The following is a 55857-nucleotide window of genomic DNA, read 5'->3' as shown; positions in this document are numbered from 1 at the left end:
TTCACACCGCCGAAGCGATCCACCAGGACTACTACAGTAGGTTTCCAGAGGCGGGTTACTGCCAGGCCATCGTCAGCCCGAAGCTCGCGTCCGCGCGCAAGGGCTTCGCGGAGTGGGTTCAGCCCACCCGCTGACGCCGGCCGCCGCGCGTCAAGGGCCCTGGCCGTCGGAGCCAACCCACGACCGCACCGCATTTCGTCACGAGGAGCAAGAACGTGAACACGAGCGATCGGCCCGCACACGGGCGCATTTACGATGACGTCACGCAGGTCATCGGCGGTACCCCCATGGTCCGCCTCAACCGACTCACGGAGGGCCTGCCCGCGCAGGTGGCCGTGAAGCTTGAATTCGCCAACCCGGCCAACAGCGTCAAAGACCGGATCGGGGCGGCCATCATCGACGCGGCCGTCGCCTCCGGCGACCTCAAGCCCGGCGGCACCATCGTCGAGGGAACGAGCGGCAACACGGGCATCGCGCTCGCCATGGCCGGCGCGGCCCGCGGCTACAAGGTCATCCTGACCATGCCGGAGTCCATGTCGGTTGAGCGTCGCATGATGCTCGCGGCCTACGGCGCGGAGATCGTCCTCACCCCGGGTGCCAAGGGGATGCGCGGGGCGGTGGACCGCGCCCGCGAGATCGCCGAGTCCACCCCGAACTCCATCCTCGCTCGCCAGTTCTCCAACGAGGCCAACCCCGCGGTTCATGCGCGGACGACGGCGGAGGAGATCCTCGCGGACACCGCCGGAGAGTTCGCGGCATTCGTGGCGGGGGTCGGCACGGGCGGCACCATTTCCGGCGTCGGAAACGTCCTCCGCGAGCGGGCGCCAGGCGTGAAGATCGTGGCCGTCGAGCCCATCGACTCGCCCATCCTCTCCGGAGGGAAGCCCGGCCCGCACAAGATTCAGGGGCTCGGCGCCAACTTCGTGCCGGACATCCTGGACACGAGCGTGTACTCGGAGGTCATTGACGTGGCCCTCGACGACGCGATCGCCACCGCGCGGGATCTGGGCCGCAAGGAGGGCATCGCGGGCGGCATCTCCGCCGGGGCCAACGTGTGGGCTGCCCTGCAGGTCGCGGGCCGCGAGGAGTACCGCGGACGGCTCATCGTCACCGTCATCCCGGACTACGCAGAGCGGTACCTGTCCACCGCGCTGTTCGACGACGTCCGCTGACTCGCACCATCGAGAAGTCCGCGCCGTCGAGCAACCCGCACCAAGACCGCCGCGCCAAGAAAGGCCCCCGCCCCACGTGAGTATCCTCAAGCGCCTCCGGGAAGACCTCGAGACCGTCCGCCGCCGGGACCCGGCCTCGGGAGGCGACATCCAGAACGCCATCGTCTCCTCGGGGCTCCACGCCGTGTGGTCCCACCGCCTGGCGCATCGCATGTGGCAGAAGCCGGGCCTCCGCCCGGCGGCCCGGGTGCTGTCCCAGGTGACCCGCTCGGTGACGGGGGTGGAGATCCACCCGGGGGCGCAGATTGGCCGGAGGTTCCTCATCGATCACGGCATGGGGGTGGTCATCGGCGAGACGGCCGAGATTGGGGACGACGTCCTCATCTACCAGGGCGTGACGCTCGGCGGCCGGTCGCTTGAGCGGGTCAAGCGGCATCCGACGATCGGCTCCGGCGTGACGATCGGCGCCGGGGCCAAGGTCCTGGGCCCCGTGACCATTGGGGACGGCAGCGCTGTGGGCGCCAACGCCGTGGTCGTCAAGGACGCACCGGCCGGCGCCGTGCTCACGGGCATTCCGGCGAAGAACCGCAAGGAAGTGGCCCCGCCGAACCCCGCTCCGTGCGTCGACCCGGCCGAGTACGTGGCGAGCGAGGACGAGACGGCGGGCCAGCTGCCGTAGGACGGCTTGGGGTGCTACCGGGCGACGATGACGCCGAACCTCCGCGCCCCCGCGGCCCACGTGACCACGGCGAGGACGGACAGGACCGCAACGCACAGGGCCGGAGCCAGGGAGTGAGTGGATGCGGCGCGGGTCAGCTCGCTCGCATACGTCAGGGGGTTGAGGAGCGTCACCCACTGAAACGCGGGCAGCGCGCTGAGGGACGCCCAACTGTATTGCGCGCAGCCCGTGAAGCCGACGAGGCTGACGGAGGCGGCGGCCACGGCGTCGATATTCTTCACGTCCACGAATCCCGCCAGGAGCATGCCGATTCCGCTGCCCACAAATGCCCCTAGGAATGCGCCGAGGAACAGACCCGGGCCGTATTCAAACGGCGATTTCCCGACGAGGGCCCAGGCGACGAGGACGAAGCAGATGGCTCCGAGGAAGGCTCGAATGACCGAGTGGGTCATTTTGGCCAGGGCTACGAATCGGGCGGGGACGGGAGCCGCGAGGCGGTCGTCGATCTCCCGCGTGTAGTGCAGCTCGATGAGCACGGGCAGGCACACGCCCGTGATTCCGGAGGAGACCGCCGTCATCGCCGCGAGACCGGGGACGAGGACGCCCAGATAGCCGCGGTCGATCCCGCCCACCGCAGGCAGCACGAAGGCGAAGACGAAGAGGAAGAGGATCGGCTGCAGAAAGAGCTCCGCGAAGACACCCGGCAATGATTTGAGGTCCTTGCGGAGGTCCCTTTCGACGAACGCTGCGAAGACTGATGCTCGGCTCATGACTCCTCCAGGAGGGACAGGAAGACGTCCTCGAGGGAGGGGTCCCGGGCGAGGACTCCCAGCTCCACGAGGCCGAGGCCCGCGATGGTCTCGATGACGGCGCTGGCCGCCGAGGCCTCCTCGGACCTGAGCGAGACGAAGACCGCTGATCCCACGTGAGAAACGGTGACGACCGAGTCCGCCGACTCCAGTTCCCGGGCGATCCGCCCTGCAGCTTCATGGGCGGTGTCCTCGAACGAGTAGCTCAGCTCGAGGACCCTGGCACCGAGCCCCAGGTGCTCAAAGAGCTCGGCGGGGGTCCCCACGGCAAGCAGCTGCCCCCGGTCGATGACGGCAATGCGATCAGCCAGGAGGGCGGCTTCGTGCATGTCGTGTGTCGTCAACAGAATCGCCGTGCCACGGCGTTTCATGGCGAGGACGAGCTCGTGGGTCTGGCGGCGGGCGAGCACGTCGAGCCCCGTGGAGGGCTCGTCGAGCAGGATGAGGTCCGGGCTGTGGACGAGCGCCCTGGCCCAGGTCACCTTCTGGACTTGTCCGCCCGAGAGGCGCACAGGGTCCCGGCCCGCGAGCTCTTCAATGCCGAGGCTTTCCAGGGCGGAGCTTGCGCTAGCCCGGGCCTGTGCCCGCGTCATCCCGAAATAGCGTCCGTGGTAGACGAGGTTCTGGAGGACGGAGATCCCGTGGTCCAGCGTGTCCTGCTGGGGCACGACGGCGATCCGCCCGCGGGCCTCATCAGGCCGCTCCACGACCGAGATCCCAGACACGAGAACGTCGCCAGATGTGGGGCGAATCCGGGAACTGGCAATTGAGGTGAGGGTGGTCTTTCCCGCGCCGTTCTTTCCGAGCAGGCACACGCACTCCCCCGCGCCGACGTCCATGGAGACGCCGGACAGGGCCTCAACATCGGAGCCCTCGTAGCGTTTGGACACGTCTCGGACGCTCAGAACTGGATGCAACGTCATTTCCCTCGCACGGTCAGGAGTGCGGCATTCAGGCGCAAGGAGCTTGCGCACACCCCGAATCTTGGCACGCTCTTGTGTCAAACACCAGCGTAGTCGAGGGGCGACGCCGACCGGCGGACGGGATCATGGAGAAAGCGGGGCCGAGGCGCGCGAGCACCGTCGTCGTGGGCCCTACCGGGATCGAACCGATGACATCCACGGTGTAAACGTGGCGCTCTACCAGCTGAGCTAAAGGCCCTTGCCGCGCCGACTCTAGGCGGCACAACTCCCTCACTATAGCCTTGGGAGGGAGGGCCCCTCAACGCGGGCCACGTTGGACAGACCCAGAGCACGAGAGAAGGACTGGACCTCATGAAACTCGCTGACATCGGCGTCACCGGATTGGCCGTCATGGGCGCAAACCTAGCGCGGAACTTCGCCCGCAACGGCTACACCGTGGCCCTCCACAACCGCAGCCAGGAGAAGACGGACGCCCTCATGGACGCGCACGGCTCCGAGGGCGACTTCGTTCCCACGTCCACGCTTGAGGAGCTCGTCGCGAGCCTGCAGCGGCCCCGCCGCGTGCTCATCATGGTCAAGGCCGGCAACCCGGTGGACCAGGTCATCGATCAGCTCGTGCCGCTCCTTGAAGAGGGCGACATCGTCATCGACGCCGGCAACTCCCACTTCGAGGACACGCGTCGGCGCGAGGCCCACCTCGCAGAGAAGGGCCTTCACTTCGTGGGCGTCGGCGTCTCCGGCGGCGAGGAGGGCGCGCTCAACGGCCCCTCGATCATGCCTGGCGGCTCGCGCGAGTCCTATGACTCCCTCGGCCCCATGCTCGAGACGATCGCCGCGGACTACGAGGGCGACCCGTGCTGCCACTGGGTCGGCACCGACGGCGCCGGGCACTTCGTCAAGATGGTCCACAACGGCATCGAATACGCCGACATGCAGGTCATCGGCGAGTGCTTCAACCTGCTGCGCGGAGCGGCGGGCATTGAGCCGGCCGAGCAGGCCAAGATCTTCGAGGAGTGGAACTCCACGGAGCTCGAGAGCTACCTCATCGAGATCACCGCTCGCGTCCTGGCCCACGAGGATGCACGGACGGGCAAGCCGCTCGTCGACGTCGTCGTGGACGCAGCCGGCCAGAAGGGCACGGGCCGCTGGACCGTGGTCTCGGGTCTCGAGGTGGGCTCCCCCGTGTCCGCCATCGCCGAGTCGGTCTTCGCCCGCGCCCTCTCCTCCCAGGCAGACGTGCGCGCGGCGGCCCGCGAGGCCTTCGGCGGCGACATCACGCCGGACGTGTCCGAGGGCGACAAGGACGCGTTCATCGAGGACGTCCGCCAGGCGCTCTACGCCACGAAGCTCGTGAGCTACGCCCAGGGCATCGACATGCTCCAGCTCGCCGCCAAGCAGTACGGCTGGGACCTGGACATCGCGAAGATCGCGTCCCTGTGGCGGGCGGGCTGCATCATCCGCGCCGAGCTGCTCGACACGATCATGAAGGCCTACGCCGAGGACGCCCAGCCGGTGAGCCTCCTCCTCGCCGACGAGTTCCGCGCGTCCCTCGAGAAGGCCCTCCCCGCGTGGCGGCGCATTGTGGCCCACGCGGCCACGACGGGCATCCCGGCACCGGTCATGGCGTCCTCGCTCGCCTACTTCGACGCGCTGCGTGCCGGCCGCCTCCCCGCGGCCCTCACCCAGGGCCTGCGCGACCTCTTCGGCGCGCACACCTACCTGCGCATCGACGCCGAGGGCTCGTTCCACACGAACTGGTCCGGTGACCTCACCGAGGTCGTGGGCGTCGACACCCACTGATCTCGGGCGGCGGGGATCCTCCCCCGCCGTGGGACAGAGACGACGACGGCGTCCCGTTCAGCACGGGACGCCGTCGTTCTCTCATAGTGCCCAGGGTCTCTGGCCCCCGGCGGGCGGGAGGACTAGAGTACGGGCCAACCACCACGCACCGACCCGACCAGGAAGCCCGCCATGAAGATCACGCTTGTCGACCCGATGAGGATGTCTGGGGTGTTCGACAACGGGCAGCCGACCTACCGAGCCGTCATCATGAGCCCGCCGCCGCTCCCCGGATACGCGCACTGCCAGGACGAGTACGAGCTGACGCAGGCGCAGTCCGTCCTCGAGGCCATCGAGTGGTGTGAGGCCGCCTCCCCCTGGTACAAGCTCATGCTGGATATGGGCGAGGAAGGCGAAGGGACTCTCCGTGGCCGGTACGCCGACCTCGTCGTCAAGCCCTACCCGGACGAGAGGCCGAGGCCGCACAGGCCGTTGATCTACGTCTACTCACTCGACCGAGCCGAGTTGACGGCCCCGCCGCTGACCACGCGCCTCGGACGAGGAGCGAAAGGCTAGTTGGCGCGGCGACCGACGAGGCGAGTAGCCGTCCAGTCCTCGCTGACACCAGCGGTGCGCGTGACGTGAAGCCCGGCGGTGGGGGCGGCTGCGGCGATGTCCGCGGCAGACACGTGCAGGTCACGGCCCTTCTTGGGTGTCAGGAGCCAGACGACCCCGCCCTCGTCCAGAGTGGCCTGGGCGTCCACGAGCATGTCGACGAGGTCTCCGTCGCCCTCACGCCACCAGACGAGCACGGCGTCAACGACCTCATGGTCCTCTTCCGTCAGGATCTCCTCGCCGGTTCGCTCTTCAATGGCGTCCCGAAGATCGAAATCGACGTCCTCGTCATAACCGAACTCCTGCACGAGGCTCTCGGGGCTCAGGCCCAGCTCCTCGGCAAGAGAAAGTTCGTTCGCAGCGGAACCCTGTGGGTTCACCAGTGGCCTCCAAGTAGGTGCGGCAGAACGCCACGGCAGCGCTCTTCGTATGGCTAATCTAACGTGTCCTGGCCGTGGAATGACAGCCCACGCGACGCGCTCGTAGAAGACGGCTTGTTTGCGAGCCGCGCGACCGTGGGCGGTCTCACTCCCCCCGCCCCGTCCAGACCATTGGAGATCCAGGCGATGCAGATAGAGTGGGGGTGGACTGTCCATCGTTGCAGGCACGCCTTTCGTGAGTTTTGGACGTGAGGCCGGGGTGCCGGCTCCGCCCGGATCGTCCAAGTGACTCACCCGTGCAAAGGCCGCGGCCAAGCCGCCCCGCTCGCACCGTGCATGAAAGAGGTTTCAAAGGTGACTGCAGGCGAAGAACACGCCCACATCGTCAGCGCATTGACGCATCAGCTTCCGGACGCGGACCCGCAGGAGACCGCCGAGTGGATCGAGTCCCTCGACGGCCTCATCGAGGCGGAAGGCACGGAACGCGCGCAGTTCATCATGCGTTCCCTCCTCCAGCGCGCTGGAGCTCGCAGCGTTGGCGTCCCCATGGTGACGACGACGGACTACGTCAACACCATCCCCGTTGACCAGGAGCCTGAGTTCCCGGGTGACGAGGAGATCGAGCGCCGGTACCGCGCCTGGCTTCGCTGGAACGCGGCCGTCATGGTGCACCGCGCGCAGCGCCCCGGCATCGGCGTCGGCGGCCACATCTCCACCTACGCGGGTGCCGCCACCCTCTACGAGGTGGGCTTCAACCACTTCTTCCGCGGCAAGGACCACCCGGGCGGCGGAGACCAGATCTTCTTCCAGGGCCACGCCTCCCCCGGCATGTACGCCCGCGCCTTCCTCGAGGGCCGCCTCACCGAAGAGCAGATGGACGCGTTCCGCCAGGAGGTCTCCAAGGCGCCGAACGGCCTCTCCTCCTACCCCCACCCGCGCATGATGCCGGACTTCTGGGAGTTCCCGACCGTCTCCATGGGCCTCGGCCCCATGAACGCCATCTACCAGGCGCAGACGAACCGCTACCTCCAGAACCGGGGAATCAAAGACACCTCGGATCAGCACGTCTGGGCCTTCCTCGGCGACGGCGAGATGGACGAGCCCGAGTCGCGCGGCCTGCTCCAGCTCGCCGCCAACGAGAACCTGGACAACCTGACGTTCGTCATCAACGCGAACCTCCAGCGCCTCGATGGCCCTGTCCGCGGCAACGGCAAGATCATCCAGGAGCTCGAGGCGTTCTTCCGCGGTGCGGGCTGGAACGTCATCAAGGTTGTCTGGGGCCGCGAGTGGGACGCCCTCCTTGAGAAGGACACCGACAACTCCCTCGTGGACATCATGAACACGACGGTTGACGGCGACTACCAGACGTACAAGGGCGAGTCCGGCGGGTTCGTCCGGGAGCACTTCTTCGGCAAGACTCCGCAGACCAAGGAAATGGTCGCGGACCTCACCGACGAGCAGATCTGGCAGCTCAAGCGCGGCGGCCACGACTACCGCAAGGTCTACGCGGCGTACAAGGCTGCGATGGAGTTCAAGGGCAAGCCGACCGTCATCATCGCCAAGACGGTCAAGGGCTACGGCCTCGGGCCCCACTTCGAGGCCCGCAACGCCACGCACCAGATGAAGAAGATGACCATGGAGGACCTCAAGGCCTTCCGCGATCACCTCCGCATCCCCATCACGGACGAGCAGCTCGAGGCGGACCTCTACAACGCGCCGTACTACAACCCGGGCCCCGACTCCCCCGAGATCAAGTACATGCTCGAGCGCCGCCGCAACCTCGGCGGCCCCGTGCCTCAGCGCCGCACCGAGCACACGCCGGTCAAGCTCCCGAGCGACAAGACGTTCGAGATCGCCCGCCGCGGCTCCGGCAAGCAGCAGGCCGCCACGACCATGGCGTTCGTGCGCCTCCTCAAGGACCTCATGCGGGACAAGGAGTTCGGCAAGCGCATCGTGCCGATCGTCCCCGACGAGGCCCGCACGTTCGGCATGGACGCGTTCTTCCCGACGTCGAAGATCTACAACCCCAAGGGTCAGAACTACCTCTCCGTGGACCGCGAGCTCGTCCTCGCCTACAAGGAGTCCCCGCAGGGCCAGATCCTCCACGCGGGCATCAACGAGGCCGGCTCGGTCTCGGCGCTGACGGCAGTCGGCACGTCCTACGCCACGCACGGCGAGCCGCTCATCCCGATCTACATCTTCTACTCGATGTTCGGCTTCCAGCGCACGGGTGACGGCATCTGGGCGGCCGCCGACATGATGGCCCGAGGCTTCATCATCGGCGCCACCGCAGGACGGACCACCCTGACGGGCGAGGGCACCCAGCACGCTGACGGCCACTCGCACATCCTGGCGTCCACGAACCCGGCCGTCGTCGCCTACGACCCGGCGTACGGCTACGAGATCGGGCACATCGTCCGCTCGGGCCTGGAGCGCATGTACGGCGGCAAGCACGAGGACCCGAACGTCATGTACTACCTCACGGTGTACAACGAGCCGATCCTCCAGCCGGCTGAGCCCGAAGATCTCGACGTCGAGGGCGTCATCAAGGGCATCTACCTGCTCAAGCGCGCTGAGAACGACGGCCCCCGCGCCCAGCTTCTCGGCTCCGGCGTGTCCGTCCCCTGGGTCCTCGAGGCCCAGAAGATCCTCGCCGAGGAATGGGGCGTCTCCGCCGACGTCTGGAGCGTCACGAGCTGGAACGAGCTCCGCCGCGACGGCCTGGCCGCCGAGGCGCACGAGTTCGCCACGGGTGAGAAACGCGTTCCGTTCATCGCGAAGCAGCTCGAGGGCGCCGAGGGCCCCGTCATTGCGACGACGGACCACATGCACGCGCTCGCCGATCAGGTGCGGCAGTTCATTCCGAACGAGTTCGCCTCGCTCGGCGCGGACGGCTTCGGCTTCGCGGACACCCGCGCAGCCGCGCGCCGCTTCTTCAAGATCGACACCCACAGCGCCGTCGTCAAGACCCTCCAGATGCTGGAGCGTCGCGGCGAGGTGCCCGCCGGGACGGCTCGTGAGGCCTACGAGAAGTACGGCATTGACGATCCCAACCGCGGCACCACCGGCAACGCCGGAGGCGACGCCTGACCTCGTCTGAGGTGAGCGCCGCGGTCCCGTCCGGACAGGACAGGACCGCGGCGCTTCTGCGTGCCCATTTGGGCCTCATCTCGACGTCCGCGCTGGCCGCGCTCGACGAGCAGCTCACCTGGTACCGGGGCCTCCGGCCGAAGGAGCGCTCTCGCCTGGGCCTCGTCGCACAGCGCGGCATAGCTGCCTTCGCGGAATGGTATGCCGCCCCAAGCGAAACGGCGCGATGGAGCGTGGACGACATCCTCGCCCAGGCCCCCTCCGACATGACACGGGCCATCAGTCTCCTCCAGGCCCTTGAGCTCGTCCGCGTGGTGGTCGAGGCCGTCGAGAAGTGCGTGCCCGCAGTCGTCTCGACAGAGGACGAGGCACGCTTGCGTGAGGCCGTCCTCCGCTACTCCCGCGACATCGCCTTCAGCGTCGCGGACGTCTACGCCCGGGCGGCGGAGTCCCGGGGCGCGTGGGACACCCGCCTCGAGGCGCTCGTCGTCGACGCCATCATTCGCGGCGAGTCCTCCGACGCCCTGACGAGCCGGGTCGCCGCCGTCGGGTTCGCCGCTCATCAGCCGCTCACCATCCTCGTGGGGCGCTCCCCCGCCGAGGCGGAGACCGACGGTCTCGGCGCAGTCCGGCGCCGGGTGTCCGCCCACGCCGGGGACTGCCTCGTGGGCCTCCAAGGGGACCGGCTCGTGCTCGTGGCCTCCGGCCTCCGCTCGCCCGAGCGCGCGCTGCCGGAGCTCGCGGCGTGTTTCGGGGCGGGCCCCGTCGTCGTCGGCCCTGTGGCCCGGGGCCTCGCCGAGGCGAGCGCCTCCGCCCGAGCCGCCCTGTCCGGACTCTCGGCGGCCCCCGCGTGGCCCGAGGCGCCGCGCCCAGTGTCGTCAGAGGCGCTCCTGCCGGAGCGGATGCTCGCGGGCGACCAGGCCGCCGGCAAGAAGCTCGTCGCCGAGGTCTCGGCCCCGCTCGCGGCCTTGCCCGGGCTCGAGGAGACGCTCGCGTCCTACCTCGCCACCGGGCGCTCCCTCGAGGCGACCAGCCGGGCCCTCTTCGTCCACTCGAACACCGTGCGGTACCGTCTCAAGCGCATCGCGGAGGTGACGGGGCTGGACCCATTCGGCCCGCGCGAGGCGTTCGTCCTGCAGATCGGGCTCGTCGCCGGGCGGCTTTCCGGCGCCCCACCCGTGGCCTTGTAGACTCTCTACAAAGAGCCACGCGCATGTTAGTTCGTCGCCATGACGCTGATCCCGCCCCACCTTTGGAAGGCTTGTTCTCGTGTTAGCCATTGTTTGCCCCGGTCAGGGGTCCCAGGTTCCCGGTTTTCTCACCCCGTGGCTCGAGTTGCCCCAGGTCGCCGCGCAGGTCGCGGCCCTGTCGGAAGCCTCCAAGATTGATCTGCTGACTCACGGCACCGAATCGGACGAGGCCACGATCAAGGACACGGCCGTGGCCCAGCCCCTCATCGTCGCCGCCGGCCTCATCTCCGCCCGCGCCCTGGGCGTCGCAGCAGACGTCTACGCGGGCCACTCCGTCGGCGAGATCACGGCCGCCGCCCTCGCCGGCGTGTTCTCCGACGCGGACGCCGCCGCCCTCGTCGGTGAGCGCGGGCGCCTCATGGCCTCCGCCGCGGCCGAGGCCGACTCGACGATGGCAGCCGTGCTCGGCGGTGCCGCCGACGAGGTCGAGGCCGCCATTGACGCCGCAGGCGCCGTCGTCGCCAACAACAACTGCCCAGGCCAGCTTGTCGCCGCCGGCTCCCGTGAGGCCATCGAACGCCTCATGGCGGAGCCGCCCGCGAAGGCGAAGGTCATCGAGCTCAAGGTCGCCGGGGCCTTCCACACGAACTTCATGGACTCGGCGGTCGAGCCCCTGACCCGCGCGGCCGAGGCCGTCCTCACCCAGGACCCAGAGGCCACCCTCCTCACCAACCGGGACGGCTCCCGAACTGAGCACGGCAAGGTCTTCCTCGACCTCATCGTCGACCAGGTCACGCGGCCGGTCCGCTGGGATCTGTGCATGCAGACCATGGCGGACCTCGGCGTCACCGGGATCCTCGAGGTCGCCCCGGCCGGGACGCTCACGGGCCTCGCCAAGCGCGGCCTTCGAGGCGTCGAGCGCTTCTCGCTCTCCACCCCTGATCAGCTCGACGACGCGCGGGAGTTCGCCCGCGCCCACGCACGCACGGCCCCTGACGAGGCCCAGACCGGAGGCCCCCAGGCATGAGCGCCACCTTGAAGCAGTACGAGACCGTCCAGCACTCCCGCATCGCCGGTGTCGGCGAATACCGCGGCCAGAACGTCGTCACCAACGACGACATCGTCGAGCCGATCAACTCGAGCGACGAGTGGATCCGCCAGCGGACCGGCATCGCCACGCGCCGCCGCGCGGCTGCCGACGTGAGCGTCGTCGACATGGCCGAGGCCGCGTCCCTCCAGGCCCTGGAGCACGCGGGCCTGACTGCGGAGGACATCGAGGCCGTTGTGGTCTCGACGGTGACGCACCCCTTCGCCACCCCGTCCGCCGCGGCCCTGCTGGCGTCACGCCTCGGCACGGGCGTCGTCCCGGCCTTCGACGTGTCCGCCGCCTGCGCCGGATACTGCTACGGCGTGGCCCAGGCCGACGCGCTCGTGCGCTCCGGCATGGCGAAGAACGTTCTCGTTGTGGGCGTGGAGAAGCTCTCCGACTTCATCGACCCCACAGACCGGACGATCAGCTTCCTGCTTGGCGATGCCGCAGGCGCCGTCGTCGTCACCCGAAGCGAGACGCCCGGGATCAGCCGCTCCGTGTGGGGCTCCGAGGGCGGAAAGTGGGACGCGATTGGCATGACGCATTCGCTTCTCGACGTCCGCTCCGGCGCGAACCCCGCGTGGCCGACCCTGCGACAGGACGGACCGTCTGTGTTCCGCTGGGCCGTGTGGGAGATGGCGAAGATGGCCCGCAAGGCCCTTGACGAGGCAGGCGTCACGGCTGAGGACCTCGCCGTGTTCCTCCCCCACCAGGCGAACATGCGCATCATCGACGAGATGGTCAAGCAGCTCAAGCTCCCCGAGAGCGTCCTCGTGGCGCGCGACATCGAGGACACCGGCAACACCTCGGCGGCCTCGATCCCGATCGCCATGCGGCGCATGCTCGACGAGCACCCGGAGGTCAGCGGCAAGCTCGCCCTCCAGATTGGGTTCGGCGCGGGGCTCGTGTTCGGCGCGCAAGTCGTCGTCCTTCCGTAACCTAAGACTTCCCGGGGTTCACTCCGGGGCTGGCTCCGACGCCAGCGGCCCGGCCCAGGCCGGACAACCACCACCGGCCACGCGCACGGCGTGTCCTCGAAGAGTAAGGAGCCCATCATGGCAACTCAGGAAGAAGTCCTCGCAGGCCTCGCGGAGATCGTCAACGAAGAGACCGACATCCCCGTTGAGGACGTGCAGCTGGAGAAGTCCTTCGCTGACGACCTCGACATCGACTCCATCTCCATGATGACGATCGTCGTCAACTGCGAGGAGAAGTTCGGCGTCAAGATCCCCGACGAGGACGTCAAGGGCCTCGCCACGGTCGGCGACGCCGTCGACTACATCGTCAAGGCCTCCTAGCCAGGCTTTGTGCGCCGCCAGGGCTGCCTGGCGGCGCACACCCCATCGTCTTACGCACCACGTCTCGACCTCAGCGAAGGAACCCCGCATGCCCCGCACAGCAGTCATCACCGGTCTCGGCGCCACTACCCCCATTGGCGGGACCGTCGACGAGCTCTGGGCCAACGCCATTGCCGGCGTCTCCGGCATCCGCCGCCTTGAGGACGAGTGGGTTGAGCAGTACGAGCTCCCCGCCCGCATCGCCGGTCACGCCTCCACCCCTGCGGCGGAGCGCCTGACCAAGGCCGAGACGAAGCGCATGGACCCCTCCACGCAGTTCGGCGTCGTCGCCGCCCGCGAGGCCTGGGAGGACGCAGGCCGCCCCGAGGTGGATCCCGAGCGCTTCGGCGTCGCCTTCGCCACCGGGATCGGCGGCGTGCAGACCCTCCTCAACGGCTGGGACACCCTGCGCGAGCGCGGCCCGCGCCGCGTGCTCCCCATGTCCGTGCCGATGCTCATGCCGAACTCCGTCTCCGGCACGATCTCCCTGGACCTCGGCGCGCGGGCTGCGGCCCGCACACCCGTGTCCGCCTGCGCGTCCGGCACGGAGGCGCTCGAGCTCGCCCTGGACATGATCCGGTCTGGAGAGGTCGACGTCGTGGTCACCGGCGGTGCTGAGGCCGCCATCCACCCCTTCACGCTTGCGGCGTTCTCCAGCATGCAGGCGCTCTCGCGCCGCAATGACGAGCCCGAGCGCGCGTCCCGCCCGTACGATGTTGACCGCGACGGCTTTGTCATGGGCGAGGGCGCCGGTGCCCTTGTCATCGAGTCCGAGGAGCACGCCCGCGCCCGCGGCGCCAAGATCTACGCCGTCCTCGCTGGAACGGCCGTCACGGCGGACGCGCACCACATCACGGCGCCGGACCCCGAGGGCCTTGGTGCCACGCGGGCCCTCCGCGGCGCGCTCAAGGACGGCGGGCTGACCGCAGCGGACATCGTCCACGTCAACGCGCACGCCACGAGCACGCCCGTCGGCGACGTGCCCGAGTACACGGCGCTCAATGCCGCGCTCGGCGCGGACCTGGACCACGTGGCCGTCTCCGCGACGAAGTCCCAGATGGGCCACCTCCTCGGCGCGGCCGGTGCCGTCGAGGCCGTCCTCACGGTCCTCGCGCTGCACCACCGCCAGATGCCCGCGACGATCAACCTCGAGAACCAGGACCCGCGCATCCCGCTCGACGTGGTGACGACGAGCCGTTCGCTCCCCGAGGGCGACATCGCGGCCCTGAGCAACAGCTTCGGGTTCGGCGGGCACAACGCCGTGGCGGCGTTCCGCAGCGTCTAGCAGGGCTGGCCCGGTTCGGGGCCGGTCAGCGAGAAGAGGCCAGAGCAAAGGGGCCGGTGCCGCGTGGCACCGGCCCCTTCTGCGTCTGGCGATCGCCTGGGCTGGGCGGGTCAGCGCGGGCCGGGGCGCGGCAGCAAGCGCGGAACCCACACTGCCATCCATGCAGCACCAGCCAGCCCCATCCCGCCATTGAGGACAAGCGCCACGGGCAGCGAGGCGGCCGCGATGGCTACACCCGACAGGGCAGGGGATGCGAGCGACCCCGCCGAGGCGATGCCCTGCCAGTGACCGAGGAAGGCGGCCCTCCCCTCCACGGGCGCCAGCGCAGCACCCATCTGCTTGATCACACCAGCCCCCACGCCATCGCCGAGGCCCACGAGCAGGCCGCACAGAACAAGCCACGTGATGCTCCTGTCCAGGGGCATGAGCCCCAAACCCAGGCTGATGCCTGCCATCGCGGTCACGGTCACCGGGGCCAGCCCCCAGCGGTCGACGACGACGCCTGCCGGCCAGAAGAGGACCAGTTGCGCCCCGGAAATGAGTGCCAAGAGCAAGGCCACCTCCGGCGGGTTCAACTGCGCGCCTTGAACCGCCCACAAGGGAACGAGGGTCGTGACCGAAATCCGCAGGGCCTCCAGGATCAATGCCCCGCCCCCCAGCGTGGCCACCGCCCGGCGCCCGACGGGTGGGTTGAGAGGCGTGGGCGCGCTTGCGATCGGTGTGGACGATGCGAGCGGAGGCCCCGCCAGTGACGGCCGGTGGCGAATGAGCCAGGCCAGCGCCACGACGCACACCGTCGTCGTCACCGGAAGCACCCAGAGGGGACTGGCGACGGCGAGAATTGGTGCCGCGAGAAGAGGACCTGCGAGACGACCCAGGCGCTGGCAGGCGCCGTAAAGGCTCATGGCGCGCCCGCGCAGGTGCACAGGCGCCAGATCCATGACGAGGCCCTGACGGGCGATGGACCAGACCGCGTCAACCAGGTCGAAGAGAGTCAGCGCCACGACGAGCACCCATTTGGCCCATGGGCTGCCGTCTGCGGCGGCCAAGGCCGCCAGGAGGAGACCTGCGCCCCCGAGTACCGTGACGCCGATGAGGGCGCGCTTGTCCCCCCAGCGGTCCACGAGCCTCCCGGCAAACACGGAGGCGAAAACGGCGAAGGCGCCGATCCAGGTCATGACGCCTGCGAAAGCCGCCGGGGAGAATCCGAGCTGCAGCGCGAGGATGACCTGGGCCGGCACGAGAGCCGAGGCGCCAGCCGCGTAGATGAGCGACGGAACGTAGACGGGACCGACAAGCGGCCTCAAGCCCTGCGCCGCCAAGTCAGGAGGACGTGTCAGGCGGCGCATGCGGGCTCTACAGGGCCCGGTTGAGCCAGCGGACGTTGGAGACCTCCGCGGTGGCCTGCCGGAACGGCTCGAGCTCCTCGTCCCAAGCCTCGCCGAGCGCCAGGGAGAGCTCGTGGTGCATCACGGCGGGGTCCCCTGCGCCGCGCTCGAAGGCGAAGCGGATCCGGTCCTCGGAGACCATGATGTTGCCGTGGACGTCGGTGGTGGCGTGGAAGATTCCGAGCTCGGGGGTGTGGGACCAGCGGCCGGGGTCTGTGCCGGGCGAGGCCTCCTCGGTCACCTCGAAGCGGATGTGGGGCCACCCGCGCAGGGATGAGGCGAGGAGGGAGCCCGATCCGGGCGCGCCCTCCCACACGAGTTCCGTGCGGACCATGCCGGGGGCCACGGGCTGCGGCGTCCAGGTGGCGGCGGTGCGACGCGCGACGACAGCGTCCATGGCCCATTCGATGTGCGGGCACATGGCGCTCGGCACGGCGAGCACGGAGAGAGTGCCCCTCGTCATGTCGGCGGCGGGGCGCGGCGAAGAGCCGCTTGCCTTCGGCACGCGGGACTCTCGGTCAGACGTCGTTGCCACGGTATCCCCTTTCTTAGGCGCGTCTTCCCCACGTGCCTCGATCCAGGACGGCCACCGGCAACCCATCACCTCCCATCATGCCGACGACGGGGCCGCGGGGCCACGCGACGCGCCGCAACGGACGGTGCAATTGTGGGTGTCCCGTCCACTGCCGGAACCCGCTACGCCCGGGGGTGGGCCTGTTTGTACGCCTGGGAGAGGCGCTCCACGGACACGTGCGTGTAGATCTGCGTGGTCGTGAGCGAGGCGTGGCCGAGCATCTCCTGGATGCTGCGCAGGTCCGCTCCCTCGTCCAGCATGTGCGTGGCGGCCGTGTGTCGAAAGGCGTGGGGTCCGCGGGCCTTCGTCGTGCCTAGTCGGGCCAGCGCCTCGTTGACGAGGCGCCGCACTTGGCGCTGGTCGATCCGCCGGCCCCTCATGCCCACGAAGAGGGCCGTCTCGTCCGGACGCGCCAGGAATCGGCGCGAGTCGTTGAGCCAGCGCTCGAGGGCCTTGCGGGCGGGATCACCCATCGGGACCACGCGCTCCTTGTCTCCCTTGCCGATGACCCGGACGGTCCGGTGCTCGGCGTCCACGGACCAGATGTCGAGTGCGGCGAGTTCTCCGACGCGCATGCCCGTGGCGTACAGCAGTTCGAGCATCGCGGCGTCCCGGTGCGCTTTGGCCCGCTCCTTGTGCTCGTCGAGGTCCAACCCCAGAGGGGACTCGAGGAGCGCCGAGACCGCGGCGTGCTGGATGACGTCCGGGAGGGTCCGGGAGATCTTGGGGCCGGTCAGGCGCTGCGCTGGGTCTGCTGCGGTGATGCCGCGCTCCGTGGCCCAGTCGAAGTAGGAGCGGATGCTGGAGACGAGGCGCGCGAGACTCGCCGCAGAGACGCCGTCGGCGTGGCGCTCGTGGAGCACTCGCCGGAGATCGGCCAGCGTGACGTCCGCCGGCCCGAAGGCGCCGGCGCGCGTGCAGCTCGCGACCATCGTGCGCAGGTCCGAGAGGTACGCCGTGGCCGTCCTGGGCGAGCGCGAGCGCTCATAGAGGAGGAAGTCCTTGAACCGGCCGAGCTCCCAGACCGGCGGCGCGCTGTCCTTCACCATCTGTCAATCATGACACGCTCTCACCTGGTCCTCACCCACTTGCCCTCCGCACGGCGGACGTACCCGCGGAGGTCGAAGTCCGCGAGAACTCCGAGGGCTTCGTCCGCGGAGAGGCCCGCCCAGCGGGCGATGCGGGCGACGTCCACGGGCCGGCGGACCGGCGTGGCCTCATAGACGGCCAGCTGCTTCTCCGTCATCCCGTCCGTGACCCGGGCCCGGGCGATCCCTCGGGCGTTGGGCATCGGGGACGGCCCAATGCCCTCTGGGATGTACGAGCCGTCGGGGCGCTTGAGGAGGCGCAGCGCGTCGTCGGGCTCCGCGATGACTGCGGAGGCTGTGGTCTGCAAGAGCGCATGGCATCCGGCGGAGAGCTCGGACGTGATGTTCCCCGGAACAGCGCCCACGTCCCTGCCGATGGTGAGCGCGTGGTTGGCGGTGCTCAGCGCGCCGCTGCGGACGCGCGCCTCCACGACAACGACAGCGCCCGAGAGCGCGGCGATGAGCCGGTTCCGCTGGAGGAACCGCCATCGAGTGGGCGCGCCTCCCGGTGTCGCCTCGCTGATGAGGGCGCCGCCAGCGAGAATGTCCTCGAAGAGCCGGTGGTGCGACGCTGGATAGAAACGGTCGATGCCCCCAGCCAGGACGGCCACGGTCGACATGCCCCGCCGCCCAGCGGCCGCATCCCGTTCCAGGGCGGAGGCGTGGGCCCGGCCGTCGATGCCGATGGCTCCGCCGGAGATGACGGTGACGCCCGTGTCGCGGCACCGGGCAGCGATGCGGTGAGTGATCTCAAGGCCGTACTGGGTCGCCTCCCTCGTTCCGACGACGGCCAGGGACACCTCGCACGCCGCGAGCGCGGTTCGGGCGTCCCGCGCGGTACCAGCGCCGCGGGAGCCCGTCCTGACCCAGAGCCCGTACGGCTGGGAGAGCCCGAGGTCCAGGAGCCGCGCGGGCCACGCGGCGTCCTCGGGGACGAGGTAGTGCGCGCCGATCTCGGCCATCTGCTCCCGCAGGCTGGACGCAGGCTTGAGCTGCTCGGCGCGGGCGTGCCACCGGCGAAGGGCCTCCCCTGCTGCCTTGAGCGGGTCTTGGTAGCCGGCGGCCCTGAGGCCCTCGACGTACTCGTCGAGGCAGGGGATGCTCGCGGCACGGCCGGTCACGACGTCGGCTGTCGTCTGCGGCCCGGCGACGGCGAGGAGAATGTGAGCCGCGACGTCCCCCGGTTCGCAGACTTGCCCGATCTCGATCCGGGCTTCACGCACTTCATTCATCTCAGGCATAGGTCACTCCTTCGGGCTCGCGCAGAAGGGCGGCGCGGGCCAGATGCTCGGCCGAGGGCCCCGGTGCGTCCTCTAGATCGGCCAGGGTCCAGGCGACGCGCAGCACGCGGTCGTAGCCCCGCGCCGAGACGGCACCGCGAGCCAGGGCGTCGTCAAGGCTTCGAGTCGTTGCCCCGGGCAGACGGAGCCCGCCTCTCAGCACGTCACCGGGGACGTCCGCGTTGCGCTCGAACCCGAGGGCGCGGAGCCTGTCCAGGGCCCGGGCTCTCGCGGCGGCGACGCGGGCGGCGGCCTGCGCCGTCGTCATGACGGTACCTCGTGAGTCAGTGAAGCCTGTCAGGTGACGCAAGCGCACCCGGACGTCGATGCGGTCCAGAAGCGGTCCGGAGAGCCGGGCGGCATACCGGCGGCGAGCGATGGACGTGCACGTGCATGCGGAGCGGCCGCTGCCGTCCATCCCGCACGGGCACGGGTTGGTGGCGAGGACGAGCTGGAACCTCGCCGGAAGGGTGATGCTCCCCCGCACTCGCTCGATGCGCACCCGCCCAGATTCGAGGGGCTGGCGGAGGCCGTCGAGGGATCGGCGCTCAAACTCGCAGGCCTCGTCCAAGAACAGCACGCCCAAGTGGGCACGGGAGATGGCCCCCGGCCTCAAGTGCGGACCTCCACCCACGAGGGCCGCCAGGCTCGAGGTGTGGTGCGGGGCCTCGAACGGCGGAACGGCCAGGCGGTCCGCCCGGTAGCCGAGCCCGGACGACGAATGAACGGCGCTGACCGTCAGCGCGTCTTCCATGCTCAACGGCGGCAGAATGCCGGGCAGGCGCTGCGCGATCATCGACTTGCCCACCCCCGGCGGTCCCACCATGAGCAGGTGATGTCCGCCGGCCGCGGCAACGACAGCCGCCTCGCACGCCTCCGGCTGGCCCAGCACATGGGCGAAGTCCTCCCGCTCCCCCTCCACAGGAGCCGGCTCAGGAGGAAGCTCGCTGAGGGGCGTCCACGCCGCGCTCGCGGACCCCGCCCACGAGAGCACCTGCTCCAGCGTGTCGAAGGAGAAGACCTCAGCGCCCGGGACGAGCGCGGCCTCGCGGTGATCTGCCCGCGGGCACACGACGCGCGCATACCCGGCCCGGACGGCCGTCAGCACGGCGGGCAGGATCCCCTGGACGGGCCTCAGCCGCCCCTCGAGTGAGAGCTCGCCCAGGAACACCGTGGGCCCCTGCGGCGGCAGGCACCCCTCCGCCTGCAGGGCGGCCACGACAATGGCCAGGTCAAAGCCCGGCCCGCGCTTGGGCACGCCGGCCGGCAGAAGGTTGACTGTGAGCTTGCGCGGCGGGAGGGCGTGACCAGAGTTCTTCGCGGCGGACCTGATCCGCTCCTTGGCCTCCTTGAGGGAGGAGTCCGGCAGGCCGAGCAGCACGAAGGCAGGCAAACTCTGGCTGATGTCCGCCTCCACCTCGACGATCCGCCCGTCCACGCCCTCCACGGACACTGCGTACGCGCGCCCCAGGCCCGCGCTCATGGCCGCACATCCGCGAGGTACTCAACCGCGAGCCTGCCCTGTTCCACGGACACGGCCGCGGCGTCCACCACAAGATCCCTCGACTGCCCGAAGCCCGCCCGAAACTCCTGGCCCAGCCGCCACAGCCGCTGATACTTCTCCGGCCCAATGGCCTCAAGCGGGTGCCCGCACGCCCCACTCGAACGCGTCTTGACCTCCACGACACGCAGACGGACGCCGTCATCTCCGATAATGTCCGCTTCTCCGGCGCTCCCCCGCCAGTTCCTGGCCACGACGATGACGCCATGGTCCTCCAGCCATGTGGCCACCCGGGCCTCCCCGGCTGCCCCGAGTTCTTGGTTCCGTCCCATCTGGTTTCCACCTCCAACGGCAGGAAACCACGCGCAGCCCCGTCGTCGTGCCCTTCACCGCGGAAACGTGGATAACTTTCCCCCGCAGCCCGCGTAACCGCCCCGAAACGGGCGGGAAACCGCCCGGAACGCACCCGCCGGCCGCGCGAAACACGCGATCTCTACCGTTGAGTCCACGAGCCGGCAGCCCGCCGGCCCAGACACCAAGGACCGCCCATGGATCTCACCCCGTCCGCCGTGTGGACACTTGTCGCCGGCGCCCTCGTGCTCTTCATGATCCCCGGGCTGGCGCTCTTCTACGGCGCCATGTCCCGCGCCAAGTCCACGCTCAACATGATGATGATGGTCGTCGGCGGCATGCTCGTCGCGGCCGTCGTCTGGGCGCTGTGGGGCTACTCCACGGCTAGCGGGACGAGCGTGGCTGGCCTCTTCGGCCGTCCCTTCGAGCACATCGCGCTCGCCGGCCTCGCACCCGGCCCGGACCTGCTGGCCGCCGGGTTCAGCGCCACGTTCGCCATGATCACAGTGGGCATCATCGCCGGCGGCGTCGCGGAGCGCATGCGCTTCACGGCCTGGCTCGTCTTCGCCGCCGCCTGGTCCTCGCTCGTGTACTTCCCTCTGGCCCACATGGTGTGGGGCGGCGGGCTGCTCAGTGCAGAGGGGTTCATCGGCTCCCGCCTGGGCGAGGCGATCGACTTCGCGGGCGGCACCGTCGTCCATATCTCCGCCGGTGCCGCGGCGTGGGTGCTCGTCCTCTTCATCGGCCCGCGCCGCGGGTTCGGCGAGGACCGCAGCCAGCGCCCCCACAGCCTGCCGCTTGTCATGCTGGGCAGCGGCATCCTGTGGTTCGGCTGGTTCGGCTTCAACGCGGGCGCCGCCACGAGCGTCGAGGTGGCCGCCTTGACGTGGGTCAACACGCTCCTGGCACCGGCCGCGGCGGGCCTGACGTGGCTGGCGGTGGAGCGTGTCCGGGACGGGAGGCCGACGTCCCTCGGCGCAGCCTCGGGCATTGTGGCCGGACTCGTGTCCATCACCCCGGCGTGCGCCTCCGTCTCGCCTCTCGGGGCGCTGGGCCTCGGGGCGGTCGCGGGCGTGGCCTCGGCCCTCGCCGTGGGGCTCAAGTACCGGTACGCGTTTGACGACTCCCTCGACGTCGTCGGCGTCCACCTCGTCAGCGGTGTCCTCGGGACGCTCGCCATCGGCGTCATCGGCACCGGGACGGGCGGGCAGGCCCCCGGTCTCCTTCACGGGGGCGACGCGCGGCAGCTACTGGCCCAGGCCGTGAGCGTCCTCGTGGCCATGGCCCTGAGCGCGGGCGTCACGGCACTCCTCGCGGCGGGCCTCAAGCTCGCCCTCGGCCTCCGGGCCTCCCTCGACGCCGAGGTCCAGGGCCTCGACCTCACGGAGCACGCGGAAACGGCCTATGATCTCGGCGGGTACGTCACCGGGCCGGCCGCGCTCCCTCTTCCGACGACGACGGCGCCCGCCGGAGTCTCCCCCGCGGGCGGCTCCACGTGACCCGGCCCCGCCGCAGCCGCCCGTCCCACAGCCACAGCCACAGCCACAGGAGACTCCCATGAAGCTCATCTCAGCCGTCATCCGGCCCGAATGCCTCAACCCGGTCCGGGAGCGCCTGGCCGCCGCGGGGCTCGCAGGCCTGACCGCCTCGACCGTCGCGGGCGTCGGGCAGCAGGCGGGCCACAGGGAGTCCTACCGCGGGCAGAACTTCGTCGTGGACCTGCTGCCCAAGGTGAAGATCGAGCTCGCCGTCCACGAGCGGTCGGTCGAGCGGGCCATTGAGGCGATCACCGAGGGCGCGCGCAGCGGCGCCATGGGCGATGGAAAGATCTGGATCACGTCCCTCGACGGGGTCGTGCGCATCCGCACCGGCGAGCGGGGCCAGGACGCCCTCTAGACCTCAGAGCGGGTCAGGCGGGTGGCGCTCTCGCCGCCCGCCTCAGCCCTCGAGGAGCTTGAGCTCGTCCGCAGGCGCGGCCAGCTCCTCGACGTTGACGTCCTTGAACGTCAGGATGCGCACGTTCTTGACGAACCGCGAGGAGCGGTAGACGTCCCACACCCACGCGTCGCTCAGGCGGACATCGAAGTAGACCTCGCCCTCCGCGCTGCGGATCTGCACGTCCACCTCGTTCGCCAAGTAGAAGCGGCGCTCCGACTCAATGACGTACTTGAAGAGCCGGACGACGTCCTTGTACTCGCGGAACAGGGAGAACTCCAGGCCGGTCTCGTAGTCTTCGAGTTCCTCGTGGCTCATCGCGCTCCCCTTGTTGTCTGTATGGCCCAGCTGGCTCTGTGCGCCGGGGTCAAGCCCAGCTCGGCCAGCCCGGCAGTGTGTTCGGCCGTCCCGTAGCCCTTGTTCCGCTCAAACCCGTAGCCGGGCCAGGCGAGGGCCAGCTCCGTCATGACGGCGTCTCGGCGGACCTTTGCCAGGATACTCGCGGCGGCCACGGACCAGCAGGTCAGGTCCGCCTTGACGCGCATGGTCACCGGCGGCAAGGGGGCGTCGTCGTCCGCCGCAGAGAAGAGGTCCGGCGCGGCAGGCGCGCTCAGCCAGTCGTGGCTGCCGTCGAGGAGAATCCGGTCAGACTCCGGTAGCCCCTCCAGCGCACGGAGGCCGGCCAGGCGCAGCGCCCCGACGATCCCCACCGTGTCCACCTCGCCCGGCTCCGCGAAGCCCACGGCCCCGATGATCCCGAGCGGACCCGCACCGCAGTCCTCAATGAGCGCGGCCAGGGCCTCTCTGCGCGAGGGGGACAGCAGCTTCGAGTCCCGCACCCCCGACACGGGCACGGGGTCACTCGCCGCGGCCTCGGCCGACAGGAACACGGCGCCCACGGCCACGGGGCCGGCTATCGCACCGCGCCCCACCTCGTCCATGGCCACAAGCGCCCCGCCTGCGGCGAGGAGCTCGCGCTCGTACGCGAGGTCCGGCTCGCGGGCCGCCACTACTGGCCAGCGGAAGAGGACGACGACGGCGCGGGAACACCGTCAAACGCGGACTCTCCCCCGCCGAGACCCTTGATGCGGTTGAGCGGAAGGGCCGTGAACCAGCCCGTCCCCTCGACGGAGGACGTGGGGATGAACCCCTTGGTCTCGAGGTTCGTGTGGTAGCGGGAGTCCGCGGAATTGGAGCGGTGGTCGCCCATGACCCAGAGGCTGTCGGCGGGGACCATGACGTCGAAGGGGATGTCGGAGCCCCTGTCTCCCGTGTAGAGGTACGGTTCGTCGATGACCTTGCCGTTGACGCTGATGCGCCCGTCCGACGTGGTCTTCACGTGGTCCCCGGGGAGGCCGATGACTCGCTTGACGAGGAAGTTCTGGCTGTCGCCGGGGAAGACGCCCACGAACTCGAGAGCCTGCCTCACCGGGTTGGGGTTGGCCGTGCGGGGCTGCCAGCCGGCGTCGTCGTGGAAGACGACGATGTCCCCGCGCTTCAAGTCCTTGGTGGGGTCCATCATCTTGTTGACGAAGATGCGGTCCCCGACCTCGAGCGTGCTCTCCATGGAGCCCGACGGGATATAGAAGGCCCGCATGATGAACGTCTTGAAGAGGAAGGAGAGGACGAGCGCCACGACGACGATGCTCAGAATCTCCTTGACCCAGGACCCGAGCGTCCTCGGCTCGGAGGGATTCTCCTTCTTTGCGGAGCCCTTCCCTCGGCGTGGGGCGGACGGGGACCCGGGTACTGCGGCAGACGACATGCCCACTAGTCTACCGGGGCCCCATGGCACGGACCCGGGCCCTCGAACGCCCCCGCGCGTCACTGAGCCCCGAGGACCCGACCCACGATGCTCGACTCGGAGATCGCCCCGCCGCCCGGCGCCCCGAGCAGGTCCCGCGAGTCCCGGGAGTTCTCCCGGTTGTCCCCCATGAGCCACACGGTCCCCTTCGGGATCCGCTGGTCAAAGCGCTTCCGGCCACAGTCCTCGGCACGGAACACGTCTGCAGGGGCGCCGTCGACGAGCAGCGGACCGCCGGCCCCGTCGCACGTCACCCGGGCCGGGCCCACGGCGATGACGCGCTTGACGAACTGGTCCCCCGCGTTCCGGCCCACGAGCCACGCGCCCGTCCTGGCGGGCGAGTCGGGGGCATTCGGCGCGAGGGTCCCGCGTCCGTCCACGACGACGACGTCTCCGGCCGCCGGTTCACGCTGCCACGGCCACGTCAGCACGAGGATGCGCTGGCCCGGCAAGAGCGTGGGCGCCATGGAGGGGGTGGGGACGCCGTAGGAGTCCACGGCGAGCGCGCGCACGAGCGTGACGAGCGCAAACGCGCCCACCAGCACAGACGCGACAAAGCGCCCCCACCGAGAGACTCGGCGAGGGCGCCCTGAGGACAAGCGTGAAGCCATCGTGCTACTTGGCGTCGCGCTTCTCCTTGATCTTCGCGGCCTTGCCGCGGAGACCGCGCATGTAGTAGAGCTTCGCGCGGCGGACGTCACCACGGGAGACGACCTCGATCTTGTCGATGACCGGGGTGTGCACCGGGAAGGTGCGCTCGACGCCAACGCCGAAGCTCACCTTGCGGACGGTGAACGTCTCGCGGACGCCGTGGCCCTGACGGCCCATGACGAAGCCCTGGAAGACCTGAACACGGGAGTTCTTGCCTTCGATGATGTTGACGTGCACCTTGACGGTGTCACCCGGGCGGAAGTCCGGAACGTCGTTGCGCAGGCTCGCTGCGTCAACAGAATCCAAGATATGCATCTGGTTCTCCTGCGAGCATCACGCCACAGGTCTGACACTCGATTGGCGGTGCCTGGGCCCTGCGGGCCGTACACCGGTGACTTCTCGTCGGGAATCCTGGACAGGCCCCGAGGCGTTCGTGCGTTGGCGCGCCTCCCCTGTGGCAGAGGGAGCGCCCGCAGAACATGAGATTTCAGTATACGGCACTTGCCACCAAGTGCGGGGGTCGTGCCCGTCACCTCGTCTTACGTGTCGCCATCCGCGCGGGATTCCGACGACGACGGGGCCGCCGAGCGCGCCAGCACGCCGTCGCGCACGCCAAAGCCCAACTCCGAGGCCACGGCGAGGTCAGCGCGAGACAGATCCGCCGCGCTCCGCCCCTCGAGGAGCTCCGGGCGCCGGGACGCCGTCCGCCGCAGCTGCTCCGCCCGTCGGTGCGCTTCGATGGCCGCGTGATTTCCGCCCAGGAGGACGTCGGGCACGTCCATGCCGCGCCACGAGGCGGGCTTCGTGTAGACCGGATACTCGAGGAGGCCGTCAGAGTGGGACTCCTCCACGAGGGACATCGGGTTGCCCACGACGCCCGGGACGAGGCGCCCGATGGCCTCGACCATCGCGAGCACCGCCACCTCGCCGCCGTTGAGGACGTAGTCCCCCAGGCTCACGGGCATGACACGGAAGTGCGCCCCGGCCCAGTCGTAGACCCGCTCGTCAATGCCTTCGTAGCGGCCGCACGCGAAGACAAGGTGCCGCTCCTCCGCGAGCTCGTAGGCGAGGCTCTGGTCGAAGACCCGTCCCGCCGGCGAGGGGACGATGAGCAGCGGCGCGTCCTCCCCCGCCTGACCCTCGGCGCCCTGCGGGAGCACGGACTCGAGGGCCAGCGCCCACGGCTCCGGCTTCATGACCATGCCGGCCCCGCCGCCGTACGGCGTGTCGTCGACCGACCGGTGCTTGTCCAGCGCGTAATCCCGCACGTCCCGCACCGCGATCTCCAGCAGGCCCTTCTGGCGCGCCTTGCCGATGAGCGAGAGGTCCAGCGCCTGGAGATACTCCGGGAAGATCGAGAACACGTCAATCCGCATGCGCTATCCGTCCGCCAGGTCCACGAGGCCCGCAGGCAGCTGCACGACGACGCGGCCGCCCGCCGTGTCCACCTCCGTGACGATCTGGGACACGAACGGGATGAGGACCTCGCGCTCGTTGATCGTCGCCACGAGAAGGTCCTGGGCCGCGCCCGTGCGCAGGCCCTCGACGCGGCCGATCTCCGCGCCGTTCTCCACCACCGCCAGGCCGCGGAGCTCGTGCTCGTAGTACTCGTCCTCGTCGGCGGCCTCACCCTCGGCCTCAGGGTCGACGAGGAGGCGCCCGCCGCGGAGCGTCTCGGCCGCATTGCGGTCCATGACGCCCTCGAACCCGAGGACGAGGATGCTCTTGTTCCAGCGCGCCGAGTCCACCACGACCGACGAGCGGCCGGGGATGCCCTCCAGCCCGAGCTCGCTGCCGGGCGCGAAGCGCTCGTCCGGGGCGTCGGTGAGAACCTGGACAGTCACCTCGCCACGAATGCCGTGGGGCTTGCCGATGCGTGCCACTGATACCTGCACGGGAGACTCCTTACAACCAGATGTGAGACACGGGAGGGCAGGCGGGCCGCCGCCGGGGCGGCCCTCCTGTAAACACGAACGTCCCGCAGGCCGGGAAGACCTGCGGGACGTTCACAGCGCGAGGATCAGCGCCGGCGGTCTGTGTCGACGATATCCACGCGGACACCGGACCCGTTGAGCGCGTTGGCCACGGTCCGCAGCGCCGAGGCGGTGCGGCCCTGACGGCCAATGACGCGGCCCAGGTCCTCCGGGTGGACGCGGACCTCGTAGAGGCCGCCGCGCCGGTTCTCCTTGTGCGTCACGGAGACGCGCTCAGGCGAATCGACGACGCCCTTGACGAGATGGTCCAGCGCTTCGACGAGCATGAGGATCAGGCCTCGGAGGCTTCTGCACCCTCGGCAGCGGGGGCCTCTTCATTCGAAGCGGCCTCAGCCTTGGGCTCGGCCTTGGCGGGAAGGATGACGGAGTCCTTCTCAGGCGCGACGAACGCCTGCTTCTCCGTCTTGCCCTTGAGGGTACCCTCGGCGCCAGCCTCGCCCTTGAACTTCTGCCAGTCGCCCGTGATCTTGAGGAGGGCGGCAACCTGCTCGGTCGGCTGAGCGCCGACGCCGAGCCAGTACTGAGCGCGGTCCGAGTTGATCTCGATGAACGAGGGCTCCTCGGTGGGGTGGTACTTGCCGATCTCCTCGATGGCACGGCCATCGCGCTTGGAGCGCGAGTCCATGACGACAACGCGGTAGAACGGGGCGCGCATCTTGCCCATGCGCTTGAGGCGAATCTTAACGGCCACTTAGTGGACACTCCTTGGTTTGATGACCGTCTCCGCTGGGCATGTCCGTGGGGCGAACCGCCGTCTCGGGAGACGAAGACGTGGACTGTCCGCAGAGAGAGGGGCTGCGGATTCCAAGTACCGTCCTATTGTGCCAGATTCCGCGCCCGCATCCTACTCGGACGCGGTTGACCGGCGCGCCCTGACGAACTGGGCCGCCCGGACCCCCTGGACAACGGCGGCCGCCGCGAAGATCGCGCCGAGGATGATGAGGCCGATCCGCGGGACGGAGTCGAAGACAGCGAACGCGAGCCAGAGGCTCAGGACCCCCAGCAGGGCGAAGACGAGCGTGCGGGCCACGGACGGGGCGGCACTGGCCTCCCGCTCCTCGACGACGCGCGGCGCGGCGCGCACCGCCTCCTCCTCAGGCGCGCCATGCGCACGGAGCTCCTCGACCTCGGCGCTCGCAGAGCGGATCGTCCTCGCGCCCTCGAGATTCTCGGCCCGCCCCGGGTGCTCCGCAAGGCGCACGGCCCGCCCCGGCAGGCGCGCGGCCGTCAGGACCGACTCGACGATCGCAAGGTCCGCCGCAGACGACCACAGCTCGCGGGCGTCAGAGGGGACGTCCACGGCCGGGTTGCTCTCCAGCTCCGCCACCAGCGGCGCCGCGGATCGCAGGCGCTCAAGGGTCTCGTCCCAGACACGCGTGACCTCCGCGCCCGCCGGGAACGAGCGCAGAGGGCTCGTCTCGGCGAACCATGTGAAGCCCACCTCGTGGACGGGCTCCCCGAGCGTCCGGCCGGGCAGGAAGAGCCGCACGAGCGTCGCGAGAGGGGTCGTGTAGACGAAGGCGGACGGAGAATCGAGCACAGGCAGCCGGGACGCGTCGACGCCACCATCCACGAGGGCCGTCTCGCAGCCGCCCCGCGAGACGAGGTGGACGTCCTGAAACGTCACTGCGGACAGGCGACTGGCCCACTCGTGACCCACGCGGCCCACGGCCACGCTGCGAGCCTCCCGGAAGACGAGGTCCCGGGCCGCCTCGGCGTCCTCGATGTCCTCGAACTCCTCGACGTCGACGGAACCCTCCACGAGCTTCGTCACGTAGACGATCTGAGCGCCCGTGGCCCGGGAGATGCGCGTGAGCAGCGCCTTGAGGTCGGCGGTGTTCGCGAGACGCCCGTCGGCGTCGGCCGTGAGGGCACTGTTGTCCGCGGTCCCGAGGACGAGATAGTTGAGCGCCGTGACGCCCCGCTCGTCCAACGGCGCATACTGGCCGGCCACCGCCCCGGCCTCCGTGAAGGCCTCCGCCACAGCCGCAGCCGCGGCCTCGCCTCGCTCGCCCTTGAACGTCACCATGACGTCGTAGAAGCACACATCCACTCGTACCAACCCCTGCTCGTCGCTCGTCAGCGTGTTCTCGATGTCTTGTACCGCGCGGCCCGGCTCATGTCCCGCGGGATCAGCGGGCCGAACGGCGCCGGGAGCGCCGGCATCATGCGCCTCCAGGAGCGCTCCTCCTGAAAGGCGACCTCGCCCCCTGCGCTCCATTCCACCACGCGGCCGAGCTCTGCGCCCTGGAGGGCCGCCGTCAGCGCGCCGCGCTCGAACTCCGGCAGTCGCGCGCTCAGCTCCTCCGGGCGGAAAGAGCGGACGACGACGCCGTGCCGCGGAGACTCCGCCACCGCGGCCTCCCGCAGCGTCCCGTCGAAGACGAAGACGCTCGCGCCGCTGGCGACGAACCGCACGGCGAGGAGATGCCCCACGGAGACATCGAGCCCGAAGGCGTCGACACACCACGCGGCCGCACTCGCGCGGGGCCCAGCCTCGCCGACGGGTCCCGCCGGAAGGGCCCAGGGGGCGTCGTCGGAATCCTCCGCGAGGCGGGCTCCCACGATCAGGCCGCGCGCCGCGCGCACGACGACGTAGACGGTGTCAGCGGGACGGACCACGGTCAGTTCTTGTCGAGGTACTTCTCGAAGCCCTTCGGCAGGCTGAGCTGCGAGGGATCGAACTCGCCCGCCTGGGCGCCGAACGAGGACCCGCTCTGCTGCTTCGGCGCTCCGGGGATCTCGCCCCGCTCCAGCGCGCGCCGCTCGGCGAGGGTCTTGGGCTTCTGCTTGGCTGCCTTCTTGGACTTCGCCGGCTGCTGCTTGCGCTTGCCAGGGCCGTGACCTCCCATGCCCGGGATGGCGCCGCCCTGGCCCTGGGCCATCTTGCGCATCATCTTCTGGGCCTGGGCGAACCGCTCCAGGAGGGCGTTGACGGCCGAGACGGACACGCCTGCGCCCTTGGCAATGCGGGCGCGGCGGGAGCCGTTGATGATCTTGGGGGCCACGCGCTCGTGCTTGGTCATCGAGCGGACGATGGCCTCGACGCGGTCGATCTCCTTCTCGTCGAACTGCTCAAGCTGCTGACGCATCTGGGCGGCGCCCGGCATCATCATGAGCATCTTCTTCATGGAGCCCATCTTGCGGATCTGCTGCATCTGCGCGAGGAAGTCCTCGAGGTTGAAGTCCTCCTGGTCCTCGAACTTCTTCTGCATGCGGGCGGCCTCGCCCTTGTCCCACGTGGCCTCCACCTGCTCGATGAGGGAGAGGACGTCGCCCATGTCGAGGATGCGGTTGGCCATGCGGTCCGGGTGGAACTGCTCGAAGTCCCCGATGCCCTCGCCGGTCGAGGCGAACATGATCGGCTTGCCCGTCACGTGCGCCACGGACAGGGCCGCGCCGCCGCGGGTGTCGCCGTCGAGCTTCGAGAGGACGACGCCCGTGAAGTCCACGCCCTCGTTGAACGCGAGAGCCGTGTTGACGGCGTCCTGGCCGATCATCGCGTCGATGACGAAGAGGACCTCGTCCGGCTGGATGGCCGCGCGGATGTCGGCGGCCTGCTGCATGAGCTCGGCGTCCACGCCGAGGCGGCCGGCAGTGTCGACGATGACGATGTCGTGGAGCTTCTGCTTGGCGTACTCGATGCCCTCGGCGGCGACGGCCACGGGGTCGCCCGTCGAGGCCTCGAACTCGCTCGAGACGCCCGGGTGCGGCGCGAAGACGGGCACCTGCGCGCGCTCGCCGTTGACCTGGAGCTGCTTGACGGCGTTGGGGCGCTGGAGGTCGCAGGCGACGAGGACGGGCGAGTGGCCCTGGCCCTTGAGCCACTTGGCCATCTTGCCTGCGAGCGTGGTCTTGCCCGCGCCCTGGAGGCCGGCGAGCATGATGACGGTCGGAGGGTTCTTGGCGAGGTTGAGGCGGCGCGTGTTGCCGCCGAGGATCCGCACGAGCTCGTCGTTGACGATCTTGACGACCTGCTGCCCCGGGTTCAGGGCCTGCGAGACCTCGGACCCGAGGGCACGCTCCTTGACGCGCGAGGTGAACTCGCGAACGACCGCGACGGCGACGTCAGCGTCGAGCAGCGCCCGCCGGATCTCGCGGACGGTGGCGTCGATGTCCGCCTCACTGAGCCGGCCTTTGCCGCGCAGGTTCTTGAACGTCTCGCTCAGGCGATCGGAAAGTGAAGTGAACACAGGAAGTCGCTGCCTCGGGATCGTAGTCGTAGATTGCGGAAAGTCCGACTCTCTAGGCTATCAAGTCGCTCTGCCCTGGCTGAGCACGGCCGGACGGGCGACACGCGACGGCGATCGTGGCAGAGTTGGGCCCGTGAATGAGCAGACTGCCACCTCCATCAGCCACGCCCGCCGCTCGAGCGCCGCCACGGCCCGAACGCTCCTCATCCTGGGCGCGTCCGGCGACCTCACCGGCCGGCTTCTCCTGCCCGGCTTCGCGGGCCTCCTCGGGTCCGGCAAAGTCCGCCCCGTCCGGCTCGCGGGCGCAGGCTCCTCGGGCTACGGAGAGGAGAAGTGGCAAGAGCGGGTGCGCTCCGTCTTCGCTGACGCTGAGCAGAAGGCGACGACGGAGGGCCGCGAGGTCCTGGAGCAGGTCCGCGCGTCGACGTCGTTCCACGAGGTCGACGTCACGGCGCCAGGCCAGCTGCGCTCCCTCATCGACTCCCTCGAGGGCCCCGTGGCCGTCTACTTCGCCCTTCCCCCGGCCGTCAGTGAGAAGGCGTGCCGCCTCCTCGTGGAGACCGGAGTGCCGGAGGGGACCCGGCTCGTCCTCGAGAAGCCCTTTGGCTCCTCCGCCCAGAGCGCGCGCGACCTCAACGCGATCCTCGCGCAGCTCGTCCCGGAGCGGGACGTGTTCCGGGTGGACCACTTCCTCGGCAAGGGCACCGTCTTCAACATCCTCGGCCTGCGCTTCGCGAACCGCCTCCTCGAGCCCGTGTGGTCCAACCTGCACATCGAGAAGGTGGAGATCTTCTTCGACGAGGACCTGGCCCTCGAGAACCGTGCCGGGTACTACGACAACGCCGGCGCGCTGCGAGACATGATCCAGTCCCACCTGCTCCAGGTCATGGCGCTGCTCGCCCTCAACGCCCCCGCCTCCCTCGGTGAGCGGAACCTCCGGGACCACATCGGCTCGCTCCTCCGCGCGGCCCGCGTCAAGCCCGGCTACGCCGAGACGACCAGGCGCGCCCGCTACACGGCCGGCGAGATCAACGGCAAGGCCATCCCCAGCTACACGGACGAGCCGGGCGTGGACCCCGCCAAGAACACGGAGACGCTCGCCGAGCTCGAGATCGAGATCAACAACATGCGCTGGGCGGGCGTGCCGTTCATCCTCCGCTCCGGCAAGGCGCTCGGGCGCCGCCGCAAGGAGGCGATGATCACGTTCAAGCCGGTCCCGCACCTGCCCACGGGCTTCCACGGCGTGGACGAGCCGACCCGCCTGCGGATCGGCTTCTCCCCCGAGACACTCCAGCTCGAGATCGACGTCAACGGCCCGGGCGACATCTTCACCCTGGACCGCGCCGTCCTCGCCACCGAGATGAACACGTCCAACCTCCTGCCGTACGGCGAGGTCCTGGACGGGGTTCTCGCAGGCGATCCGCTCCTGTCCGTGCGCGGGGACATCGCTGAGGACTGCTGGCGGATCGTCGAGCCCGTCCTCCATGCCTGGGAGGCCGGCGAGGTTCCGCTCGAGGAGTACCCCGCGGGCTCCCTCGGGCCCTCGTCGTGGCCCACGAGCTGCGACGGCGGCCAGCTGGGCGCGCCCGTCTCCTCGACCCCGCTCAAGCCGACCGTCTGACGCTCGGCACCGGCCCGCCGAGCCTCGCTGCGCGGATCGGGACGGACCCCCTCACGGTCTGCCCCCGGTTCTGGCGTATGCACCCCGCAATGTCGGTGGCACTCGCCAGAACCGGGGGCAAACGGCTTGGGGTGGGAGCGGAGTAGGGTTGAGGCCGTGCCCAAGCCCCCCGCCTTTTCTCCCCAGATGCGCGTCCTCCTCGCGTGCTCGTTCAGCGTGGCCCTCGGCTACGGCATCCTCGCGCCGGTCCTGCCGGTCCTGGCCCACTCGTACGGGGTGGATTACGCGCTGACCGGGCTCGTCGTCTCGGCGTTCTCGCTTGCGCGCCTCGTCTTCGCGACGACGGCCGCGAAGCTCGTCTCGGCCCGGGGCGAGGCCGTCATCTACACGACGGGGCTGCTCGTCGTCGCCGCCTCGACCCTTGGGGCGGCGTTCGCCCCCAGCTTCCCCCTCCTCGTCCTGCTGCGCGGGCTGGGCGGCGTGGGCTCGATCATGTTCACCATCGCCGCGTCCGGGCTGCTCATCCGCATCACGCCGCCGCACCTGCGCGGGCGGGCGAGCGCCGCGTTCGGCGGCGCATTCCTCGCGGGCAACATCGCGGGACCCTCCCTCGGCGGGCTCGTCGCGGGGCTCGGACTGCGCGCGCCCTTCATCATCTACACGTGCACGCTTCTCATCGCCGCGGGCCTCATGGCCTGGTCGCTGAGGCGGGAGCGCCGGCTCGCCGCGGCCGACCCGCGAGAGGCCAAGCCGGCCGCGGCTGCGGGGCTGGCCGTCCGCGAGGCCCTCGGCTCGCCCACGTACCGCGCCGTCATGCTCTCGAGCCTCGCGAACGGCCTGGCTGTCTTCGGCATCCGTGTGGCCCTGCTGCCGCTCCTCGCCCTGGCGGTGGCCGGGCACGGGTCCGCGGGCTGGGACCCGCTCGGCGGGCTCACGGGCACCCAGCTCACGGGCCTCGCCATGACCGCGTTCGCCCTCGGGACGTTCGTCACGCTGCCCGTGGCCGGTCGCCTCGCGGACTCGTGGGGCCGCCGGCGGCCCGCCCTCCTGGGCCTGACGGGCATCGCCGTGACCCTGGCCGTCATCGGCTGGGCCCCGAGTGCGAGCCTGCTCATCGCCGCCTCGCTCCTCGGCGGCGTCAGCGAGGCGATCCACAACCCCGCCGTCCAGGCGGCCCTCGCGGACACGCTGGGCGGCCGCCGTGGCGGATCGGCCCTCGCGGCGCCCCAGATGGCAGCGGACATCGGCGCCATTGTCGGTCCCGTCCTGGGCGGCTTCATCGCGGACCAGGCGGGGTTCGGCTGGGCGTTCAGCGCCGTCGCCGTCATGCCCCTGCTGGCCGCGCTTCTGTGGCTGCGCGCCAAGGAGGGGCCGGAGGCGGCCGTCAGCCGATAATCGCGTCGACGAACGCCTTGGGCTCGAACGGCGCGAGGTCGTCCGGACCCTCGCCGAGGCCGATGAGCTTGACCGGCACGCCGAGCTGGCGCTGGATGGACACGACGATGCCGCCCTTGGCCGAGCCGTCCATCTTGGTCAGCACGATGCCCGTGACGTTGACGACCTCGGAGAACACCTTGGCCTGGACGAGGCCATTCTGGCCCGTCGTCGCGTCGAGGACGAGGAGCACCTCGTCCACGGTGCGCGTCTTCTCGACGACGCGCTTGATCTTCCCGAGCTCGTCCATGAGCCCGGCCTTGTTCTGCAGGCGCCCGGCCGTGTCGATGAGGACGACGTCGACCTCCTCCTCGACGCCGCGGGCCACCGCGTTGTAGGCGACCGACGCGGGGTCCGCGCCCTCATGGGAAGACACCGTCTCGACGCCGACCCGAGCGCCCCACGTCGTGAGCTGCTCCGCTGCGGCGGCGCGGAACGTGTCCGCGGCGCCCAAGAGGACCTTCTTCTCCTCGGCGACGAGCACGCGCGCGATCTTGCCCACCGTGGTCGTCTTGCCCACGCCGTTGACGCCGACGACGAGCACCACCGCGGGCTTCGTCCCCGCCGTCTCCGTGGATACGGTGCGGTCCATGTCCGGGCCGACCATGCGCAGGAGCTCCTCGCGGAGCATCGCCTGGACCTCGCCCGGGTCCCGACTGCCGAGGACGGTCACGCGCTGCTTGAGCCGCTCGACGAGCTCCATGGACGCGGACGTGCCCATGTCGGCCAGGAGGAGGGTCTCCTCGATCTGGTCCCACACGTCCTCGTCGATCTTGTCGCTTGAGAGCAGGGCCAGGACGGCGCGGCCCATCGACGTGTTGGAGCGGACGAGCCTCGAGCGGAGCCGCTGAAGGCGCCCCGTGGCCTCGTCGGGCCGCTCGAGGGTGTCGACGGGCCCGAGGGGGCCGCGATCGTCGGGGTCCGTCGTCGTCTCATACCGGGGGCCGCGGCGCCGCCCGGCCACGAGGGCGAGCGTCACGCCGCCGAGGACGACGACGGCGGCCAGGGAGATCAGGATCATCATGAGGTACTGTTCCACCCCTCCACGATCCCACACCGGGACCGGCCAGGTCATCCGGCCTGGTCCTCGTCCTCCCGCTCGAGCCTCTGGCTCACGACGAGGGACACACCGTCCCCGCGCATGCTCACACCGTAGAGCGCATCGGCGACCTCCATGGTGCGCTTCTGGTGCGTGACGATGATGAGCTGGGACGTGTCCCGCAGCTCCCGGAAGAGGCCGATGAGGCGGCCCAGGTTGGCATCGTCGAGAGCCGCCTCGACCTCGTCCATGACGTAGAACGGGGACGGGCGGGCCTTGAAGATGGCCACGAGGAGGGCGATCGCGGTGAGGGACCGCTCGCCGCCCGAGAGGAGCGAGAGCCGCTTGACCTTCTTGCCTGCCGGGCGGGCATTGACCTCGAGGCCCGAGGAGAGGAGGTCGTCCGGGTCCGTGAGCACGAGGGAGCCCTCGCCGCCCGGGAAGAGCCGCGCGAAGACGCCCTCGAACTCGCGGGCTGTGTCCTTGAACGCGGAGGCGAAGACGCGCTCGATCGTCTCGTCGACATCCTTGATGATCGTCAGCAGGTCCCCGCGCGAGCCGCGCAGGTCCGCGAGCTGTCCCGCGAGATACGAGTGCCTCTGCTCGAGTGCGGCGAACTCCTCGAGGGCGAGCGGGTTGACCCGGCCGAGGGACTGCATGTCCTGCTGGGCCCGCTTGAGGCGCGCCGCCTGCTCGGTGCGGCTGAAGGCGCCACCGTCCTCGAGGGGGACGTCCGGCCCGAAACGGCGCACGAGCTCGTCCGGGCTGAGCCCCAGGTCCTCGAGGGCCCGGCGCTCCAGCTCCTCTCGCCGGCCCGACTCGTGCGTCAGGTGGGCCTCGCTCGTCGCCGTCTCCGACTCGAGCTGCGACAGGCGGTCTCTGAGCTCCCGGAGCGCGCGCTGGCGCTCCTCGGCCTCCCGGCGCGCGGCCGCGTGCCGCCCGCTCGCCTCGGTGTTCTCCGACTCCGCGACGCGGCGCGCCGCCTTGGCCCGCTCCAAGGCCTCCCCCGCGATCTCCGCGACGCGGGCCGCACGCGCCACGAGGATGCGTCGGCGGCGCTCGGCCCGGCGCTGAGTCTCGGCAGCCTTGCGGGCTCGGTCCAGGGTGGAGGCGAGGTCCTTGGCGCGGGAGGCGAGCGCGCGGGCCCGTTCGTCGGCGCCGCGGGCCGTCAGGGCGGACTCCGTGTGGGCGCGCGTCAGGGCCTCCGACTCGGCGCGGGCGTCGTCGGCTTTCGCGCGCAGGCTTTCGAGGGCCTCGCCGCCCTCCGCCTCTGACTGCGCCTCCTCGAGCACGCGGACGCGACGGTCCGCCTCGTCCTGGGAGGCGCGCAGCTCTGTCAGGCGGGCGGCCGACTGCTCGGCGGCTCGGTGGAGCTTCTCTGCGCGGGCGCGGGCCTGCTCGGCACTCTGCCGGGCGGCCCGGACGGCGGCGTCGCGGACAGCCTGCCGCGTCCGCTCCTCGGCGGCCTCGGCCTTCGCGGCGTCCTCCGCGGCGCGGGCCAGGCGCGCGGCCTCTTCGGCCTCGGCGACCGCGGCGGCGGCACGACGGGCGGCGTCGTCGGCCTCTGTGCGCTCACGCTCAGCGCGGGAGACGTGGGCGACGAGGTCGACTGCGTTGGCGCGCCCCTCGAGCGGGAGGGAACGCCCCGCTCGGGTCACGAGGACCCCCTCGCGCGTCACGGCGCGCCTCACCTCGGGATGCGCGGCGAGCGTCTCCAGGGCCAGGTCCTCGGTGGGAACGACGACGTCCCCCGCGAGCAGCGCGCCCAGCGACTCGCCCGCCGAGGCGTGCTCGGCAAGCGACGCCGCGGGGACGACCCCGTCCGGCAGCGAGTCCGGCAGCGCGGCTGTGGGGCGGATGGGCTCGCGCCAGACGATCCGGGAGCCCGGGTCCCGCGGAGACCCGAGCGGCGCCAGCGCGTCGTCGGCCAGGAGCGCCCCCAGGGCCGGCTCGAAGCCGGGCTCCACCGACAGCCCGTCCGCGAGGGGGTCCCCCGCGCCCGCGGACGGCCCGGACTCGGCCCCCATGCCCGCGAGGGTCTCCGTCAGGGTAGCCACGCGGGAGGCGAGGGAGGCCGCGTGGGAATCGGCCGCGCGGGCAGCGGCCCTCGCGTCGACAAGGGTCCCCTCGGCGGCGGCGCGGGCCGTGGCGGCCTCGGCGGGGTCGGGTGCGGACGCCGCCGGGGCGTCCGGCTGGGCCTCGGTCAGGTCCGCGAGGACCCGGTGGGCCTGCGTCTCCGCGGCGGCGGCATCCTCCGCGAGGGCCTGGGCGCGCTCGAGCTCGCTCCGTGCGGCCTGCGTGCGGCCCCCGAGGGTCTCGGCGGCGCCCCGGACGCGGAGCAGCTCCTCTCGGGCCTGCGCCTGCTCCCGCTGGCGGTGGGCCACGAGGGCCTCGGCGTCCCGGCGACGGGCCTCGGCCGCGCGGGCCGCTCCCCCGGCCTCGACCTCGGCGGCGCGGGCCTTCTCGGCGGCGGACTGAGCGGCGGCCGCGTCGTCGCGCGCCTCTGACAGCTGGGAGGCGAGGCGGGCGACCTCGGCGTCCGCGTCCTGGGCGCCCGTGGCGTTGTCGGGAGAGGCGAGGCTCGCCCCGCGCGTGCGGGCGAGCTCCAGCACCACGTGGAGGCGCTCGACCGCCCGGCGGGCGCCCTGAACGGCGCGCTGGGCCTCGTCGGCGCGTCGCTGGGCCTCCGCGAGGCCCTGCTGCTGGGCCGCTGCCTCGGCGGTCTGCGTCTCGATCGTGCCCGTGACGCTGGCGGCCTCCGCGAGGGCGGCCTCGCGCCTGGCCGCGGTCTGGGCCTCCTGCTGCCGCGCGCGGACGAGCTCGTCGGCTGCCAGGCGAGACTGCGCGTCCTTGAGCTCATACTGGATGTCCCGGGCGCGCCGGGCGACGCGCGCCTGACGCTCGAGGGGCTTGAGCGCGCGGGCCACCTCCCCCGTCAGGTCCGCAAGCCGGGCGAGGTTCGCGTCCGTGGACTGGAGCTTGCGGTAGGCCTTCTCGCGGCGGCGGCGGTGCTTGAGAACGCCGGCCGCCTCCTCGATGAGCCCCCGGCGGTCCTGGGCTGTGGCGTGGAGGACCCGGTCCAGCTGGCCCTGGCCGACGATGACGTGCATCTCCCGGCCCAGGCCCGAGTCGGAGAGGAGTTCCTGGATGTCGAGGAGGCGGCAGGGGCGGTCGTTGATCGAGTACTCCGAGCCGCCGCTGCGGAAGAGCGTGCGGGAGATCGTCACCTCGGTGTAGGCGATCGGCAGGGCGCCGTCCGTGTTGTCGATCGTCAGCGCAACCTGGGCACGCCCGAGGGCCGGCCGGGACGACGTGCCGGCGAAGATGACGTCCTCCATGGTCCCGCCGCGGAGGTTCTTGGCACCCTGCTCGCCCATGACCCACGCGAGGGCGTCCACGACATTGGACTTGCCGGAGCCATTGGGGCCGACAACGGCCGTGACGCCGCGCTCGAAGTCGAAAGTGGTGGCCGAGGCGAAGGACTTGAACCCGCGGACGGTCAGGCGCTTGAGGTGCATGGCGTCAGGCGCGGCGCTCTGGGTCCAACCGCTCCCACGCGTGCTCGGCGGCCGCGCGCTCGGCCTCCTTCTTGGAGCGCCCCGTTCCCGTGCCGTAGGCGGTGCCGCCGATGAGGACCTCGGCTGTGAACGTGCGCTGGTGGTCCGGGCCCTCGCCCTCGACCACGTAGACCACGGCGCCCATGCCGGCCTGGGCCGCATGCTCCTGGATGACGGTCTTCCAGTCCATGCCAGCGCCGATGGCGTCCTTGTCGTCCAGGAGGGGCGCGACGAGCCTGAGCACGAGGGCCTCTGCCTCGACAAAGCCGAGGCTCAGGTAGACGGCCCCGAAAATGGCCTCCATGGTGTCCGCGAGGATGGAGGTCTTGTCCCGCCCGGCGGTCTTGATCTCGCCTTCGCCGAGGAGAATGTGCTCGCCGAGGTCGATGGCGCGGGCCACGCGGGCCAGGGCCTTCGAGGAGACGACGGCGGCGCGCAGCTTGGCGAGCTCCCCCTCCGAGCGGTCAGGGAAGGACCGGTAGAGGAGGTTGGTGATGCTGAGGCCCAGCACCGAGTCCCCGAGGAATTCCAGGCGCTCGTTGTGCGGGCAGCCCCCGTGCTCGTAGGCATAGGAGCGGTGCGTCAGGGCAAGACGAAGCGTCTCGGTGTCAAGATTGACACCGAGACGCTTCGCAAGGTCTTCGTAAGACGTCACTCGTTCGCCTTTAGGCGTCGGCGACCTTGCGCCCCTTGTACTCGAAGTACAGCGCGGTGCCGGCCGAGTCGGTGACGACCTTGGCCTGGTGCGGGAGGCTGTAGGTGACGCGACCGTTCTCGACGGTCTTGACGAGGTTCGGCACGGCAGCCTTCCACTGCGAACGGCGTGCGCGAGTGTTGGAGCGAGACATCTTCCGCTTCGGAACAGCCACGGCTAACTCATTTCTCTAGAACGACTTGTGATTACTACGGTGCGGTGTCTGCGTGAGGATCGACGAGCTCGGTGAGCGCTGCCCACCGAGGGTCGATGATCTCGTGGCGGTGGTCCGGATCGTCGTCGAGACGCGCTCCGCACTCGGGGCAGAGCCCCGCGCAGTCTTCCCGGCACACAGGCTGGAAAGGCAGCGCCGAGACGACGGCGGTTCGCACCACCGGCTCGAGGTCGATCGACTCATCCACGACAAGGTGCTGCTCGTCCTCCTCGTCCTCAGCCGGGGCCGAGTCCTCGAAGTAGTAGAGCTCCTGGATGGGGACGTCGAGTTCGTAGTCGAGTGGATCGAGGCACCGACCGCACTCTCCCACGACATCCACGACGGCCGTGCCCGTGACGAGGATTCCCTCGTGCACCGACTCGAGCCTCGCCGTGAGGTCGAGGGGTGAACCTTCCTCGACACCAACCAACGCGACACCGAAATCCTTCGGGGTGGCCACCGTCTCGTGGATCTCTCGCGAGAAGCCAGGGCTCCGGCTGAGATCCTTGACGCTCAGGGTCAGAGCAGACGTGGAACGAGCGGCGTCAGCGCGCTGTGCCATTACCTTCTCCCTTCGCGTGAGGGACGAACGCCTCCCGGCGGCCCGTAGGGCAGCGGACGACATGCGTCATCAAACAGTGAACCAAGGTCTCAGTCTACCCGCTGGTGCCGCATGCGCCCAACTCTCACCCCGTGCGGCGCGCCGTGGGCTCACCGGGAGCGCCGACGGGCCCGCCTCGCTACCGGCGCTGGGTCAAGCGGCGGCCGACGACCCCGGGAACCATGGCCGAGACGTCGCCGCCGAGGAGGTGGACCTCCCGGACGATGGTCGAGGAGACGTGGGCGTGCCGCGGGTCGGCGGGGAGGAAGACGGTCTCCACGCCGCTGAGGTGCCGGTTCGTCACGGCCATGGGGACCTCGTAGTCGAGGTCGCTCCCGTTGCGCAGGCCCTTGACGATGGCCGCCGCGCCGGCGTCGTGGCAGAAGTCCGCGAGCAGGGTACCCGGAGGCATGGCCATCACGCTGACGCCGTCGAGGCCCCGGAAGACCTCCTCCGCCATCTCGAGCCGCTCCTCGAGGGTGAACAGGTGCTTCTTCGAGAGGTTCGCGGCCACGGCCACGACGACGTCGTCGAAGAGGGAGGCCGCTCGGGTGATGACCTCTACGTGGCCGGAGTGGAGGGGGTCAAAGGAGCCGGGGCAGACTGCGCGTCGCATGAGGCCAACGCTATCCGATCCCGCCACCGCGTAGCCTGAAGGGGCCCACGCCGCCCACCCCGAGGAGAGACCCCATGACCGTGCGCGCGTCGTTCGACCCCGCCGATCCCCCGTGGCTGCGCGCGAGCGCCGGGGCCGGCCTCCTCGGCCCCGACGGGCGCCCCGGCCCCACGGTCTTCGAGCGGATCGGGGCGGCCGCCGCCGAGCACGGGGCCATCAACCTGGGCCAGGGCTTTCCTGACGAGGACGGCCCCGCCTGGCTCCTGGAGTCCGCCGCGCGCGCCATCGCGGACGGCCGGAACCAGTACGCGCCGGGCATCGGCCTCCCCGCGCTCCGCGAGGCCGTCGCGGCGCACCAGCACCGCTGCTACGGCCTTGAGCTGGACCCTGGCGCGGGCGTCCTCGTCACTGCTGGCGCCACGGAGGCCATCGCGGCCGCGCTCCTCGCGTTCGTCGAGCCCGGGGACGAGGTCATCACCTTCGACCCGTCGTACGACGAGTACGGCGCCCTGGTCGCCCTCGCGCGCGGCACTCACGTCCGCGTCCCCCTCGAGTCCGACGGCGATCGCCTGCGGCTGCCCGTGGACGCCGTGACGGCGGCGTTCGGCCCGCGCACGCGCGTCGTCGTCCTCAACGACCCCCACAACCCCACCGGGACGCAGTTCACGGACGCCGAGCGCGAGCTCCTCGTGACGCTCGCGGAGCGGCACGGGGCGCTCATCGTCACGGACGAGGTCTACGAGCACCAGTGGTTCGCGCGGCCGCACGCGCCGGCCGCCGCCGTCCCCGGGGCGTTCGAGCGGACGCTCTCCGTCTCCAGCGCGGGCAAGACGTTCTCCGTCACGGGCTGGAAGACGGGGTGGATCACGGGCCCGCCCGAGCTCATCCAGCGCGTGCGGGCCGTCAAGCAGTACCTCAGCTTCTGCACGAGCGAGCCGTACCAGCTCGCGGTCGCCGGCGCCCTCGAGGACGACCGGGGCTGGATCGAGGACGCCCGCCGCGGGCTCGAGGCCAAGCGCACGCGCGTCCTCGGCGGCCTGGAGGCCTCCGGGTGGCGCACCCTGACGCCGGAGGGCACGTTCTTCATCCTCGCGGAGCCCCCTGCCTGGCTCGCCTCCGCCGACGACCCCCGGGCCGGGGAGACCGCGGCCCTCGCCCTGCCCGCCTCCACCGGGGTCGCGGGCATTCCGACGACGGCGTTCATGCCGCCGGGCTCGGACGTGTTCGGCCGCTCCGTGCGCTTTGCGTTCTGCAAGACGCCGGACGTGCTCGACACCGCGATGCAGCGTCTGAAGAAGGCCGCACCGTGAGCCGCGCGCGCTCCATCCGGCTCAGCCTGACGGACGCCCACGCGGAGATCGTCGAGGACACGCTCGTCGAAGGCGCCGAGATCCTCGTCATCGGCGGCCGCGAGCAGTCTCACGTGGATGTCGCTGACCCCTCGCACATCTTCTACGCCTACCTGGACCGCCTGCGGAACGGGGTCGAGGAGTTCTTCCCGGCCGCCGAGCCGCTGCGGATCGCCCACGTCGGCGCCGGCGCCCTGACCCTGGCCCGCGCTCTCGAGGCCACGCGCCCGGGCAGCGAGCACGTGGCGGTGGACGTCGAACCCCGGCTCGTGCCCTTCGTCCTCGAGCACCTCCCCTTCGCGGGCCGGCTGAGCGTCATCGCGGAGGACGGTCTCGCCTGGGCCGAGGCCGCCGCCTCCCGCGGGGAGCGGGCGGACCTGGTCGTCGTCGACATCTTCACGGGCCAGGACTCCCCCGCGCACCTCGCGAGAGCTGAGTACTACTCGCTGCTGAGGCGGCTGCTCGACGATCGGCACGGCGGGCTCGTGGCGGTGAACCTCGGGGACGACCCGCCGCTGGACTTCACGCGCGCGCAGCTCGGCCACCTACGGGAGGCGTTCGGGGACGAGTCCGCCGTGGTCCTCGCGACCGAGACGGAGATGCTCTCTCGGCGCGTGCCGGGGAACTCGATCGCCCTCGCCTCCCCCGCCGGCTTCCCGCCGGACTTCGAGGCGCGGTGGGCGGCGCGAGGCCCCCACCCGGGGATCGCCGCGCGCGGGCTCGCGCTCGACGAGGCGTTCGGCTTCTAGCGCTCGGCCGGGTCGCTCTCACCGGACGGGTGCTCGCTCGGCTCGGCGCCAGGCGTCTCGATGGCCTCGGTGGCCTCGAGGTAGAAGACGGTCGTCTCGCCGTAGGTCTTGACGGCCTCGCAGGTGAGGCCTGCGGGCCACTGCGGCTCGCCAGTGCGCTTGCCGCGCTCGACGACGACGGTGCCGCCGGGGGCGAGCGCCGCGGCGACGGGCTCGAGGACGGCGGTGAGCTGCTCATTCGGGACGTCGTAGGGCGGGTCCACGAGGACGAGGTCGAGGCCCGGGGCAAGCGAGCGCACGTGGGACTCGACCTTGGCCCGGGAGACCTTCGCGCGAGCCCCGGGCAGCTTGGAGGTCACGGCGCGAGCGTTCTGCTGGCAGACTCGGGCCGCGCCGGCGTGGGACTCGACGAGCTCCACAGAGGCCGCACCGCGGCTCAGGGCCTCCAGCCCGAGCGCGCCCGATCCCGCGTACAGGTCGAGGACCTCGGCCCCCGCGAGGACGCCGTAGGACTCGAGCCTGGAGAAAATCGCCTCCTTGACCCGGTCCGTCGTGGGGCGCGTCCCCGCGCCGGGGACTGAGGTGAGCCGGAGCCCTCCGGCGGCGCCGGCGATGATGCGAGACACGGTGGCTCCTTGAGACTGAGGTTGGGAAGGACGGGACCATCTTACGGGCCGGGGCCCGGGACGTCGCGAGGGGCGGTGCGGGAGACGGCGCGAAGGAGCGGTGCCGGGCCACCCTGGGCCGGGCTGCCGGGGCCGGCCTCCGGGAGCGCTACCCGCGGTCGAGGAACGCGGCCCGCTCCTCCCCGAGGCGCTCGGAGATGAGGCGTGCGAGCCCCGGCGCCTCGGACAGCTCCGGGTCCTCGCCCACGAGCCGCACGGCCTCGTCCCGCGCCGCCGCGATGATGGCGCCGTCCCGCCCCAAGGACAGGAGTCTCAGCGTGCGGCGCGTCCCGGACTGGGCCGTGCCGAGGATGTCGCCCTCGCGCCGCAGCCGCACGTCCGCCTCCGCGAGCGCGAACCCGTCCGTGGTCGCCGCCACGGCCTCGAGGCGCTCCCGGCTGGGGTGTCCGGGCTCGAGGCGCGTGACGAGGAGGCAGGTGCCGCCGTGCTGGCCTCGGCCGACTCGGCCCCGGAGCTGGTGGAGCTGCGAGATGCCGAACCGCTCGGCGTCGAGAATGATCATGAGGGTCGCGTTGGGGACGTCGACGCCCACCTCGACGACCGTCGTCGCGACGAGCGCCCCGACCTCGCCTGAGGCGAACGCTCGCATGGCCTCGGCCTTGTCCTCGGGGTGCTGGGCGCCGTGGAGCATCCCCACGCGGTGCGGGCCGAGGACGCGCTCGGCCTCGAGCCAGGCGGCGGTCTCCTCGACGCTGGTGGAGCCGGTCTCGGCCTCGTCGGCGTTCGCGCCCCTGCCGGACGACCCGCGCCCGCCCGCCGTGTGACCCGCTCGGCCCGGTGAGCCCGCTGAGCCCGTGCCGTCCGTGTCGTCCCCGCCGATCCGCGGCGCAACGACGAAGACCTGCCGCCCCCGGTCCAGCTCCTCCCGGGCCCGGGACCAGATGCGCCCCTCCCACGCGGGGTGCTCGGCGAGAGGGACGACGTGCGTGGCGATGGGAGAGCGCCCCGACGGCAGGCCCTCAAGGGTGAGGATCTCCAGGTCCCCGAAGACACTCATGGCGACCGAGCGCGGAATGGGCGTGGCCGTCATGACGAGCATGTGCGGCGGGTGCTCGGCGCTCTGGCGCAGCGCGTCGCGCTGCTTCACGCCGAACCGGTGCTGCTCATCCACGACGACGAGGCCGAGCTCCGCGAACGTCACCCCCTCCGAGAGGAGTGCGTGGGTGCCGACGACGATGCCAGCGCTGCCGGAGGCCGCCTGGAGAAGGGCCTCGCGGCGCGCCGCGGTGGGCATGGAGCCGGTCACGCACACCACGCGCACGCCGCCGTCGCCCGCGTCAAAGACCGTGCCCTCCTCAGAGAGGGGGCCCAGGAGGGACCGGATGCTCGCGGCGTGCTGGGAGGCGAGGACCTCCGTGGGGGCGAGGAAGACGGCCTGGCCGCCCGCGTCCACAACATGGAGCATGGCGCGCAGGGCCACAACCGTCTTGCCCGAGCCGACCTCCCCCTGGAGGAGGGCGTTGAGCGGGCTCGAGCCAGCCAGCGCCTCGGCGATGCGCGCGCCCGCCGCTGCCTGGCCGGGGGTCAGGCTGAAGGGCAGCGCGGCGTCGAACCGCTCGAGGAGACCACCGGGGACCGGGGGACGCGGCACGGCCAAGCGGGTGCTCGCCGCGTGGCGGCGCTGCGCGAGGGCCGTCTGGAGGACGAAGGCCTCCTGCCAGCGCAGGCGCGCGCGGCCTGGCGCCGCGTCCTCGGGCACACGGGGCCGGTGGACACGCAGGTACGCCTCTGCGAGGCCGACGAGCCCCTGGCGCTCGCGGACGTCCGCGGGAAGGGGGTCCTCGACGGCTGTCCCGAGCCCGTCGACGGCGGGGAGGCCGGCGTCTGCGACCGAGCCCTCCCGGGCCCCGCTGCCCGGGAGGTCACGCTCGGGACCCTCATCCCCGAAGACGTCCGGCATGCCGAGGCTCGCGAGGACGAGGGCCACGGCGCGCTCGATGGCGTGGCTCGTCAGCCCGGACGTCGCCGGATAGATGGGGACGGCCCCGAGACGCTCCGCCTCCTCCTCCGAGCTGAGCGCGGCGAACTTGGGGCTCTTGAGCGTGATCCGCCCCTGGTACAGCGAGGTCTTGCCGCTGAGAAGGCCCAGCGCCCCGACCTCCAGGCCGCTGTGCGCACGGTGGTGTCCGAAGAGGGAGAACGCGAGCTCGGTCTCGCCGTCCGTGACGACGACCTCCGTGATGCTCCCCTTGCGCGTGTGCAGGCGCCGCGAGGACACCGCGACGATCTCGGCGACGAACGAGACGTCCGCGTCCACGGGCAGCTCCGTGAGACTCGAGCGCTCCCCCAGGGCCACATAGCTGCGGGGGAGCCAGTCCAGCAGCTCGCCGGCCGTGCTCGCGCCGATCTCCTTCTCCACCGCGGACGCCATGCGGGCGCCGAGGATCTCCTTGAGCGGGCGGTCCAGCCCAGCGCTCACCGCTCCGGGTCCTCGAGGCTCGAGATCGTCACGTCCCCCGGCGCGCCGGCCTCCGCAACGATGTCGAGAATCGTCTCGGGGGCGTCGGCATGGGCATGCACCCGCCACAGCAACGGATCCATGCCCGCGGCATCCGCGCGGTCCAGGGGCGAGACCATGACGCTCTCGGCCGCCTCGTCGAGAGCGGCGCGGGCCATCGCCATGTCAAGGGGCGTGGCCACGACCGTGCAGACCACCTCCACACCAGACTCCCCACCAGTGGGACACGACGATCCGCGGGCCTCGACCACGCTCTGCTCGCTCGTCTCAAGCCCCGGAAGGGAACGGACGGCGTCCTCGCGGAACGGCTCGCCCGTGAGGACAGAGCGGAGCGCCTCGATGACGACGAGGAGACCGGCGGCCCCGGCGTCGATCACGCCGAAGCGAGCCAGAGCCTCCGAGCCGTTGAGCGTGGCCGCGACCGCGCGGCGAGCCGCGTCCGCCTGCGCCTCCACGAGGCTGAGCAGGGACCGGACGCTGCCGCCCTCGGGGGCGGGAACGGCCGCCATGGCCGTCAGAATGTCGAAGACGCTCGCTGGGGCGCGCTCGGAGACGGCGCTCGCGGCACGGACCTCGGCCGCGGTGACGGCCGCAGACCAGGACGGGGCGTCGAGGCGGCGGACGCCCTCGAGGTGGTGGGCCAGGCTCGCCAGGAGGACCACGAGCACGGTGCCCGAGTTGCCGAGCGCCCGCCGGCCCGCGGCCTGGGCCGCGATCTGCAGGCGGCTGCCCCACGTCTCCGGGTCTGTGGGGGCGGGAGCGGCCGGGGCGCGGGCGGGCTCAGGCGCCTGGGACGGGGCTCGATCCGGCGCCAGCCCGCCGTCGTCGGCCGAGGAGGCACGGGCGACCGCGGAGGCGAGGGGCTCGACGCAGGCGCGCACCGTGGCCAAGAGGTTGGAGCCGGTGTCCCGGTCCGCAACGGGAAAGACGTTGATGTGGTTGATGAGCGACTCGAAGCGCTCGAGCCAGCGAGCGCTCTCCACGAGCCACGCGTCAACGTGCCGAGGCCCCGGCAGCGAGCGAAGACCGTCCGCCGAGCGATCCATTCGAGCCTCCCTCTCCTGACGACGCCCAGCGGCGGGCGCACTCACACCGAACCTATCAGGAGGAGCACCGACTCCAGTCAATCGTCAGAATAACTTGCTACATTCTTTCGAGATGACCTGCGGGAGGCAGTCCCCCACGTCGCTCACTCCGAACGACCCGCGCGGGCGCACGTCCCCGCGCCGTCCCCGGGGGCCGCGGCGAGGGCCTCCCCGTGAACCACAGGAAACGGATCCACCCCATGCCAGAGAACCTCGACTCGCCCCGCCCGACCGCCCGCCGGGCCGCCAAGCCCCGTCGCCGTCGCCGCGGCGTCTGGATCACCCTCGGCGCCCTCGGGCTCATCATCGCGATCCTCGTGGGCGTCGCCGCGGTCTGGCTCAACGGCCTGAAGAACTCCTTTGAGTCCAAGTCCAGCGTCATAGAGAACGTCTTCCCCGACGAGTCCTCACGCCCCCCGAAGTCCGCGGACGGGTCCACGAACATCCTCCTCCTCGGCTCCGACAAGCGCCCCACGCCCGTTGACCCCAAGGTCGCCGTGCCAGGCGGCGGCGCGGACCAGCGCAGCGACTCGATCATGCTCGTCAACATCTCGGCGGACCGCAAGCACGTCAGCGTCATCAGCGTCATGCGCGACCTCTGGGTCCCCATCCCGGGCCACGGGGAGAACAAGGTCAACGCCGGCTACGCGCTCGGCGGATACAAGCTCGAGGTCCAGACGCTCGAGCAGCTCCTCCAGACGCGGATCGACCATGTCGCGGAGATCGACATGGCCTCCTTCGAGGCCCTCGGCAATGCGATGGGCGGCCTCGACGTCTACGTGGAGAAGGAGACCACGCTCTCCCACCTGGACGGCACCGTCCTCAAGCCGGGCATGACTCACATGGACGGCAGGCTCGCCCTCGCCTTCAGCCGGGAGCGCTACGCGTATGCCGACGGCGACTACCAGCGCGTGCGCAACCAGCACGCCGTCATGAGCGCCATCCTGAAGAAGCTCATGTCCAAGGAGACGCTCTCCAGCCCGAGCAAGATCAAGGACATCACGGACCTGACGAGCCCGTACGTCTCCCATGACCCGCAGTTCGACTTCGCCACGATCAGCCGCCTCGGGTTCGAGCTGCGGAACGTGCGCGCCGGCGACGTGAAGTTCGCGACCATGCCCACGGCTGGCACCGGCTGGTCCAAGGACGGGCAGTCGATCGTCCTCGTGGACGAGAAGGGCCTCGCCTCCCTGCGGACGGCCCTCAAGGACGATAAAGTGGCAGCCTGGCTCACCACGTCCGACAACCACGAGAAGCCATGAGACTCCGACACGTCACCCTCGCCCTCCTCGCCGCGCTGCCCCTGACGGGGTGCGCCTCCGCTGTCGTCACGACGGCGGCGCCTGCGGCCAACAATCCCCTCTGTGCGAGCGCGATGCTCAAGACCCCCGAGACGATCTCCGGGCGCGACCGGCGGGACACGACCTCACAGGGCAACACGGCGTACGGGGACCCCGCGGACATTGTCGTTCGGTGCGGCGTGGACGCGCCCGGGCCCACGAGCCAGAAGTGCCTCGCGGTGGACGGGGTGGACTGGCTTGTCGTGGAGGAGCAGCACCCAGGGCAGTCGCCGTCCCACACGTGGCGGGCCACGACCTACGGAACCGAGCCCACCCTCGAAGTGGTCTTCAACGCGGACACGATGCCCTCCTCGGATGTCCTGCCCACCCTGAGCGCGGCCGCGGGCGCGCTGGAGAAGAAGCGCTCCTGCCAGTAGGGGCAGCGCCCGAAGGTGTCAGCGGAGGCCGACGGGCCGCGAGAGGGCGAGGTCCAGCAGCTCGGAGACGAGCTCCGGGTAGGTGAGTCCCGTACGTCCCCAGAGGGCCGGGTACATGCTGATCGGGGTGAACCCGGGCATCGTGTTGATCTCATTGATGACGAACCGGCCGTCCTCCGTGAGGAAGAAGTCCACGCGGGACAGGCCCTCGCCGTCGAGCGCGTCGAAGGCCTCGATGGCCAGGGCCCGCACGGCCTCGACCGCCTCCACCGGCATCTCCGCCGGGCAGGAGAGGCGGGCGGCGTCGTTCTCAATGTACTTCGCGGCGAAGTCGTAGAAGTTGTGGGCTCCGGCCTCGTCCACGGCGATCTCGCCGGGCAGGCTCGCCCGCGTGGGCTCGGTGCCGCGGCCGCCGAGGACGGCGACCTCGATCTCGCGCCCGCGGATGCCCTGCTCGACGACGACCTTCGGATCGTGGTTCCGGGCCTCCTCGATGGCGGCGCGGAGGCCGCCCGCGTCCTCGACGCGCGTGATGCCCTGGGAGGAGCCGGCGCGGGCCGGCTTGACGAAGAGCGGGTACTCAAGGCCCTCCAGGCCGGCTATGGCCGCCTCAGGGTCCCTCCGCCACGCCTTGTCCGTGATGACCGCGTACGGCCCCACCTCGAGCCCGGCGCCGAGGAAGAGGCGCTTCATGAAGTCCTTGTCCATGCCCGCGGCCGACGTCAGCACGCCCGCGCCGGCATACGGCACGCCGACGAGCTCAAGGAGCCCCTGGACGGTGCCGTCCTCGCCCCACGGTCCGTGGAGGATCGGGAAGACGACGTCGACGACGCCGAGCGAGGAGTACGCCCCGTCCCGCATGAGGAGCAGCTCGCGGCTGCCCGCCACGGGCGAGAACGCCACGCGGTCCTCCCCAGGCCGGACTTCAGGCAGGGGCGCGCCGGGCGCGAAGCTGTAGTCGAGCCCCTCCGCGTCCACGAGCGTCCACTCGCCGCTGCGCGTGATGCCGACGGCGAGGACGTCGAACCGAGAGCGGTCGATGGCCCGGAGGACGCTCACGGCGCTGACGCAGGAGACGGAGTGCTCGCTCGAGACGCCGCCGAAGAGGACGAGGACGGTCCGGCGGTCTCCGGCCTGCGAGGATTCGTGGGGGTTCTGGGTCACAGCTCGCCTTCCGACGTCAAGTCTCGTCCCATGAGCCGTGCGCCCATGTCGTTCACCGCGAGACGTCCTTCCACGACGTCGACGACGGCCTGGGTGATGGGCATCCGCACATCGTATTGAGCCGCCAATTCTGCCACGGCGGCCGCCGACTTCACGCCTTCGGCGACCTGCGACATCCGCTCGGCCACCTCGTCCGGCGTCAGCCCCTCGGCCAGAAGCCGTCCGGCCGTGTTGTTGCGGGACAGCCGCGAGGAGCATGTGGCCACGAGATCGCCCATCCCAGCGAGGCCGGCCAGCGTGGGGCCGAGCCCGCCGAGGGCGAGGGCGAGGCGCATGGTCTCGGCGAGGCCGCGCGTCATGATCGAGGCCTTGGAGTTGTCCCCCACGCCGAGCCCGTCGCACATCCCCACAGCCACAGCGATGATGTTCTTGACGACCCCGCCGACCTCGACGCCGACGACGTCCGTGTTGGTGTAGGGCCGGAAATAGGGGGCCGTGCACAGTTCGGCGATCCGCGCGGCCACGAGGGGGTTGGCGGCGGCCACGACGGAGGCGGTGGGCTGGCGGTCCACGATCTCGCGGGCCAGGTTGGGCCCGGACACGACGGCGATCCGCTCAGGGGACAGTCCGAGCGACTCCGCGAGGACCTGGGACATCCGCAGGTGCGTCCCCCGCTCCAGGCCCTTCATGAGGGAGACCACGATGGCATCGGGCTCGAGCGCGCCGGCGACGCGCTCCATGAGCGCGCGGGCGGACTGGGAGGGCACGGCGACGACGACGACGCTGGCGCCCCGGACGGCCGCCGCCGGATCGGTCGTGGCCGTCATGCGCTCGGAGAGCTCCACGTCCGGGAAGTACTCCCGGTTGAGGTGGCGCTCGTTGATCTCGGCCGCGACGGTCTCGCGCCGCGCCCACAGGGTGACGAGGGTGTCCTCGCGGGCGTCGGTCAGGATCTTGCCGAAGGCGGTGCCCCAGGAGCCGCTGCCGAGGATGGCGACGCGGGTCACGAGGCGGCCTTCCTCGGGTCGAAGCGCACAGCGGGCGGGGCCTCACCGCGGATGTCCGCGAGCTGTGCCGTCAACGCGGACATGATGCGCTCGGTAGCCTCCATGAGGGTGGCCTTGGTGATCGGCTGGTCCCGCAGGTCGCTGAGGTCCACGGCGGGCCCCGCCTGGACCGTCACGGGAGGCCGGAAGCGCTTCGGGATCTTCGTGCCGCCCCTCGTCGGCAGGACCATCTGGTCCCCCCAGTGGGCCACGGGCACCACGGGCGCGCCCGTGGCCAGGGCGAGGCGGGCCGCGCCGGTGTAGCCGCGCATGGGCCACAGGCCCGGGTCTCGCGTCAGGGTGCCCTCCGGGTAGACAATGAGAGCCTCGCCGCCGGCGACGATCTCGCGCGCGATGTCGATGGCCCGCCCCGCGTCCTGCGTGCCGCGGAAGACCGGAACCTGGTTTGAGCGGCGCATGATCCATCCGACGAGGGGCCACCCGAACATGGACTTCTTGGCCATGAAGTGCGGCATCCGGCCAGTGTCCAAGACGAAGTGCCCCACGAGGAGCGGGTCCACCTGCGTCACGTGGTTCGAGACGACGATGACGCCGCCCTCCCCGGCCAGGTGCTCCTGCCCCTTCCACGTGATGTCGAACGTGCCCTTGAGGAACGGGATGACGACGGCGGCCGTGCCGCGGATAGTCCGTTTGACGCTGTTCGCTGTGGCCACTGGGATCACGCTTCTCTCAGAGGTTCATGCCCGCCGAGAACGCGGCGGGCCGCCCCGGATGTCCCGGAGCGGCCCAACCATGCTCTCATGTCAGAGTGCTTCGACGTCGAAGTCCGCGCCGAGTCCGCGCAGCTTCTCCTCGAACCGCTCGTAGCCGCGGTTGATGATCTCGATGCCCGTGACGCGGGACGTGCCCTCGGCGGCGAGCGCCGCGATGAGGTGGCTGAAGCCGCCGCGGAGGTCCGGGACGTCGATGTCCGCGCCCGAGAGCTTGCTGGGCCCGGAGATCACGGCGGAGTGGAGGAAGTTGCGCTGGCCGAAGCGGCACGGGATGGACCCGAGGCACTCGCGGTGGACCTGGATCGTGGCCCCCATGCGGCGCAGGGCCTCCGTGAAGCCGAACCGGTTCTCGTAGACGGTCTCGTGGACGATCGAGACGCCGTCGGCCTGGGTGAGCGCCACGACGAGCGGCTGCTGCCAGTCCGTCATGAAGCCCGGGTGCACGTCCGTCTCCAGCACGAGCGGGTTGAGCTCGCCGCCGGGGTGGTAAAAGCGGATGCCGTCGTCGTCGACCTCGAATTCTCCGCCGACCTTCCGGAAGGTATTGAGGAAGGCCGTGAGGTCCTGCTGGTCCGCACCCTCGACGTAGATGTCGCCGCGGGTGACGAGCGCGGCCGAGGCCCACGAGGCGGACTCGTTGCGGTCCGGGAGCGCGCGGTGGTTGTAGCCGCGCAGGGCGGGAACGCCCTCGATGCGGATGACGCGGTCCGTCTGGACCGTGATGATGGCACCCATCTTCTGGAGCACGGCGATGAGGTCGAGGATCTCCGGCTCCACGGCCGCGCCCTTGAGCTCGGTGATGCCCTCGGCGCGGGTCGCCGTCAGGAGGACCTGCTCGGTGGCGCCGACAGACGGGTACGGCAGCTCGAGCTTGGCGCCCTTGAGGCCGTTCGGCGCGGTGATCAAGATGCCGTCCGGGGTCTTGTCCACGACGGCACCGAACTGGCGCAGGACCTGGAGGTGGTAGTCGATGGGGCGGTCGCCGATCTTGCAGCCGCCGAGGTCCGGGATGAAGGCCTCGCCGATCGCGTGAATGAGCGGGCCGCAGAAGAGGATCGGGATGCGCGAGTCCCCCGCGTGCGTGTTGATCTCGGCGCTCGTGGCGCTCTTGGCCTTCGTGGGGTCCATGTACAGGTCCCCGGTCTCCGGGTCCTTGGTGACATCCACGCCGTGAATGCGGAGCAGGCTCGTGACGACGTCAACGTCCTTGATCTCAGGCACGTTGCGCAGGGTGGACGGGGTGTCCCCCAGGAGGGCTGCAACCATTGCCTTGGGCACGAGGTTCTTCGCGCCCCGGACGCTCACTGTGCCGCGGAGGGCCTTGCCGCCGCGGATCGTCAATACGCTAGCCATTGCTCGGGGTACTTCCTAACGTGTGCTGAGGGGGGATCGGGCACGCCTCACGCGGCGCGCCCAAGAACTTCAGCATAGGCGTTAACCTTCGTCGTTCGCTGAAGGCAGAGTCCGGGGGCGGTAGGTGGGGCGCCGAGACTCGAACGCCGCAATGTCCCCCTCGCTCTCGAGCGTCAGACGGATGTCGTCGAGCCCGTTGAGGAGGCGGTGCTTCGTGTCAGAGTCGATCTCGAACCGGGTCTGCACGGAGCCGCAGGAGATCGTCTGCGCCGCCACGTCGATCTTCACGTGGGTGCCCGGCGCGGTCTCGAGCTCCTTCTGGATCCGCTCGATCTCCGGCTGCTCGACGACGGCCGCGAGGACGCCCTTCTTCCCGGCGTTGCCGCGGAAGATGTCCCCGAACCGGGCCGAGAGCACGGCTTTGAACCCGTAGTCTCGCAGCGCCCAGACGGCGTGCTCCCGGCTCGAGCCCGTGCCGAAGTCCGGCCCGGCGACGAGGACCTGTGCGCCCGCGTAGGCGGGCTCGTTGAGGACGAACGCCGGGTCCTTGCGCCAGCCGGCGAAGAGGGCGTCCTCGAATCCCGTCTGGGTCACGCGCTTCAGGTAGACCGCGGGGATGATCTGGTCGGTGTCCACGTTGGAGGCGCGCAGCGGGACGCCGACACCGTCAATGGCTGAGATGGCTTCCATGGTCCTAGGCTCCGTTCGTCGTGGCGGTCAGTGCGGGGGTGTGGGCGCTGGCCGTGTCCGGCACGACATCGCTAGGAGACGAGAGCGTGCCCCGGATGGCGGTGGCAGCGGCGACGAGCGGCGAGACGAGGTGCGTGCGACCGCCCTTGCCCTGCCGGCCCTCGAAGTTGCGGTTGGAGGTGGAGGCGCAGCGCTCCCCCTCGCTCAGCTGATCCGGGTTCATGCCGAGGCACATGGAGCAGCCCGCAAAGCGCCATTCGGCGCCGAAGTCCTTGAAGACGCGGTCCAGCCCCTCGGCCTCAGCCTCCAGGCGCACGCGCGCGGAGCCCGGGACGACGAGCATGCGCACGCTCGCTGCCTTCGTGCGGCCCTTGATGATCTCGGCCGCAGCGCGAAGGTCCTCGATGCGGGAGTTGGTGCAGGAGCCGAGGAACACCGTGTCCACGGCGATCTCCTTCATCGGCGTTCCCGGCTCAAGACCCATGTACTCGAGGGCCCGCTCCGCCGAGACGCGGGCGACGTCGTCCTCCATGAGGAGCGGATCCGGAACGCTCTCCGAGAGGCTGACGCCCTGGCCCGGGTTGGTGCCCCAGGTCACGAACGGCTCGAGCGCGTCGCCGTCGATGACGATCTCGCGGTCGAAGACTGCGCCCTCGTCCGTGGCGAGGCCCTTCCAGGCCTCGACGGCGGCGTCCCAGTCCTCGCCCTTCGGGGCGTGGTCGCGGCCCTTGAGGTACTCGAACGTCGTCTCATCAGGCGCGATCATGCCGGCGCGGGCGCCCGCCTCGATGGACATGTTGCAGATGGTCATGCGCGCCTCCATGGACAGCGCGCGGATGGCCTCGCCCCGGTATTCGAGGACGTAGCCCTGGCCGCCGCCCGTGCCGATCTCGGCGATGACGGCGAGGATGAGGTCCTTGCTCGTCACGCCCGGCCGAAGCCTGCCGTTGACCGTGACGGCCATCGTCTTGAACGGCTTGAGGGCGAGCGTCTGGGTGGCCATGACGTGCTCGACCTCGCTCGTGCCGATGCCCATGGCGAGGGACCCGAACGCACCGTGAGTGGACGTGTGCGAGTCTCCGCAGACGATGGTCATGCCCGGCTGGGTCAGCCCGAGCTGGGGGCCCACGACGTGGACGATCCCCTGCTCCTTGTCGCCGAGGGAGTGCAGGCGGACGCCGAACTCGGCGCAGTTGGCGCGCAGGGTCTCGATCTGGAGGCGCGAGACCGGGTCCGCGATGGGCTTGTCGATCTCGAGCGTGGGGGTGTTGTGGTCCTCGGTGGCGATCGTCAGGTCGGGGCGCCGGAGCGGCCGGCCCTCCTGTCGCAGCCCGTCGAAGGCCTGCGGGCTTGTCACCTCGTGGAGCAGGTGGAGGTCGATATACAGCAGGTCCGGGGCGCCGTTCGTGCCGGCGACGACGACGTGGTCCCTCCACACCTTCTCGGCGAGGGTGAGCGGGGCTGTCGGGGCGTGCATCTCTGGGGTCCTCAACTCTCGGGGCGGACGCGGCGATGGCCGGGTCTTCTCGTGCTGTCCACTGAATCACGACGCAACGGCCCACGGGGGACGCGCCTCGTTGCATCTCACTTATTGAGACTCTAGTATCAGCGTATGGACACAGAACGCTCATCCAGCGGGGTCGGGGTCATCGATAAGGCCGCCGCTGTACTCAACGCCCTTGAGGCGGGCCCCACGAGCCTCGCGCAGCTCGTCACGACCACCGGACTGGCCCGCCCCACGGTCCACCGTCTGGCCCTCGCGCTCATCCACCACCGCCTGGTGGCGCGAGACATGCACGGCCGCTTCGTCCTCGGCAACCGCCTCGTGGAACTCGCTTCCGGGGCCGGCGAGGATCGCCTCATCGCTGCCGCTTCCGCGGCCCTCTTGTCCTTGAGGACGACGACGGGCGAGTCCGCGCAGGTCTTCCGCCGCCAGGGCGAC

The 55857-nt window shown here is 70.7% G+C and carries 55 protein-coding genes, 1 tRNA gene and 1 pseudogene (2 of these 57 only partly in view); 20 read left to right on the top strand and 37 right to left on the bottom strand.

Going from position 1 to position 55857, the window contains the following annotated elements:
* From msrA to cysE, 3 genes are all read left to right on the top strand, one after another.
* Positions 1–134, top strand: partial view of a peptide-methionine (S)-S-oxide reductase MsrA gene (msrA, locus tag J2S35_RS09300; protein ID WP_303128650.1) — the 3' end only. 427 nt of this gene lie to the left of the window's left edge; 134 of the gene's 561 nt are visible here — the last part of the coding sequence; the start codon falls outside the window, past its left edge; the stop codon is at positions 132–134.
* 81 nt (positions 135–215) lie between these two features.
* Positions 216–1172 carry a cysteine synthase A gene (gene cysK, locus J2S35_RS09295; protein ID WP_309852616.1) on the top strand — a complete coding sequence of 319 codons (957 nt, stop codon included), beginning with the start codon at positions 216–218 and terminating at the stop codon, positions 1170–1172.
* A 76-nt stretch (positions 1173–1248) separates the two neighbouring features.
* Positions 1249–1851: a serine O-acetyltransferase gene (gene cysE / locus J2S35_RS09290; protein WP_309852613.1), complete on the top strand. Its 603-nt coding sequence runs from the start codon at positions 1249–1251 to the stop codon at positions 1849–1851.
* A 14-nt stretch (positions 1852–1865) separates the two neighbouring features.
* Here cysE and J2S35_RS09285 read toward each other — a convergent pair whose 3' ends face one another.
* The 3 genes from J2S35_RS09285 to J2S35_RS09275 form a co-directional block, all read right to left on the bottom strand.
* Positions 1866–2621: an ABC transporter permease gene (locus J2S35_RS09285; protein WP_309852610.1), complete on the bottom strand. Its 756-nt coding sequence runs from the start codon at positions 2619–2621 to the stop codon at positions 1866–1868.
* The gene (locus J2S35_RS09280) at positions 2618–3550 is read right to left on the bottom strand and encodes an ABC transporter ATP-binding protein (RefSeq protein ID WP_309852607.1); all 933 of its coding nucleotides are present in this window, start codon (positions 3548–3550) and stop codon (positions 2618–2620) included. Before J2S35_RS09280 ends, J2S35_RS09285 begins: the two co-directional genes overlap by 4 nt.
* Positions 3551–3748: 198 nt before the next feature.
* A tRNA-Val gene (locus tag J2S35_RS09275) sits at positions 3749–3821 on the bottom strand.
* Positions 3822–3934: 113 nt separating this feature from the next.
* Here J2S35_RS09275 and gndA point away from each other — a divergent pair.
* Positions 3935–5383, top strand: coding sequence for an NADP-dependent phosphogluconate dehydrogenase (gndA, locus tag J2S35_RS09270; RefSeq protein ID WP_309852604.1), 1449 nt, complete (start codon positions 3935–3937; stop codon positions 5381–5383).
* Between the two features lie 171 nt (positions 5384–5554).
* Entirely contained in the window at positions 5555–5938 is a 384-nt protein-coding gene (locus J2S35_RS09265; protein WP_309852601.1) for a hypothetical protein, read from the top strand.
* On the opposite strand, the gene J2S35_RS09260 is transcribed toward J2S35_RS09265, so the two are convergent.
* Entirely contained in the window at positions 5935–6357 is a 423-nt protein-coding gene (locus J2S35_RS09260) for a DUF3052 domain-containing protein (RefSeq protein ID WP_309852598.1), read from the bottom strand. The genes J2S35_RS09265 and J2S35_RS09260 overlap by 4 nt on opposite strands.
* 336 nt (positions 6358–6693) lie before the next feature.
* Between J2S35_RS09260 and aceE the strand changes: the two genes are divergently transcribed.
* From aceE to J2S35_RS09230, 6 genes are all read left to right on the top strand, one after another.
* On the top strand, positions 6694–9447 hold the full coding sequence (gene aceE / locus J2S35_RS09255; RefSeq protein ID WP_380083487.1) for a pyruvate dehydrogenase (acetyl-transferring), homodimeric type: 2754 nt from the start codon (positions 6694–6696) through the stop codon (positions 9445–9447).
* An 11-nt stretch (positions 9448–9458) separates the two neighbouring features.
* Positions 9459–10637: a PucR family transcriptional regulator gene (locus J2S35_RS09250; RefSeq protein ID WP_309852592.1), complete on the top strand. Its 1179-nt coding sequence runs from the start codon at positions 9459–9461 to the stop codon at positions 10635–10637.
* A gap of 79 nt (positions 10638–10716) precedes the next feature.
* The gene (locus tag J2S35_RS09245) at positions 10717–11664 is read left to right on the top strand and encodes an ACP S-malonyltransferase (RefSeq protein WP_309852589.1); all 948 of its coding nucleotides are present in this window, start codon (positions 10717–10719) and stop codon (positions 11662–11664) included.
* Complete coding sequence (locus tag J2S35_RS09240) at positions 11661–12665, top strand: beta-ketoacyl-ACP synthase III (protein ID WP_309852587.1); 1005 nt, start codon at positions 11661–11663, stop codon at positions 12663–12665. Before J2S35_RS09245 ends, J2S35_RS09240 begins: the two co-directional genes overlap by 4 nt.
* Positions 12666–12782: 117 nt before the next feature.
* Positions 12783–13025 (top strand): acyl carrier protein, encoded by a 243-nt coding sequence (locus tag J2S35_RS09235; protein ID WP_309852584.1) that lies wholly within the window; start codon positions 12783–12785, stop codon positions 13023–13025.
* 88 nt (positions 13026–13113) lie between these two features.
* Complete coding sequence (locus J2S35_RS09230; RefSeq protein ID WP_309852581.1) at positions 13114–14349, top strand: beta-ketoacyl-[acyl-carrier-protein] synthase family protein; 1236 nt, start codon at positions 13114–13116, stop codon at positions 14347–14349.
* Between the two features lie 110 nt (positions 14350–14459).
* Here the strand turns inward: J2S35_RS09230 and J2S35_RS09225 are convergent, their stop codons facing one another.
* From J2S35_RS09225 to J2S35_RS09200, 6 genes are all read right to left on the bottom strand, one after another.
* Entirely contained in the window at positions 14460–15656 is a 1197-nt protein-coding gene (locus tag J2S35_RS09225) for an MFS transporter (protein WP_309852578.1), read from the bottom strand.
* A gap of 49 nt (positions 15657–15705) precedes the next feature.
* Positions 15706–16200, bottom strand: coding sequence for a DUF3145 domain-containing protein (locus J2S35_RS09220; protein ID WP_309853122.1), 495 nt, complete (start codon positions 16198–16200; stop codon positions 15706–15708).
* 233 nt (positions 16201–16433) lie between these two features.
* Positions 16434–17360 carry a tyrosine recombinase XerC gene (locus J2S35_RS09215; RefSeq protein WP_309852575.1) on the bottom strand — a complete coding sequence of 309 codons (927 nt, stop codon included), beginning with the start codon at positions 17358–17360 and terminating at the stop codon, positions 16434–16436.
* Between the two features lie 20 nt (positions 17361–17380).
* Complete coding sequence (gene dprA, locus J2S35_RS09210; RefSeq protein WP_309852570.1) at positions 17381–18640, bottom strand: DNA-processing protein DprA; 1260 nt, start codon at positions 18638–18640, stop codon at positions 17381–17383.
* Positions 18633–20162, bottom strand: coding sequence for a YifB family Mg chelatase-like AAA ATPase (locus J2S35_RS09205; RefSeq protein ID WP_309852569.1), 1530 nt, complete (start codon positions 20160–20162; stop codon positions 18633–18635). Before J2S35_RS09205 ends, dprA begins: the two co-directional genes overlap by 8 nt.
* The gene (locus J2S35_RS09200) at positions 20159–20512 is read right to left on the bottom strand and encodes a YraN family protein (RefSeq protein WP_309852566.1); all 354 of its coding nucleotides are present in this window, start codon (positions 20510–20512) and stop codon (positions 20159–20161) included. The genes J2S35_RS09205 and J2S35_RS09200 overlap by 4 nt, the downstream gene beginning before the upstream one ends.
* 216 nt (positions 20513–20728) lie before the next feature.
* Between J2S35_RS09200 and J2S35_RS09195 the strand changes: the two genes are divergently transcribed.
* Both J2S35_RS09195 and J2S35_RS09190 read left to right on the top strand, forming a co-directional pair.
* Positions 20729–22030 carry an ammonium transporter gene (locus J2S35_RS09195; RefSeq protein ID WP_309852563.1) on the top strand — a complete coding sequence of 434 codons (1302 nt, stop codon included), beginning with the start codon at positions 20729–20731 and terminating at the stop codon, positions 22028–22030.
* A 58-nt stretch (positions 22031–22088) separates the two neighbouring features.
* Positions 22089–22427, top strand: a complete 339-nt coding sequence (locus J2S35_RS09190) for a P-II family nitrogen regulator (protein ID WP_309852560.1) — start codon at positions 22089–22091, stop codon at positions 22425–22427.
* A 42-nt stretch (positions 22428–22469) separates the two neighbouring features.
* Here J2S35_RS09190 and J2S35_RS09185 read toward each other — a convergent pair whose 3' ends face one another.
* The 12 genes from J2S35_RS09185 to ffh form a co-directional block, all read right to left on the bottom strand.
* Positions 22470–22784, bottom strand: a complete 315-nt coding sequence (locus tag J2S35_RS09185) for a DUF2469 domain-containing protein (RefSeq protein ID WP_309852557.1) — start codon at positions 22782–22784, stop codon at positions 22470–22472.
* The gene (locus J2S35_RS09180) at positions 22781–23476 is read right to left on the bottom strand and encodes a ribonuclease HII (protein WP_309852554.1); all 696 of its coding nucleotides are present in this window, start codon (positions 23474–23476) and stop codon (positions 22781–22783) included. The genes J2S35_RS09185 and J2S35_RS09180 overlap by 4 nt, the downstream gene beginning before the upstream one ends.
* Positions 23476–24231: a signal peptidase I gene (lepB, locus tag J2S35_RS09175; RefSeq protein WP_309852551.1), complete on the bottom strand. Its 756-nt coding sequence runs from the start codon at positions 24229–24231 to the stop codon at positions 23476–23478. The genes J2S35_RS09180 and lepB (J2S35_RS09175) overlap by 1 nt, the downstream gene beginning before the upstream one ends.
* 59 nt (positions 24232–24290) lie before the next feature.
* On the bottom strand, positions 24291–24881 hold the full coding sequence (gene lepB / locus J2S35_RS09170; RefSeq protein WP_309852549.1) for a signal peptidase I: 591 nt from the start codon (positions 24879–24881) through the stop codon (positions 24291–24293).
* Positions 24882–24885: 4 nt separating this feature from the next.
* Entirely contained in the window at positions 24886–25236 is a 351-nt protein-coding gene (gene rplS / locus J2S35_RS09165; RefSeq protein WP_309852546.1) for a 50S ribosomal protein L19, read from the bottom strand.
* Positions 25237–25460: 224 nt separating this feature from the next.
* Positions 25461–26297 (bottom strand): tRNA (guanosine(37)-N1)-methyltransferase TrmD, encoded by an 837-nt coding sequence (gene trmD, locus J2S35_RS09160; RefSeq protein WP_309852544.1) that lies wholly within the window; start codon positions 26295–26297, stop codon positions 25461–25463.
* Positions 26298–26300: 3 nt separating this feature from the next.
* The gene (gene rimM, locus J2S35_RS09155) at positions 26301–26816 is read right to left on the bottom strand and encodes a ribosome maturation factor RimM (protein ID WP_309852542.1); all 516 of its coding nucleotides are present in this window, start codon (positions 26814–26816) and stop codon (positions 26301–26303) included.
* Between the two features lie 125 nt (positions 26817–26941).
* Positions 26942–27181, bottom strand: coding sequence for an RNA-binding protein (locus tag J2S35_RS09150; RefSeq protein ID WP_309852538.1), 240 nt, complete (start codon positions 27179–27181; stop codon positions 26942–26944).
* 5 nt (positions 27182–27186) lie between these two features.
* The gene (gene rpsP, locus J2S35_RS09145; RefSeq protein ID WP_309852535.1) at positions 27187–27606 is read right to left on the bottom strand and encodes a 30S ribosomal protein S16; all 420 of its coding nucleotides are present in this window, start codon (positions 27604–27606) and stop codon (positions 27187–27189) included.
* A 153-nt stretch (positions 27607–27759) separates the two neighbouring features.
* Complete coding sequence (locus J2S35_RS09140) at positions 27760–28968, bottom strand: hypothetical protein (protein ID WP_309852532.1); 1209 nt, start codon at positions 28966–28968, stop codon at positions 27760–27762.
* Positions 28969–28994: 26 nt separating this feature from the next.
* Positions 28995–29537, bottom strand: a complete 543-nt coding sequence (locus J2S35_RS09135) for a hypothetical protein (RefSeq protein ID WP_309852530.1) — start codon at positions 29535–29537, stop codon at positions 28995–28997.
* Between the two features lie 2 nt (positions 29538–29539).
* Positions 29540–31108 (bottom strand): signal recognition particle protein, encoded by a 1569-nt coding sequence (gene ffh / locus J2S35_RS09130; RefSeq protein ID WP_309852527.1) that lies wholly within the window; start codon positions 31106–31108, stop codon positions 29540–29542.
* A 133-nt stretch (positions 31109–31241) separates the two neighbouring features.
* On the opposite strand from ffh, the gene J2S35_RS09125 reads away from it, so the two are divergent.
* Positions 31242–32729, top strand: coding sequence for a glucose-6-phosphate dehydrogenase (locus tag J2S35_RS09125; RefSeq protein ID WP_309852525.1), 1488 nt, complete (start codon positions 31242–31244; stop codon positions 32727–32729).
* Positions 32730–32885: 156 nt separating this feature from the next.
* Positions 32886–34124 (top strand): MFS transporter, encoded by a 1239-nt coding sequence (locus J2S35_RS09120; RefSeq protein ID WP_309852522.1) that lies wholly within the window; start codon positions 32886–32888, stop codon positions 34122–34124.
* Here the strand turns inward: J2S35_RS09120 and ftsY are convergent.
* The 6 genes from ftsY to coaD all read right to left on the bottom strand — a co-directional run bounded on the left by ftsY (position 34114) and on the right by coaD (position 40884).
* Positions 34114–35202 (bottom strand): signal recognition particle-docking protein FtsY, encoded by a 1089-nt coding sequence (gene ftsY / locus J2S35_RS09115; RefSeq protein WP_380083476.1) that lies wholly within the window; start codon positions 35200–35202, stop codon positions 34114–34116. The two genes, J2S35_RS09120 and ftsY, sit on opposite strands and share 11 nt — an antisense overlap.
* 32 nt (positions 35203–35234) lie before the next feature.
* Positions 35235–38720 (bottom strand): chromosome segregation protein SMC, encoded by a 3486-nt coding sequence (gene smc, locus J2S35_RS09110; protein ID WP_309852519.1) that lies wholly within the window; start codon positions 38718–38720, stop codon positions 35235–35237.
* Between the two features lie 4 nt (positions 38721–38724).
* Positions 38725–39414, bottom strand: coding sequence for a ribonuclease III (rnc, locus tag J2S35_RS09105; RefSeq protein ID WP_309852517.1), 690 nt, complete (start codon positions 39412–39414; stop codon positions 38725–38727).
* Positions 39415–39424: 10 nt separating this feature from the next.
* Positions 39425–39628, bottom strand: coding sequence for a 50S ribosomal protein L32 (gene rpmF, locus J2S35_RS09100; RefSeq protein ID WP_309852515.1), 204 nt, complete (start codon positions 39626–39628; stop codon positions 39425–39427).
* 34 nt (positions 39629–39662) lie between these two features.
* On the bottom strand, positions 39663–40229 hold the full coding sequence (locus tag J2S35_RS09095; protein ID WP_380083473.1) for a YceD family protein: 567 nt from the start codon (positions 40227–40229) through the stop codon (positions 39663–39665).
* A gap of 178 nt (positions 40230–40407) precedes the next feature.
* Positions 40408–40884, bottom strand: coding sequence for a pantetheine-phosphate adenylyltransferase (coaD, locus tag J2S35_RS09090; protein WP_309852512.1), 477 nt, complete (start codon positions 40882–40884; stop codon positions 40408–40410).
* 74 nt (positions 40885–40958) lie between these two features.
* Here coaD and J2S35_RS09085 point away from each other — a divergent pair, with 74 nt between their 5' ends.
* Together J2S35_RS09085 and J2S35_RS09080 are read left to right on the top strand one after the other, a co-directional pair.
* Positions 40959–42194, top strand: a complete 1236-nt coding sequence (locus tag J2S35_RS09085) for an aminotransferase class I/II-fold pyridoxal phosphate-dependent enzyme (protein WP_309852509.1) — start codon at positions 40959–40961, stop codon at positions 42192–42194.
* Entirely contained in the window at positions 42191–42982 is a 792-nt protein-coding gene (locus tag J2S35_RS09080; protein ID WP_309852506.1) for a spermidine synthase, read from the top strand. Before J2S35_RS09085 ends, J2S35_RS09080 begins: the two co-directional genes overlap by 4 nt.
* Here J2S35_RS09080 and rsmD read toward each other — a convergent pair.
* The 3 genes and pseudogenes from rsmD to J2S35_RS09065 form a co-directional block, all read right to left on the bottom strand.
* Positions 42979–43614, bottom strand: a pseudogene (rsmD, locus tag J2S35_RS09075) (16S rRNA (guanine(966)-N(2))-methyltransferase RsmD); the annotation flags it as partial. The gene J2S35_RS09080 and the pseudogene rsmD overlap by 4 nt on opposite strands.
* 142 nt (positions 43615–43756) lie before the next feature.
* On the bottom strand, positions 43757–46087 hold the full coding sequence (locus J2S35_RS09070) for an ATP-dependent DNA helicase RecG (protein WP_309852503.1): 2331 nt from the start codon (positions 46085–46087) through the stop codon (positions 43757–43759).
* A complete protein-coding gene (locus tag J2S35_RS09065; protein WP_309852500.1) occupies positions 46084–47172 on the bottom strand; it encodes a DAK2 domain-containing protein in 1089 nt (362 codons plus the stop codon). Before J2S35_RS09065 ends, J2S35_RS09070 begins: the two co-directional genes overlap by 4 nt.
* Positions 47173–47411: 239 nt before the next feature.
* On the opposite strand from J2S35_RS09065, the gene J2S35_RS09060 reads away from it, so the two are divergent.
* Both J2S35_RS09060 and J2S35_RS09055 read left to right on the top strand, forming a co-directional pair.
* Positions 47412–48473, top strand: a complete 1062-nt coding sequence (locus tag J2S35_RS09060; protein WP_309852498.1) for an LCP family protein — start codon at positions 47412–47414, stop codon at positions 48471–48473.
* On the top strand, positions 48470–48928 hold the full coding sequence (locus J2S35_RS09055) for a DUF3515 family protein (protein WP_309852495.1): 459 nt from the start codon (positions 48470–48472) through the stop codon (positions 48926–48928). Before J2S35_RS09060 ends, J2S35_RS09055 begins: the two co-directional genes overlap by 4 nt.
* Positions 48929–48946: 18 nt before the next feature.
* On the opposite strand, the gene J2S35_RS09050 is transcribed toward J2S35_RS09055, so the two are convergent.
* The 6 genes from J2S35_RS09050 to leuC all read right to left on the bottom strand — a co-directional run bounded on the left by J2S35_RS09050 (position 48947) and on the right by leuC (position 55392).
* Complete coding sequence (locus tag J2S35_RS09050) at positions 48947–50092, bottom strand: D-alanine--D-alanine ligase family protein (protein ID WP_309852492.1); 1146 nt, start codon at positions 50090–50092, stop codon at positions 48947–48949.
* Positions 50089–51099: an NAD(P)H-dependent glycerol-3-phosphate dehydrogenase gene (locus J2S35_RS09045; RefSeq protein WP_309852490.1), complete on the bottom strand. Its 1011-nt coding sequence runs from the start codon at positions 51097–51099 to the stop codon at positions 50089–50091. The genes J2S35_RS09050 and J2S35_RS09045 overlap by 4 nt, the downstream gene beginning before the upstream one ends.
* Positions 51096–51812: a lysophospholipid acyltransferase family protein gene (locus J2S35_RS09040; RefSeq protein ID WP_309852487.1), complete on the bottom strand. Its 717-nt coding sequence runs from the start codon at positions 51810–51812 to the stop codon at positions 51096–51098. The genes J2S35_RS09045 and J2S35_RS09040 overlap by 4 nt, the downstream gene beginning before the upstream one ends.
* Positions 51813–51902: 90 nt before the next feature.
* Positions 51903–53225, bottom strand: coding sequence for a UDP-N-acetylglucosamine 1-carboxyvinyltransferase (murA, locus tag J2S35_RS09035; protein ID WP_309852484.1), 1323 nt, complete (start codon positions 53223–53225; stop codon positions 51903–51905).
* An 81-nt stretch (positions 53226–53306) separates the two neighbouring features.
* Positions 53307–53915: a 3-isopropylmalate dehydratase small subunit gene (gene leuD / locus J2S35_RS09030; protein ID WP_309852482.1), complete on the bottom strand. Its 609-nt coding sequence runs from the start codon at positions 53913–53915 to the stop codon at positions 53307–53309.
* Between the two features lie 4 nt (positions 53916–53919).
* On the bottom strand, positions 53920–55392 hold the full coding sequence (gene leuC, locus J2S35_RS09025) for a 3-isopropylmalate dehydratase large subunit (protein WP_309852480.1): 1473 nt from the start codon (positions 55390–55392) through the stop codon (positions 53920–53922).
* A gap of 135 nt (positions 55393–55527) precedes the next feature.
* Between leuC and J2S35_RS09020 the strand changes: the two genes are divergently transcribed.
* Positions 55528–55857, top strand: the 5' end (the start) of a protein-coding gene (locus J2S35_RS09020) for an IclR family transcriptional regulator (RefSeq protein ID WP_309852476.1). Its footprint extends 417 nt past the window's final position; only the first 330 of its 747 coding nucleotides appear in the window; the start codon lies at positions 55528–55530; its stop codon lies beyond the right edge, outside the window.

This window comes from Falsarthrobacter nasiphocae (genome assembly GCF_031456275.1).
In the GTDB taxonomy this organism is placed as follows: Bacteria; Actinomycetota; Actinomycetes; order Actinomycetales; family Micrococcaceae; genus Falsarthrobacter; species Falsarthrobacter nasiphocae.
The sequence above is the reverse complement of the archived record's forward strand: the minus strand, read 5'-3'. Positions and strand labels throughout refer to the sequence as shown.

What these genes read in the sequence shown, in the direction of transcription:
- J2S35_RS09190 (WP_309852560.1), top strand. Translation starts at nt 22,089, where the DNA reads ATGAAGCTCATCTCAGCCGTCATCCGGCCCGAATGCCTCAACCCGGTC.
- J2S35_RS09150 (WP_309852538.1), bottom strand. Translation starts at nt 27,181, where the DNA reads ATGCTCGTCGAAGCGCTGGACCATCTCGTCAAGGGCGTCGTCGATTCG.
- trmD (WP_309852544.1), bottom strand. Translation starts at nt 26,297, where the DNA reads ATGCGGATTGACGTGTTCTCGATCTTCCCGGAGTATCTCCAGGCGCTG.
- J2S35_RS09215 (WP_309852575.1), bottom strand. Translation starts at nt 17,360, where the DNA reads ATGGTGAAGGACAGCGCGCCGCCGGTCTGGGAGCTCGGCCGGTTCAAG.
- J2S35_RS09085 (WP_309852509.1), top strand. Translation starts at nt 40,959, where the DNA reads ATGACCGTGCGCGCGTCGTTCGACCCCGCCGATCCCCCGTGGCTGCGC.
- J2S35_RS09185 (WP_309852557.1), bottom strand. Translation starts at nt 22,784, where the DNA reads ATGAGCCACGAGGAACTCGAAGACTACGAGACCGGCCTGGAGTTCTCC.
- J2S35_RS09060 (WP_309852498.1), top strand. Translation starts at nt 47,412, where the DNA reads ATGCCAGAGAACCTCGACTCGCCCCGCCCGACCGCCCGCCGGGCCGCC.
- J2S35_RS09065 (WP_309852500.1), bottom strand. Translation starts at nt 47,172, where the DNA reads ATGGATCGCTCGGCGGACGGTCTTCGCTCGCTGCCGGGGCCTCGGCAC.
- coaD (WP_309852512.1), bottom strand. Translation starts at nt 40,884, where the DNA reads ATGCGACGCGCAGTCTGCCCCGGCTCCTTTGACCCCCTCCACTCCGGC.
- aceE (WP_380083487.1), top strand. Translation starts at nt 6,694, where the DNA reads ATGAAAGAGGTTTCAAAGGTGACTGCAGGCGAAGAACACGCCCACATC.
- J2S35_RS09265 (WP_309852601.1), top strand. Translation starts at nt 5,555, where the DNA reads ATGAAGATCACGCTTGTCGACCCGATGAGGATGTCTGGGGTGTTCGAC.
- murA (WP_309852484.1), bottom strand. Translation starts at nt 53,225, where the DNA reads ATGGCTAGCGTATTGACGATCCGCGGCGGCAAGGCCCTCCGCGGCACA.
- J2S35_RS09240 (WP_309852587.1), top strand. Translation starts at nt 11,661, where the DNA reads ATGAGCGCCACCTTGAAGCAGTACGAGACCGTCCAGCACTCCCGCATC.
- leuD (WP_309852482.1), bottom strand. Translation starts at nt 53,915, where the DNA reads ATGGAAGCCATCTCAGCCATTGACGGTGTCGGCGTCCCGCTGCGCGCC.
- leuC (WP_309852480.1), bottom strand. Translation starts at nt 55,392, where the DNA reads ATGCACGCCCCGACAGCCCCGCTCACCCTCGCCGAGAAGGTGTGGAGG.
- J2S35_RS09235 (WP_309852584.1), top strand. Translation starts at nt 12,783, where the DNA reads ATGGCAACTCAGGAAGAAGTCCTCGCAGGCCTCGCGGAGATCGTCAAC.
- smc (WP_309852519.1), bottom strand. Translation starts at nt 38,720, where the DNA reads ATGCACCTCAAGCGCCTGACCGTCCGCGGGTTCAAGTCCTTCGCCTCG.
- lepB (WP_309852549.1), bottom strand. Translation starts at nt 24,881, where the DNA reads ATGGCTTCACGCTTGTCCTCAGGGCGCCCTCGCCGAGTCTCTCGGTGG.
- rplS (WP_309852546.1), bottom strand. Translation starts at nt 25,236, where the DNA reads ATGCATATCTTGGATTCTGTTGACGCAGCGAGCCTGCGCAACGACGTT.
- J2S35_RS09195 (WP_309852563.1), top strand. Translation starts at nt 20,729, where the DNA reads ATGGATCTCACCCCGTCCGCCGTGTGGACACTTGTCGCCGGCGCCCTC.
- J2S35_RS09285 (WP_309852610.1), bottom strand. Translation starts at nt 2,621, where the DNA reads ATGAGCCGAGCATCAGTCTTCGCAGCGTTCGTCGAAAGGGACCTCCGC.
- gndA (WP_309852604.1), top strand. Translation starts at nt 3,935, where the DNA reads ATGAAACTCGCTGACATCGGCGTCACCGGATTGGCCGTCATGGGCGCA.
- J2S35_RS09230 (WP_309852581.1), top strand. Translation starts at nt 13,114, where the DNA reads ATGCCCCGCACAGCAGTCATCACCGGTCTCGGCGCCACTACCCCCATT.
- J2S35_RS09095 (WP_380083473.1), bottom strand. Translation starts at nt 40,229, where the DNA reads ATGGCACAGCGCGCTGACGCCGCTCGTTCCACGTCTGCTCTGACCCTG.
- J2S35_RS09200 (WP_309852566.1), bottom strand. Translation starts at nt 20,512, where the DNA reads ATGGGACGGAACCAAGAACTCGGGGCAGCCGGGGAGGCCCGGGTGGCC.
- J2S35_RS09055 (WP_309852495.1), top strand. Translation starts at nt 48,470, where the DNA reads ATGAGACTCCGACACGTCACCCTCGCCCTCCTCGCCGCGCTGCCCCTG.
- dprA (WP_309852570.1), bottom strand. Translation starts at nt 18,640, where the DNA reads ATGCCTGAGATGAATGAAGTGCGTGAAGCCCGGATCGAGATCGGGCAA.
- J2S35_RS09220 (WP_309853122.1), bottom strand. Translation starts at nt 16,200, where the DNA reads ATGACGAGGGGCACTCTCTCCGTGCTCGCCGTGCCGAGCGCCATGTGC.
- lepB (WP_309852551.1), bottom strand. Translation starts at nt 24,231, where the DNA reads ATGTCGTCTGCCGCAGTACCCGGGTCCCCGTCCGCCCCACGCCGAGGG.
- J2S35_RS09205 (WP_309852569.1), bottom strand. Translation starts at nt 20,162, where the DNA reads ATGAGCGCGGGCCTGGGGCGCGCGTACGCAGTGTCCGTGGAGGGCGTG.